51 protein-coding genes, 1 tRNA gene and 8 pseudogenes are annotated in these 57,017 nt (G+C 55.3%); 26 read left to right on the forward strand and 34 right to left on the reverse strand.

All coding sequences use genetic code 11. From position 1 onward, the window contains the following. Positions 1-19: 19 nt before the first annotated feature. Positions 20-465: pseudogene (locus tag H4W29_RS28500) on the forward strand (response regulator). A gap of 866 nt (positions 466-1,331) precedes the next feature. Then, positions 1,332-2,639: an O-antigen ligase family protein gene (locus tag H4W29_RS28505; RefSeq protein WP_192732147.1), complete on the forward strand. Its 1,308-nt coding sequence runs from the start codon at positions 1,332-1,334 to the stop codon at positions 2,637-2,639. Positions 2,640-2,693: 54 nt separating this feature from the next. Here H4W29_RS28505 and H4W29_RS28510 read toward each other — a convergent pair whose 3' ends face one another. Next, the gene (locus tag H4W29_RS28510) at positions 2,694-3,464 is read right to left on the reverse strand and encodes an IS6 family transposase (protein WP_192732148.1); all 771 of its coding nucleotides are present in this window, start codon (positions 3,462-3,464) and stop codon (positions 2,694-2,696) included. Between the two features lie 258 nt (positions 3,465-3,722). Here H4W29_RS28510 and H4W29_RS28515 point away from each other — a divergent pair, with 258 nt between their 5' ends. Then, positions 3,723-3,998 (forward strand): hypothetical protein, encoded by a 276-nt coding sequence (locus H4W29_RS28515; RefSeq protein ID WP_192732149.1) that lies wholly within the window; start codon positions 3,723-3,725, stop codon positions 3,996-3,998. Between the two features lie 214 nt (positions 3,999-4,212). Here the strand turns inward: H4W29_RS28515 and tnpC are convergent. The 3 genes and pseudogenes from tnpC to H4W29_RS34865 all read right to left on the reverse strand — a co-directional run. After that, positions 4,213-4,818 (reverse strand): annotated as a pseudogene (tnpC, locus tag H4W29_RS28520) (IS66 family transposase). Between the two features lie 34 nt (positions 4,819-4,852). Continuing rightward, complete coding sequence (gene tnpA, locus H4W29_RS28525) at positions 4,853-5,242, reverse strand: IS66-like element accessory protein TnpA (protein WP_192732150.1); 390 nt, start codon at positions 5,240-5,242, stop codon at positions 4,853-4,855. A gap of 80 nt (positions 5,243-5,322) precedes the next feature. Beyond that, positions 5,323-5,406, reverse strand: a pseudogene (locus H4W29_RS34865) (IS6 family transposase); the annotation flags it as partial. Here H4W29_RS34865 and H4W29_RS28530 point away from each other — a divergent pair. Beyond that, positions 5,407-5,526: pseudogene (locus H4W29_RS28530) on the forward strand (IS630 family transposase); the annotation flags it as partial. Positions 5,527-5,584: 58 nt separating this feature from the next. Here the strand turns inward: H4W29_RS28530 and H4W29_RS28535 are convergent. Together H4W29_RS28535 and H4W29_RS28540 are read right to left on the reverse strand one after the other, a co-directional pair. Further along, complete coding sequence (locus H4W29_RS28535) at positions 5,585-6,559, reverse strand: glycosyltransferase family 2 protein (RefSeq protein WP_192732151.1); 975 nt, start codon at positions 6,557-6,559, stop codon at positions 5,585-5,587. Positions 6,560-6,701: 142 nt separating this feature from the next. Further along, a complete protein-coding gene (locus H4W29_RS28540) occupies positions 6,702-7,595 on the reverse strand; it encodes a sugar nucleotidyltransferase (protein WP_246517489.1) in 894 nt (297 codons plus the stop codon). Positions 7,596-7,887: 292 nt separating this feature from the next. Between H4W29_RS28540 and H4W29_RS28545 the strand changes: the two genes are divergently transcribed. The 7 genes from H4W29_RS28545 (at position 7,888) to H4W29_RS28575 (ending at position 14,226) form a co-directional block, all read left to right on the forward strand. Next, positions 7,888-8,688 carry an ABC transporter permease gene (locus H4W29_RS28545; RefSeq protein WP_192732152.1) on the forward strand — a complete coding sequence of 267 codons (801 nt, stop codon included), beginning with the start codon at positions 7,888-7,890 and terminating at the stop codon, positions 8,686-8,688. Between the two features lie 4 nt (positions 8,689-8,692). After that, positions 8,693-9,445, forward strand: coding sequence for an ABC transporter ATP-binding protein (locus H4W29_RS28550; protein ID WP_192732153.1), 753 nt, complete (start codon positions 8,693-8,695; stop codon positions 9,443-9,445). A 104-nt stretch (positions 9,446-9,549) separates the two neighbouring features. After that, positions 9,550-10,716, forward strand: coding sequence for a glycosyltransferase (locus tag H4W29_RS28555; RefSeq protein WP_192732154.1), 1,167 nt, complete (start codon positions 9,550-9,552; stop codon positions 10,714-10,716). Between the two features lie 41 nt (positions 10,717-10,757). Beyond that, entirely contained in the window at positions 10,758-11,762 is a 1,005-nt protein-coding gene (locus tag H4W29_RS28560) for a GDP-mannose 4,6-dehydratase (RefSeq protein ID WP_192732155.1), read from the forward strand. A gap of 16 nt (positions 11,763-11,778) precedes the next feature. Next, positions 11,779-12,492 carry a nucleotidyltransferase family protein gene (locus H4W29_RS28565; RefSeq protein ID WP_192732156.1) on the forward strand — a complete coding sequence of 238 codons (714 nt, stop codon included), beginning with the start codon at positions 11,779-11,781 and terminating at the stop codon, positions 12,490-12,492. Between the two features lie 4 nt (positions 12,493-12,496). Next, the gene (locus H4W29_RS28570; RefSeq protein ID WP_192732157.1) at positions 12,497-13,426 is read left to right on the forward strand and encodes an NAD-dependent epimerase/dehydratase family protein; all 930 of its coding nucleotides are present in this window, start codon (positions 12,497-12,499) and stop codon (positions 13,424-13,426) included. Continuing rightward, the gene (locus H4W29_RS28575) at positions 13,423-14,226 is read left to right on the forward strand and encodes a glycosyltransferase family 2 protein (protein ID WP_192732158.1); all 804 of its coding nucleotides are present in this window, start codon (positions 13,423-13,425) and stop codon (positions 14,224-14,226) included. Before H4W29_RS28570 ends, H4W29_RS28575 begins: the two co-directional genes overlap by 4 nt. Here H4W29_RS28575 and H4W29_RS28580 read toward each other — a convergent pair. After that, positions 14,165-16,360 carry a glycosyltransferase gene (locus tag H4W29_RS28580; protein WP_192732159.1) on the reverse strand — a complete coding sequence of 732 codons (2,196 nt, stop codon included), beginning with the start codon at positions 16,358-16,360 and terminating at the stop codon, positions 14,165-14,167. The genes H4W29_RS28575 and H4W29_RS28580 overlap by 62 nt on opposite strands. 317 nt (positions 16,361-16,677) lie before the next feature. On the opposite strand from H4W29_RS28580, the gene H4W29_RS28585 reads away from it, so the two are divergent. Beyond that, positions 16,678-17,553 (forward strand): FkbM family methyltransferase, encoded by an 876-nt coding sequence (locus H4W29_RS28585; protein ID WP_192732160.1) that lies wholly within the window; start codon positions 16,678-16,680, stop codon positions 17,551-17,553. A gap of 103 nt (positions 17,554-17,656) precedes the next feature. On the opposite strand, the gene rfbB is transcribed toward H4W29_RS28585, so the two are convergent. Next, entirely contained in the window at positions 17,657-18,727 is a 1,071-nt protein-coding gene (gene rfbB / locus H4W29_RS28590) for a dTDP-glucose 4,6-dehydratase (protein ID WP_192732161.1), read from the reverse strand. Positions 18,728-19,111: 384 nt separating this feature from the next. Between rfbB and H4W29_RS28595 the strand changes: the two genes are divergently transcribed. The 4 genes from H4W29_RS28595 to H4W29_RS28610 are packed head-to-tail and all read left to right on the forward strand — an operon-like array spanning position 19,112 to position 22,930. Then, positions 19,112-20,260, forward strand: coding sequence for a DegT/DnrJ/EryC1/StrS family aminotransferase (locus H4W29_RS28595; protein ID WP_281401536.1), 1,149 nt, complete (start codon positions 19,112-19,114; stop codon positions 20,258-20,260). 43 nt (positions 20,261-20,303) lie between these two features. Next, a complete protein-coding gene (locus H4W29_RS28600; RefSeq protein ID WP_192732162.1) occupies positions 20,304-21,002 on the forward strand; it encodes a WbqC family protein in 699 nt (232 codons plus the stop codon). A gap of 2 nt (positions 21,003-21,004) precedes the next feature. Beyond that, positions 21,005-21,967, forward strand: coding sequence for a glycoside hydrolase family protein (locus H4W29_RS28605; protein ID WP_192732163.1), 963 nt, complete (start codon positions 21,005-21,007; stop codon positions 21,965-21,967). Between the two features lie 3 nt (positions 21,968-21,970). Beyond that, positions 21,971-22,930 (forward strand): glycoside hydrolase family protein, encoded by a 960-nt coding sequence (locus tag H4W29_RS28610; protein WP_192732164.1) that lies wholly within the window; start codon positions 21,971-21,973, stop codon positions 22,928-22,930. Between the two features lie 243 nt (positions 22,931-23,173). Here the strand turns inward: H4W29_RS28610 and H4W29_RS28615 are convergent. Next, positions 23,174-23,611, reverse strand: a pseudogene (locus tag H4W29_RS28615) (integrase core domain-containing protein); the annotation flags it as partial. 113 nt (positions 23,612-23,724) lie between these two features. On the opposite strand from H4W29_RS28615, the gene H4W29_RS28620 reads away from it, so the two are divergent. Then, complete coding sequence (locus H4W29_RS28620) at positions 23,725-25,278, forward strand: ISL3 family transposase (RefSeq protein ID WP_192732839.1); 1,554 nt, start codon at positions 23,725-23,727, stop codon at positions 25,276-25,278. 51 nt (positions 25,279-25,329) lie between these two features. On the opposite strand, the gene H4W29_RS28625 is transcribed toward H4W29_RS28620, so the two are convergent. From H4W29_RS28625 to H4W29_RS28665, 9 genes are all read right to left on the reverse strand, one after another. Then, positions 25,330-27,063 (reverse strand): hypothetical protein, encoded by a 1,734-nt coding sequence (locus tag H4W29_RS28625; RefSeq protein ID WP_192732165.1) that lies wholly within the window; start codon positions 27,061-27,063, stop codon positions 25,330-25,332. Between the two features lie 6 nt (positions 27,064-27,069). Then, positions 27,070-27,489 carry a GtrA family protein gene (locus tag H4W29_RS28630; RefSeq protein WP_192732166.1) on the reverse strand — a complete coding sequence of 140 codons (420 nt, stop codon included), beginning with the start codon at positions 27,487-27,489 and terminating at the stop codon, positions 27,070-27,072. Positions 27,490-27,514: 25 nt separating this feature from the next. After that, a complete protein-coding gene (locus H4W29_RS28635; protein WP_192732167.1) occupies positions 27,515-28,345 on the reverse strand; it encodes a class I SAM-dependent methyltransferase in 831 nt (276 codons plus the stop codon). Then, on the reverse strand, positions 28,342-29,262 hold the full coding sequence (locus tag H4W29_RS28640) for a glycosyltransferase family 2 protein (RefSeq protein WP_192732168.1): 921 nt from the start codon (positions 29,260-29,262) through the stop codon (positions 28,342-28,344). Before H4W29_RS28640 ends, H4W29_RS28635 begins: the two co-directional genes overlap by 4 nt. Beyond that, positions 29,259-30,008 carry a class I SAM-dependent methyltransferase gene (locus tag H4W29_RS28645; RefSeq protein WP_192732169.1) on the reverse strand — a complete coding sequence of 250 codons (750 nt, stop codon included), beginning with the start codon at positions 30,006-30,008 and terminating at the stop codon, positions 29,259-29,261. The genes H4W29_RS28640 and H4W29_RS28645 overlap by 4 nt, the downstream gene beginning before the upstream one ends. Then, positions 30,005-30,457, reverse strand: a complete 453-nt coding sequence (locus H4W29_RS28650; RefSeq protein WP_192732170.1) for a GNAT family N-acetyltransferase — start codon at positions 30,455-30,457, stop codon at positions 30,005-30,007. The genes H4W29_RS28645 and H4W29_RS28650 overlap by 4 nt, the downstream gene beginning before the upstream one ends. A gap of 506 nt (positions 30,458-30,963) precedes the next feature. Beyond that, a complete protein-coding gene (locus tag H4W29_RS28655) occupies positions 30,964-32,823 on the reverse strand; it encodes a hypothetical protein (protein WP_192732171.1) in 1,860 nt (619 codons plus the stop codon). 97 nt (positions 32,824-32,920) lie between these two features. After that, a protein-coding gene (locus H4W29_RS28660) for an IS3 family transposase (protein ID WP_192732840.1) occupies positions 32,921-34,059 on the reverse strand; the annotation gives its coding sequence in 2 pieces (ribosomal slippage) (positions 32,921-33,792 and positions 33,792-34,059; 1,140 coding nt in all). A 451-nt stretch (positions 34,060-34,510) separates the two neighbouring features. Further along, positions 34,511-34,586: transfer RNA gene (locus H4W29_RS28665), tRNA-Val, on the reverse strand. A 159-nt stretch (positions 34,587-34,745) separates the two neighbouring features. On the opposite strand from H4W29_RS28665, the gene H4W29_RS28670 reads away from it, so the two are divergent. After that, entirely contained in the window at positions 34,746-35,378 is a 633-nt protein-coding gene (locus H4W29_RS28670) for a class I SAM-dependent methyltransferase (protein ID WP_192732172.1), read from the forward strand. On the opposite strand, the gene H4W29_RS28675 is transcribed toward H4W29_RS28670, so the two are convergent. The 4 genes from H4W29_RS28675 to H4W29_RS34710 form a co-directional block, all read right to left on the reverse strand. Further along, complete coding sequence (locus H4W29_RS28675) at positions 35,375-36,400, reverse strand: NAD-dependent epimerase/dehydratase family protein (protein ID WP_192732173.1); 1,026 nt, start codon at positions 36,398-36,400, stop codon at positions 35,375-35,377. The genes H4W29_RS28670 and H4W29_RS28675 overlap by 4 nt on opposite strands. A gap of 204 nt (positions 36,401-36,604) precedes the next feature. Next, positions 36,605-37,579: a HEPN domain-containing protein gene (locus H4W29_RS28680; protein WP_192732174.1), complete on the reverse strand. Its 975-nt coding sequence runs from the start codon at positions 37,577-37,579 to the stop codon at positions 36,605-36,607. Positions 37,580-37,788: 209 nt separating this feature from the next. Continuing rightward, positions 37,789-38,241 carry a hypothetical protein gene (locus tag H4W29_RS28685; RefSeq protein WP_246517493.1) on the reverse strand — a complete coding sequence of 151 codons (453 nt, stop codon included), beginning with the start codon at positions 38,239-38,241 and terminating at the stop codon, positions 37,789-37,791. 202 nt (positions 38,242-38,443) lie between these two features. After that, positions 38,444-38,566, reverse strand: coding sequence for a hypothetical protein (locus H4W29_RS34710; protein WP_281401537.1), 123 nt, complete (start codon positions 38,564-38,566; stop codon positions 38,444-38,446). A 444-nt stretch (positions 38,567-39,010) separates the two neighbouring features. On the opposite strand from H4W29_RS34710, the gene H4W29_RS28690 reads away from it, so the two are divergent. The 3 genes from H4W29_RS28690 (at position 39,011) to H4W29_RS28700 (ending at position 41,569) form a co-directional block, all read left to right on the forward strand. Then, positions 39,011-40,168: a hypothetical protein gene (locus H4W29_RS28690; RefSeq protein WP_192732175.1), complete on the forward strand. Its 1,158-nt coding sequence runs from the start codon at positions 39,011-39,013 to the stop codon at positions 40,166-40,168. After that, complete coding sequence (locus H4W29_RS28695) at positions 40,081-41,217, forward strand: SGNH/GDSL hydrolase family protein (protein WP_246517495.1); 1,137 nt, start codon at positions 40,081-40,083, stop codon at positions 41,215-41,217. Before H4W29_RS28690 ends, H4W29_RS28695 begins: the two co-directional genes overlap by 88 nt. A gap of 121 nt (positions 41,218-41,338) precedes the next feature. Continuing rightward, on the forward strand, positions 41,339-41,569 hold the full coding sequence (locus H4W29_RS28700; RefSeq protein ID WP_192732176.1) for a hypothetical protein: 231 nt from the start codon (positions 41,339-41,341) through the stop codon (positions 41,567-41,569). 487 nt (positions 41,570-42,056) lie between these two features. Here the strand turns inward: H4W29_RS28700 and H4W29_RS28705 are convergent, their stop codons facing one another. From H4W29_RS28705 to H4W29_RS28725, 6 genes are all read right to left on the reverse strand, one after another. Next, a complete protein-coding gene (locus H4W29_RS28705; RefSeq protein WP_192732177.1) occupies positions 42,057-42,623 on the reverse strand; it encodes a hypothetical protein in 567 nt (188 codons plus the stop codon). 105 nt (positions 42,624-42,728) lie between these two features. Next, positions 42,729-43,343: a hypothetical protein gene (locus H4W29_RS28710; protein WP_192732178.1), complete on the reverse strand. Its 615-nt coding sequence runs from the start codon at positions 43,341-43,343 to the stop codon at positions 42,729-42,731. A gap of 98 nt (positions 43,344-43,441) precedes the next feature. Continuing rightward, complete coding sequence (locus H4W29_RS28715) at positions 43,442-43,840, reverse strand: hypothetical protein (protein WP_192732179.1); 399 nt, start codon at positions 43,838-43,840, stop codon at positions 43,442-43,444. A gap of 66 nt (positions 43,841-43,906) precedes the next feature. Next, a complete protein-coding gene (locus H4W29_RS28720; RefSeq protein WP_192732180.1) occupies positions 43,907-44,440 on the reverse strand; it encodes a hypothetical protein in 534 nt (177 codons plus the stop codon). A gap of 103 nt (positions 44,441-44,543) precedes the next feature. Continuing rightward, positions 44,544-44,756: a DUF6719 family protein gene (locus tag H4W29_RS34875; protein ID WP_376776596.1), complete on the reverse strand. Its 213-nt coding sequence runs from the start codon at positions 44,754-44,756 to the stop codon at positions 44,544-44,546. Positions 44,757-44,805: 49 nt separating this feature from the next. Beyond that, positions 44,806-45,069 (reverse strand): DUF982 domain-containing protein, encoded by a 264-nt coding sequence (locus H4W29_RS28725; protein ID WP_192732181.1) that lies wholly within the window; start codon positions 45,067-45,069, stop codon positions 44,806-44,808. Between the two features lie 915 nt (positions 45,070-45,984). Here H4W29_RS28725 and H4W29_RS34580 point away from each other — a divergent pair. Further along, positions 45,985-46,092 (forward strand): annotated as a pseudogene (locus H4W29_RS34580) (VOC family protein); the annotation flags it as partial. A 211-nt stretch (positions 46,093-46,303) separates the two neighbouring features. Here H4W29_RS34580 and H4W29_RS28735 read toward each other — a convergent pair. After that, positions 46,304-47,359: a Fic family protein gene (locus H4W29_RS28735; protein WP_246517496.1), complete on the reverse strand. Its 1,056-nt coding sequence runs from the start codon at positions 47,357-47,359 to the stop codon at positions 46,304-46,306. 289 nt (positions 47,360-47,648) lie between these two features. Here H4W29_RS28735 and H4W29_RS28740 point away from each other — a divergent pair. Beyond that, a pseudogene (locus H4W29_RS28740) lies at positions 47,649-47,972 on the forward strand (LysR substrate-binding domain-containing protein); the annotation flags it as partial. 134 nt (positions 47,973-48,106) lie between these two features. Here H4W29_RS28740 and H4W29_RS28745 read toward each other — a convergent pair. Genes H4W29_RS28745 through H4W29_RS28765 form a run of 5 tightly spaced genes read right to left on the reverse strand, consistent with a single transcriptional unit; the run spans position 48,107 to position 52,065 of the window. After that, positions 48,107-49,483 (reverse strand): aldehyde dehydrogenase family protein, encoded by a 1,377-nt coding sequence (locus tag H4W29_RS28745; protein WP_192732183.1) that lies wholly within the window; start codon positions 49,481-49,483, stop codon positions 48,107-48,109. An 18-nt stretch (positions 49,484-49,501) separates the two neighbouring features. Further along, on the reverse strand, positions 49,502-49,804 hold the full coding sequence (locus H4W29_RS28750) for a putative quinol monooxygenase (protein ID WP_192730574.1): 303 nt from the start codon (positions 49,802-49,804) through the stop codon (positions 49,502-49,504). 28 nt (positions 49,805-49,832) lie between these two features. Then, complete coding sequence (locus tag H4W29_RS28755; RefSeq protein WP_192732184.1) at positions 49,833-50,516, reverse strand: type 1 glutamine amidotransferase domain-containing protein; 684 nt, start codon at positions 50,514-50,516, stop codon at positions 49,833-49,835. Positions 50,517-50,565: 49 nt separating this feature from the next. After that, positions 50,566-51,621, reverse strand: a complete 1,056-nt coding sequence (locus H4W29_RS28760; protein WP_192732185.1) for an NAD(P)-dependent alcohol dehydrogenase — start codon at positions 51,619-51,621, stop codon at positions 50,566-50,568. A gap of 12 nt (positions 51,622-51,633) precedes the next feature. Continuing rightward, complete coding sequence (locus tag H4W29_RS28765) at positions 51,634-52,065, reverse strand: GlcG/HbpS family heme-binding protein (protein WP_192732186.1); 432 nt, start codon at positions 52,063-52,065, stop codon at positions 51,634-51,636. A 314-nt stretch (positions 52,066-52,379) separates the two neighbouring features. Here H4W29_RS28765 and H4W29_RS28770 point away from each other — a divergent pair, with 314 nt between their 5' ends. From H4W29_RS28770 to H4W29_RS28780, 3 genes and pseudogenes are all read left to right on the forward strand, one after another. After that, entirely contained in the window at positions 52,380-55,211 is a 2,832-nt protein-coding gene (locus tag H4W29_RS28770; RefSeq protein ID WP_192732187.1) for an ATP-binding protein, read from the forward strand. A 584-nt stretch (positions 55,212-55,795) separates the two neighbouring features. Next, positions 55,796-55,993, forward strand: a pseudogene (locus H4W29_RS28775) (hypothetical protein); the annotation flags it as partial. A 16-nt stretch (positions 55,994-56,009) separates the two neighbouring features. Next, positions 56,010-56,927 carry a LysR family transcriptional regulator gene (locus H4W29_RS28780; protein ID WP_192732188.1) on the forward strand — a complete coding sequence of 306 codons (918 nt, stop codon included), beginning with the start codon at positions 56,010-56,012 and terminating at the stop codon, positions 56,925-56,927. Positions 56,928-57,017: the final 90 nt, after the last annotated feature.

Raw genomic sequence — 57,017 nt, forward strand, 5'->3', positions numbered from 1 at the left:
GCGCAAAAGGGGATCTGTCATGGCCACTGATCTCATGCGTAGCTGGCAACGGGAACATCTCATGGAACAGCGAGTGCTGATTGTCGAAGACGAACATCTGATCGCCCTCGATCTCGAAATGACGATCGAGAACATGGGCGTGCATGTCGCAGGCCTTGCATCGGATCGCGAAGGGGCCTTCAGGCTCGCACCGCTCGCCGACATCGCCTTCGTCGATGTCAACCTTTCCGACGGCGCAACCGGCCCTGATATCGGCCGGCAGCTCGCGGAAGACCACGGCATTTCCGTCGTCTTGATGACGGCCAACACGGAAGTCGTTACCGACGGCGTGCGCGGTGCGCTCGGAGTGGTTTGCAAACCAGTCATACCGCGGTCGTTGGGCGCCTTCTAAAATATGTGGCTGCCCGCCGCACCGGCATGATGGAGGTCGTCCCGGAACCGATGATGGTATTTGCCCCAGGTTAGTAAGCGCCTTAGGGAGGCCTGAGAATCCCGATCTTCCGAAGGAACTTGGGTTTTCGACTGAACGGAAATGAATCTGAAGCAGTGGCGAATCTCGTTTTTGATCGCTCTGTTCGACCGACGAATTGGACGACGGAAAGCTCCGTCTGCAATTCCGCGAACCAATCGTTCAAATAGCTGATAGCCCGTCTTTTGATCGGTCGGGTGTTTATATCCACTACCGTAGCGCTAAGAGGGTTTCATACGGTTCACGCAGGATCAGGCTTCCGCCTGCCCCTCACTTTTTAACTTAAACCAAGCGGTATCCCTTTGCCGCCTCTCAGGAGAGAATGCACGTTATGCTTCTATATCTACTTTGGTCTCTGCATGAGTGAAAAGACCATCCGCCACTACTCACTTGGAGAACATCGCGATATCTGCCGGCGTGATATTAATCATCCTCGCAGTCTGGCTCCGTCTTAGAAATAGCGTTGAAGTATGGTCTCTTGTGACGTTGTCATTCGTTTGCATCGCCTTTGTTGGAGCATGTTTGATAATCGCCGGACTTCTTGATAAACGATAGGGATCGGGTGGACAAAACGTGGTCTATACTTTTCGCGAGCAACAACGTCTGAGCTTACAGGTGGACTATGATGCCTGCCTCCATCCCTTGACGTACGCGCGTCACCCCTCATCATAGGATCAATGTGCCCATGCGCCTGAGTTGTGCCGACGAGATCAAATCTGACGAAGGTCGAATAGCTTTCGGCGCCGGTTATTGGCGATCTGAATAACCCCCAAGATCGCTCGAAATGGACCGACGGAATCACTAGATCTGCAGTAAGGCGGTTTCGCGCCGCCGATTATCCTAGAAGGGTACAGTATTCTCTATGGTAGCGAGCGAAGAGCTGATTTCCACGCCCCCCCGCCTCAAGCCCGTCCTTGTCATCCTATGGCTGCTGTTGATTTCGGCTCCCATTGTGGAAAGCGATAGCTATCGCTATGCGGCACTGCTGCTGATCGGGACGACCTATGCCTATTTCAAGCCGAATTTTCAGCTGCTGAAGGGCGACTGGCTGGCGAATGCCTGCCTTGCCTGGGGTACTTACGCGCTGCTGCGCTTCCTCTTCGGCCTGATCGTTTACGGCGAAAAGGGTGCGTCCGACTGGCTCTATGCCTTTCCGCTGTTTTTTCCGGCGGTTGGCATTGCGCTCTATTCCAGCCGGAAGCAGGTCGAAACGGTCTTTGCGATCTATTTCCCGGTGGCACTGGCCGCCCTACTGATCTCCACCGACTATCGGCTGATCCTCGAAGGCGACGCACGCATCTCGCCGCTTTACCACAACAATCTGATCCATGGCGCGATCGGCTGCGGCTTCCTGATGATCGGCGCCTTCTACTGGCTGCTGCACGCCTGGGAGACCGGTAAGCTCGCGCGTCGTTCCGGCAGCTGGATTGTTGCCGTCGCAACGCTCGTCATCGCGCTCTGCCTTTTCAATATTTATGGCTCCAAGGCGAAAGGCGTCTGGCTAAGCCTCGTCCTCGTCGGGCCTCTCATGTTGGCCTCGCTGCTGCTTTATGCAGACAGACGCCGCGCCGCGTTGGTAGGGGGTACGGTCGTCGCTCTCATCGCGGCCGCGCTTTTTGTCGGCGGCAATAATATCTGGAAGTTTGCCGGCCCGACCTACGAGGCAACCACACGGATCGAGACCGAAATCTCGGCGCATGGCGTATGGAATGCCGTTGCTGATGCGATTGCGTCAAAAGATACGCCACCGGCAATGAATGAACGGCTGCAGCTCTGGGCGAATGCTTCGGAAGTTATTGCCCAGGCGCCTCTCTTTGGTGCCGGCAACCACTGGCTCGCGATCTGGAGTTCAACCACCTATGCCAGCGTGCCCTATACGCTGCTTCACAACGGCTATTTCGAGATGCTTGTCCGCCACGGGCTCTTCGGTATCATCGTTTTCACCATTCTTGCGGTTGCCATGTACAGACGGGTGCTGGCCGCTAGGAAGGAAAAGCTGATCAGCCTCAGCATGCTGCTGGCCTATAGCATGGTGACGCTATTCTTCCTCGGAACGATCCTGTCCAACTCCAACAACCGGCTGGCGATCGGCGAATCGTTCTTCTTCGTGTTCTCCGCCGTCGCATTTGCCTGCGGGCTTATGTTGAAGAAGGGGGAAGTCACTTCATAGGGCTCTGTTGCAAATTTCGATTTTGGTCATGATGGCCGTTAGTTGGGGCGTCGATTACCTAGCAGCTTCACGGTTTTCGAGGCTCTGAGCAAGCAGTGCTACCGCCTCCGTCAGCGCGCTCGGTCCGATGCCGAAAGCGCGTTCAACGATGCGTGCTTCTCCACGGATATCGCCCGTTAGATTGAAAATCGCAGCCTGCCCCTTGCGCAGGGCCCGCATAACCTGGAAACCTTTGATCGTCGCGTAGGCCGTTTTCAGCGTCTTGAATCCTCTCACCGGTTTGATCAGTTGCTTCAGCTTGCCGTGATCGGCCTCAACGACGTTGTTCAGATATTTGACCTGTCGGTGCAAAAGTTCTCCAGGGCATTTGCCTTCAGCCTTCAATTGGGCAGTGGCAATGCCATAAGTAGGGGCCTTGTCGGTGTTGATGACAGTTGGCTTTTCCCAGTCCTTCAGGCCATTCAACGCCTTGCCGAGAAAGCGTTTGGCCTTTGGCATTGCGGGTCGGGGACAGACGGAAATCGATCGTGTTGCCGAATTTATCGAAGGCCCGGTAAAGGTGGTCCACCGGCCGCGGACTTTCACATAGGTCTCGTCAACGCGCCAACTCGTTGACTGCGGCCGGCGCCAGTGCCAGCGCAGCCGCTTTTCAATCTCCGGCGCGTATCTCTGCACCCAGCGATAAATCGTGGAATGATCGACTGGCACGCCTCGTTCGCCCATCATTTGTTCAAGGTCGCGGTAGCTGACCCCATAGCGGCAATACCATCGCACCGCCCACAAAATCACCTCACCCTGAAAATGGCGCCACTTGAAATCGCTCATAAATAGTCCCGCTGAAAATCTTCGTCGCTCTTTCGGACATCAACAGGTTTTTTGCAACAGAGCCAGGCTCAGTCCGGCGGGGTGCCGATGAGCCGTTCGATCGTAGTGAAGTAGACCCCATAAACAGGATTATCACCAGCGTTGAGGGCGTTGCGATGATTTCGGCACAAGTGGAGCTGCGTAATGATTATATAAGTTCGGTTGCCGCGTCGCGTCGCGACCGGTAAAATCGCCATGCGTATTTAGGAGGCGTGATAAATGGCATGGACACACATATTCGAAACTGAGATCGGCAGACGGAGGGTTGAGGGTTTCAGGTATGAGAGCCATCTTAAGGTGGTAACCGTTCAAAAGACGGACTACCTCGGCGACGCAGACAGCGACAACTCATACTTAACAATTCCTCGCCCAATTCTGGCCGGTGAAAAAATCGAAATCCATGGTTCAAACTCTGCCGAACTCCGCCAAGAGTTAATTGTCGATGCCGAGTTCTCTGAAGCGGAAGCTGCAGAGATAGCTTCCCTTTTCGACTGACTTTTGGTCGTCGCGGATATCTTCATGCACATCTTGAACTGAGGGAATCCGCACTCGCAAAGCTGAAGCCGTACGAACGCGCTAAGGCCGAGCGATTTCGACCGAACGACCGGCCTCTGGAATTCCTGAACGCCCTCTGAGCATCAGAACTATGCCGAGTTCAACCATCGACTCCCGGCCGAATTGGTCGGCAATGCGCGGTGTGCCGTCCTCATCAAAAGAAGCACTCGGCATAGTTCGACAGTCGGCATAAGCCGGTCTCAATCAGCGACAGGGTCGCGGCAGCGCGTTCGCCGCCTTTGTCTGATCCCGCGAACAGCCAGTTCTTGCGGCCGAGTGCAATCGGTCGGATTGCCCGTTCGGCGGCATTGTTGTCGATCTCGATAGTGCCATCATCAAGGAATCGGCAAAGCGATTTCCAACGGGAAAGCGCATATCGGATTGCTTCCGCTGTTCCGGATTTTTGCGGCAGGCGTTTGAGGTTGTCGTCCAGCCATCACCGCAGGGCTTCGACCTTAGGAGTGCTGCCATGTTGCCGCGCAGCTTTCCGCACGTCTGGCGGTTCCCCACGAATGGCCTTTTCGATGTGGTAGAGTTCGCCGATCCGCCGAAGGGCTTCCTCGGCAATCGACGCTTTGCTAGATACCGTCAGATCGAAGAACTTTCGTCTTGCGTGCGCCCAGCAGGCCGCCTCCTGAATGCCAGGCGGACTGCCTAGCTTATGTGGTTCGTAGAGATCACGGAAACCCGCATAGCCATCAGCATGCAATACACCGGAGAAGGTGGCCAAATGCTGCTTGGGATGTCCGTCACGCCGCAGACGAGATAGACGCGCACATTTGCGCCTGGCGCAATCATGCGTCTTCCACCGAGCGGATCAGCGCCTTCAGGACGTCAGGCGCTATATTGGCCTCGACCTTCAAGACACGGCCGCCCTTGCAGCCGATCTCGATCCTCATGGGACGCGCCGACCGCTTTGCTGCAGGCTTGTCCACCGGTGCCGGTCGCTCAGCTTCGTCGCTCGCTTCCGTGGCGATCAATGCCACCGGCAAAAACAAAACGACCGGCTCAGCCTGCGCCGCCGCGAACTTCCGCCGCCAGGTATAAATCTGCTGGGGTTTGATATCGTGCCGCCGAGCCACATCGGCAATCCTGGCACCCGGCTCCGCCGCCTCCTGCAGTATCGAAAGCTTCTCATCGTCGGACCAATCACGCCGACGCTCAACGCCCGTCAAAATCTCCATGCGGCCCATAGTTAATCCCTGATGACGTCTCTAATGACGGAATTAGTGACGTAACTTCAGGTGTTCGTGGGAAATCTCAAAGGCGGCTTCACCGGACGCTTACCATTCAACGCCTTGCCGAGAAAGCGTTTGGCCGCTTTGGCATTGCGGGTCGGGGACAGATGCGCGCTCGGGCGGAGCGAAAAATCGATGCCTTATGGGACGCGGTCGGCGTCTTGATACCCCGGTTCACGACAGCAGAATGCGCCAACTACTTCAGAGCTGCTGGATATGACCCGGATTAAGCAGGATCTGCTCTAGAAGCTCAATCGGCCTGATGACTACCCTCTTCAGCGCAGGCATTCATCGCCAGAAAACCTTCTGAAATATCGACTTTTTGGCTTCCGCTTCCCACGCTTGTGATTGGGTCTCGTGCCAGATCTTCGCCTCGTTTATGAGTCGCGCACGTTCGATTACGTGCGATAACAGAAAGGTTGAGAGCTCGGAATCTTGCAACCGTGCAATTTTACTCATCAGATCGTCTATCGACCCTGAAGCTTCGCCCGTAAGATCGTTGGCCCAATAATTAGCAAGGTCGATCCGTCGTTGATCGACAGCGGTCTTCTCTTCGCCAGTTAGAAGTTTGGACAGTCGATTAAGCATCTGAATAACATATGCTTCGCGTAGCGACGGCAACAGTGGTGTCCAACTGCCTCCATTGTGTACCCGATGGCGCGACATCTCAATCGGAATAAAGCCGACGGGTCCTTTTGTGGCTAGCATGATGCAAAGAGGCCAGTCGCCAAGCTTCAAGCCTGCTACCCAGGTTGAAAGGTCCGACAAATGTTCACGCCGTGCAACTACAGTATGCAGTGCGACAGGATTGCTTTGTTGAAGAAGGAGCTCAATTGACGATAGCTTGGAAGGATCGCGGGGAGGCAAAACATATTCTTGGGCGGCATTTAGCGATCGTGTTCGATGAAAACAGAATGACGCGTCCGGATGTTGGTCGAGGAAGTCAACCTGGCTTGCAAGCTTGTTCCTGTCTGTCCAGAGATCATCGCCGTCTAGAAAGGCTACAAGTTCTCCGCGACAAGCGCCGATTGTCCGTGCGAAATTCTCTTCCGCCCCGAGGTTGACGTCGCGACGTTCTATCCTCAGGCGGCCAGGATAAATCTCTGCCAATCGATGCAGAATCTGGGGAGTGGCATCTGTCGAACAATCGTCGCCGATGACAATCTCGTAGTCAAAACTCACGTCTTGTTCCAGCGCGCTGCGCACCGCTTGCTCGATGAACGATTCATGATTGTATGTATAGATACAAACGCTTAAGCGCATTATAGCGACCCTCGCCATTCTTGTTTTTGAATTGCTGCTTAGGTTGGTTCCGATGATCGCAGTTGCATCTTGTTGTACGTGTCGGTCTAAAGGCTTATGTTGCCGGTGACATATCCGATAGCCCCACTGCCGGACGACAGTCTTAGCTCTCATCAACTACTTTTGTAAGATAATCTCTATAGTTTGCGCTTGGGATTGCAGGAATTCTTCGCTTCAGTTCGGCGCCGGATATTAGTCCCGAACGGAAAGCGACTTCCTCTGGGCAGTAGACCTTTAATCCTTGGCGTTTTTCAATTGCATGGAGAAAGTTTCCCGCCTCCATGATGGCTTCGGGAGTACCGGTGTCCAGCCACGCAGTGCCGCGCCCGAGTCTAATTGCGCACAATCGGCCTTCCGCGTTGTATTGCCGATGAACCTCGGTTATCTCAAGCTCATTGCGGCTCGATGGCATAACCTTGCTGGCATATTCAGCGACATCTCCGGGAAAGAAGTACACGCCGATGGAAGCCCAATTCGATTTTGGAGTTGCTGGCTTCTCGACGATTTCGGCGACCGTCATATCGGCGTTGAAGCTGATTACCCCGAAATTTTGCGGATCAGAAACTCTGTATCCGAAGATAACCGCGGAGTTGCGGTCGAGGACAAAGGACCTTGCGTCGCTCATTGCCTGCCGCACATCTTGGCCAAACAGAATGTTGTCTCCGAGTAGGAAACATACAGGGCTACCACCAAGAAAATCGCTTGCCAGGGTTAGTCCCTCCGCGATGCCTTTTGGCTCTTCTTGAGTAGTGTATGAGAATTTTGCTCCGAATTGCTCACCATTGCCGAGCAATTTCTGCATTGCCTCGAGATCCTCAGGATTTGTAATAAACAAGATGTCGCGGATCTTTTGAAGAAGGAGAAGCGACAAAGGGTAGTGTATCATCGGCTTGTCGAATACGGGCAGCAATTGCTTGCATGCCACCAATGTCGATGGATACAGTCTGGTTCCCCTGCCGCCAGCTAATACTACGCCCTTCAGAGGTAACTCTGACATCAATCGCTCCTGCCTATCAGTCTGGTCAGGCAAAACAATCCAACTCCAGACTTGCGTTAAACACACCTTCACATAGGCACTCGGTACAGCATCTTTTTCCAAAATTCCACCGCGACCGCGTGGGATAGCATCTACACAATTGCTCCAGCGGTATGCTCACTAGATTTGGCCGCCGCCGAGAGCGCCACATCCGTGCACCAATGACGAATGCGCTTGTCAAGTGATCCCCAACCGCACTAGAAGCGGTTGAAATGGGAGTTGGATACGTGTTTTTTCCTCGATGGGTCGACAAGTGAGCGTTATTTCATCTTTTACTGCTGGAGTGAACGAACTTTCTGCAGGCCTAAGCACGTGGCGTGTATGGCATCTGCTTGGTACAGCTGACCTACGCCGAAGGCATTCGCGATCGAAATTCGGCCAGCTGTGGATTACGCTTTCCACCGGTGTCACAATCCTGTCGCTTGGCTTGGTATGGTCATTGCTCTGGCGTGCGCCTGTGGACGGCATCATTCCATACATGGCCGTCGCGATGGTTGTGTGGGGATTTTTCACGGCCGTTCTGAACGAGTCTACTACTGCTTTCGTGACAAGCGGAAACTTGTTTCTCAATCAGAAGACAAGCTTGGCTGTTGCGATTTTTACCCTTGTTTATCGCGGACTCATCACCACAGCATACAATATGGTAATCGTGCTTATCGTCTTTGCATGGTTTTGGCATTGGCCGGATTGGCGGGTTATCCTGATTGTTCCGGGCCTCGCTTTGACGATGTGTTTTTTCGTCCCGATCTGTTATGTTCTGGCGATAATTGCGACTCGCTTTAGAGACGCAGTTCCTCTTACGCAAAGTATTACTCAGATAGGGTACTTTATCACACCAGTTCTCTGGCGGCCGGAATTCATTCCGGAGCCGTACCGTTGGATAAATTCGGTTAACCCGTTTTCCGTCTATCTGTCGCTTCTTCGAGACCCGCTGCTTGCTATGGAAACGAGCCCAATGACTTGGCTGGTTGCAATCGGTTACGTGGTCGGCGCTTGGCTCTTTGCGATACCCTTTATTGGTGCATATCACAAGCGCGTTATCTACTGGATCTGATCAAATGGCCCACATACGCGTTAAAAACGTATCGATCTCTTACCCAATTTTCAACGCGCATTCGCGATCGCTGCGCACTGCAGTGTTCTCCAAGCTCGGAGGAACCATCGTCGCTCATAACAACACGGTTGTGGTCGATGCCATCAAGGATTTGACGCTGAACTTGGAAAACGGGGATCGGCTTGCGCTGCTCGGGCACAACGGTGCAGGAAAAACCACCCTGCTCAGAGCGCTTGCTGGAGTGTACCCGCCCCTTAAAGGCTCAATTGACATCGAAGGGCGCATCAGTTCGTTCACTGATATAACATTGGGTATGGATACTGAGGCTAGCGGCTGGGACAATATTATCTTCAGATGTGCGTTCATGGGGCTCAGCTTTAAAGAGGCCCATGCTCTTGCGCCGTCAATCGCGGAATTCAGCGAACTCGGAGATTTCCTCGATATGCCGGTCCGAACGTACTCGTCGGGCATGTTCGTTCGGCTTGCGTTTGCGATCTCCACATCGATCGAACCTGATATCGTCATTATGGATGAAATGATTAGCGCGGGAGATGCGCAATTCATTTCCAAGGCCCGCGCGCGGATTGAGAAGATACTCGGTAATGCCAGCGTTTTCGTGATAGCGTCTCACGACATTTCGATAACTCGCCAATTCTGCAAGACGGCTCTCTGGCTGGAGAAGGGCGTAGCTAAAGCTCTCGGCCCGGTCGATGAGATCACAGAGGCCTATTTGGCGTCACGAGCCACCGACGGCTGAGGCGATCAAGCCGCTTTTCAAGCGTGCGCAATCCGCGTGATACTGCGCGCGATTTGAGAAGTCGCGGGGCCAATAACCCTCACAATCGACCGGCAGAATGAAGTATGATTAGCAGTCAAGTGGACATTCGAAGCGGTGGGCATGCGCAGGCGCTTCGGCTGGTTTATGTTGTAACGGAAGATTGGTTTTTTGTAGCTCATTTTCTGCCGCTCGCTAGGGCGGCTCGAAAGGCTGGTTTTGAGATCGTCGTGGTCACCAGGGTAACTGCCCACGGAAAAGAAATAGAGGCCGAGGGCTTCAGGATAGTTCCCCTCGTTGCAGACCGAGCATCCTTCGGAGTCGTAAAGCTCCTATCGACGGTTATTCGGCTTCGCTCCATCCTCGCCGCAGAATCGCCAACCGTCGTGCATGCGATTGCCTTGAAATCAATCATTCTCAGTGGTCTTGCCGCGATCTTCGTGCGAAAGCCGGGCAAGGTGTTCTCGGTGACCGGTCTTGGATACCTTTGGAGCGACAGCCGACGTTTTCTTGGTCCATTCAGATTGATCGTCCGTCAGATACTTCAGCTGATCAGTGATGGGCGAAAAGCAATTTTCACCTTCGAGAACGATGATGATTGCCGCGAGTTTCCAAAGCTCAAAAACAGGGTCGTAGTTGGTGGTTGGGGTATCAACTCAAGCGACATCGTCCCGCGTCTTGATCGACCGCAAGCTCCAATTCGTGTCGTATATCTCGGGCGGATGTTGAGAGCCAAAGGAATCGAACTCACCGTCCAGGCGGTGGAGCTGGCGAGAAAAAAGGCAGACATACAACTGGAGTTATGGGGAACGCCCGATCCCGGCAATTTAACGAGTTTGACCGAGGAGGAGTTGCGCGATTTCTCGCTTAGAGACGGGATCAAATGGTGTGGTAGGGCTGGGGATATAGCAGAGACTTGGCACAGGGCGGACATCGCAATCTTGCTTTCTGAGCGCGAGGGGATGCCACGCTCACTCATAGAGGCTGCCGCCGCTGCGGTTCCGATGGTCGCATTTGATGTTCCAGGATGCCGAGCCATTGTACGCCATGAACTGACTGGTTTTCTTCTTCCTAAAGATCACGTCGCAGCTGTTGCCGATGCTATCCTGATGTTAGCTCAGGACGATACGCTTCGCGAACGCATGGGGCTGGAAGCACGGAATGACTTTGAACAAAGGTTCTCGACCCACAGCGTTGTTCCCAAGATCATGGACTTGTATTTCGAGCTTGTTCGTCACCTCAAGATGCAGTAATTCCGCCTTCTGAGCATCACATATAGACCGAGAAGTTGACGATGATTGATCTAAAACATTTTTACCGCGGGCGAAATGTTCTCGTCACCGGCGCCGGCGGCTTTATCGGTAGCCACCTTGCTGAAGCCTTAGTAGAGGCCGGAGCAAACGTAACCGCGATGATAAAATATGGGTCGTCGTCTCATTGGGGAAATCTCGAACATGCCAGTCCCTCAACGAAGCGCTCGCTCGAAGTCGTCTCGGGGAACGTCGAAGATTCAGACTTCGTGATAAACGCTGTCAAAGGCAAGGACGTTGTTTTTCATCTCGCTGCGCTGATTGCCATCCCTTACTCCTACCTTGCACCCCGGAGCTACGTTCGAACGAACGTTGAGGGCACATTGAATGTGGTTGAGGCTGCCCGTAGGCTCGGTACGAGCCGAGTGGTCCACACATCAACTTCCGAGGTTTACGGTACGGCAATCCGCGAACCGATCGACGAAGAGCATCCGCTTCAGGGACAATCCCCTTATTCTGCGTCAAAGATTGGTGCTGATAAGATCGCCGAAAGCTATTATCGTTCCTTCGCGACCCCCGTTGTTACTCTCAGGCCATTTAACACATTTGGTCCCCGCCAGTCGGCGCGTGCGTTCATTCCTACAATCATTTCTCAAGCGCTAACCCGTGAAGTCATCGAGCTCGGTGCTCTCGACCCCATGCGTGACATGACTTTCGTTGGAGATACAGTTTCGGGCTTTATGGCGGCTGGCGCCGCAGCTGGTGTTGAGGGGCAGACGATTAATCTTGGCACCGGTAGCACGAAGACAATTGGCGATTTCGCCCATAACATCTTGAAGCTTATGAACATGGATAAGCAGATCGTTCAAGATCTGAAGCGCATGCGACCCGCCGAAAGCGAGGTGTTTAAGCTCGTTTCCGATAACGGCAAGGCGAAGCGCCTTCTTCAGTGGGAGCCCGTCACCTCGACGGAGGATGGACTTAGGCAGACCATCTCTTTTGTAGAGGCCAATATTCATCTTTATCGCCCCAACGAATACACAGTCTGAATAAAAGAGGGTTATTATGAAGGCGATTGTTATGGCGGGCGGCAAGGGCACGAGATTGCAGCCTTTCACGGCCTCTTTTCCGAAACCACTCGTGCCGCTGGGTGATATGCCGGTGTTGGAGCTATTGCTTCGCCAGCTGAAAGCGGCCGGCGTGGAAGAAGTGATTTTAGCGGTCAATCATCTTCATCATCTTATTCGCGCATTTTGCGGCGATGGATCGGCGTTTGGCCTTAAGGTTGACTACGTCCTGGAAGATAGCCCGCTGGGTACAGCCGGACCGATTGCGGCGGTTTTGGATCGCGTAGGCGACGATTTTATCGTCACGAATGGGGATCTTCTGACTAACTTTGATATTCCCGAAATGAAGCGCAGGCACCTTAATACTGGGGCCGGCGCCTCGATTGCGGTTTTTGAGCGAACGCTGAAGATCGACTTCGGCTTGGTCGAGGTTGACGACAGGATGCGGTTGACCGGCTATCGAGAGAAGCCTTCGTATTCTCATTTGGTAAGTATGGGTTTGTACATATTAAATCGAGATGCAGTGGCGCCGCATCTCGAAAAGGGAGTGCGTCTTGACATGCCTGAATTGATGCAGTCCCTTCAGAAAAACGGAAAAGTCGTTCAGTGTCAGCAGCAGGATTGTGTCTGGCTTGATATCGGCCGGCCAGACGACTACGCGTCTGCCCAGCAGCTGTTTGAGACTCAGCGCGGCCTTTTTTTGAAAGACTGAGCCAATGGCCCGAGCCCTGGTAACGGGAGCAAATGGATTTCTTGGCCGCTATGTATGTCGAGAACTTCGACGGCAGGGAGAGAGCGTCGTCTGTCTCAGTCGTAGCGCGCATTCACAGCAAGGCGAAACGGTTGTCATCCCCGAAAAACCTTCAGCTGACGATCTTCTGAAAATCATCGAGCGCACTCAAGCTTCGATGATTTATCATCTAGCTGGCACCAGCCAGATGTCGGACGTGCCTGCTCTTTACCAAGCAAACGTCTTTTTTGCAGAGGCTCTGCTAACGGCTGCGGCAAACTCTCTTGTTCGCCCGGGAATTCTGCTAATCGGCAGTGCCGCGGAATACGGAACGCCGGTCAGCAGCGACATGACTTGCAGGGAGGGCGACGTCTGTCGCCCAGTTTCTTCCTACGGCATATCCAAGCTCGCGCAGACCTATCACGGGCTTGCTGCGGCCCGTGGCGGCCTCGATGTGACCATAGCCCGGCTGTTTAACCCAATCGGAGTTGGAAGCCCCGCATGCACTGCGCTTGGTAGTTTTGTGGGTCAGATTGCGGCGATTAAGGGCCATGCGGGCACATTAAAGACGGGTTCGTTGGATGCTGTTCGCGACTTTATTGAAGTTGCCGAAGCGGCTCGCGTAATTGTTGAATTGCCACGATTGAAAGCGGCACACGGAGATGTCGTCAATGTTTGTAGCGGCGTTGGCACAAAACTGGAGAATATCGTTTCGTCACTCATGAAGGTATCGGGCGCTGAAGTTATGCTCCTAAAGGAGGACTTCAGACGTGGAACAAGCGACCTAAACATGGTTGTCGGCAGCAATGCCCGCCTTAGAGAATTGGGCCTGGAGGTCGCGCTTCCCGATTTTGAAGCCATAATGCGCGAGATGTTGGCAGCAGAGCGCTCGAACTCCCAGAGTGTTTTGAAGTGAACAAGGCTCCCGTCTCGGTGATAGTGCCCACCTTTTGCGACGGTGAAGCGTTGCGGCGTGCACTGCAGTCGGTCGCCGATCAGACCTGTCAACCGGAGGAGGTCGTGATTGTCGACGATGCCGGAGGCGATAACACGTGCGCAAGCGTGCTGCCTAACTTTCCGCAGCTGCCGATAAGGCTTGTGACCCTTAAACGGAATGTCGGTCCAGGAGGGGCGAGAAATGTTGGAGTTTCTGCAAGCCGATTTCCGTTTCTGGCTTTTCTCGACGCAGATGACGAGTGGCATCACTCGAAGCTCGAGCGCCAAATGGAATTGATGCTGGCTCCAGATGCTCCGGATTTCTCAGCTCACCTCAAGGGATTTTCCGCAAAGGGTTGGCCTGAGGAGTTCACCGAACGAACGGAAAAAATCACGCGCTGGGGTATTCTGTTGAAGAATCCAGCCTCCATATCGACGGTGATCATAAAACGCAGCGCCATTCGCCATAATTTTCCGAATTGGTATGCTGGCGAAGATTATGCGTTCGTGGCGGCAAATCTACTTGGTGGCGGTTCCGGTATCAGGGTCTGTCTGACCCTAGCCCGAGCTGACAAGCCGGCGTTTGGAACGAGTGGATTGAGCGCAAAGCTGCTGGCAATGCAGCTAGGCGAAATGCGGACCCATCAACTTTTGAGGAAAGCCTGTTTAATTGGCTGGCAGCAGCAAGCATTTCTCATACCGTGGACGCTAGCAAAATTTACCCGTCGGCTTGCAATTGCGCAGATTCAACTACTGACGAAGAGGTTTTCGCGCGCTTGAGCCTGATCGCGGCTTCGAGTGCATCTTCGTATGCCGAGCCCATCTGCGTTTCGGATCGCATCCGGCTGGCAATCTCACGGGCGGCCTTCTTCATCATGTGCAGCTTGTCGATGTCGGCGACAATTGACTGAATGGCAGCTACAAATGCGGCAGTATTTGCGGGCTTACAGAGCAAGCCGGCGCCGCCATTACCGAGCACTGTGGGAACGCCACCGACGTCCGACGCCACCACTGCGCAGCCTGAGGCTAGGGCCTCCAGCAACGCGATCGGGCGACCGTCGAGTCGTGATGGAAGAACAAAGATATCGTATGTTGCGAAATAGTCTTTCGTGCTCTCAACCATGCCCAAGAAATCAAAACGGACGTCGTCCGGCAGATTTCGGGCCACCGTTTCAATTTTAGCTTTGAGCGGACCGCCCCCCGTCATAACAAATCGCAAACGGCGGTCGTTCTTAAGTGCTTGAGCTATCTCCAAGAAGACCTCAGGAGCCTTTTCGTCAGACAGGCGTCCTGAGAATCCGATGACAATCTCGTCGTCGTCGATGTTCAATTCTCTGGCAACCGCAGCAGACCTGGTCGTCCCAAAATTATGAATATCGACTCCGCTCTCGACCAACTTTACTCCAATATCGGCCCATCCCTTGGATTTAAACCATGCGACCACCTCGGGATTTTCTGCAATTGCGTAGTCGATGCAATCGATATAACGCGCGTGGGTGTCGGTGTGGCCGATCGTGTTGAAAAGTAGATCCACGACCGCGAGATCGGGATTTGTTTTCTTTATTTCTGGGAGAAGATCATAAAACACTCGGCTTCCAGCGATCAAAGCCGCATCGAATCCACGGGTGGCGATCAGATATCGGATAAAGTTGTCGAATTCCCATTCTCTTAAGAACATCGGCAACATGTAGACTTCATTGCATACCGATTTGAACCATCCGCTAGCGTCCTCGTGCCCTTGTTGCGGCAAGGTTGATATGACGGTAACAGACCAACCTTGCGACGCTAGATGACGGATGACGGATGACAATAACCGCTCCGCTCCACCGACGATTAAGAAAGGCACTGCCACAAGGAGCGAGCGTTTTGCACCGCTTGCGGAATGAGGTGTTTGCAGAAGCCTTGTGAGCCTGGTACGCAAAATTCTGCGATGTGCTTGTTCGCGCGAGTGCGAAAATGCCTTCCGCGAAAGACTGGATTTATTTCGATTAAGGATCGAGGCCTTCTGTTTTGAAAGGCTCTGAACGTTGCTTGACGAAAGGGATCCGGATGAGTGAACCGTATAGTTGAATAGGTGCTCACCCGTTATGTTGTGGATTCTCGCTCCCGATGCGGCGCAACGCAACCAGAAGTCCCAGTCTTCCGCAACGTGATCTTGGCCCTTCCCGGTATCGTGGAACCCCCCCACTTTTTCCCAGAGATCACGTCGGAACACGGCGCAAGTTGCGACGTGATTTGCTGTGGTCATATCGCGGAGATCTGGTGTTTCCAGAATGTCGATAGTGCCGGATTTCTCACCGACAAGGCGAATTCCCGTCGAAACAACATCATATTGGTGAGCTTCCAGATGGTAGGCCGCCTTCTCGATATACGTTGGGTCGAGTGTGTCGTCTGCATCGAGGCAACAAATATAGCGGCCTCGAGCGATGGCGATTCCCGCGTTGCGATTGGCTCCGACCAAGGTGGGTTTGTCTTGCATAATCACGCGTATGCGTACCTTATCCAGGCGCTTGACGATCTCAACCGTCTCCTTGTCCGTTGATCCACCCTCGACTACGATTACTTCCACTGCCGATAAAGTCTGGTTCAAGACTGAATCGATAGCCCTGTCTAAGAAGCGTCCATAATTGAAGCATGGTATGATGACTGATACCAACGGGTCCGTGCTCTGCGTTGAGTGGTGGGCATTATCTGACAACCGGCTTGCTTCCCATCCATCGCTGACATTCGTGTCAGTGCGTGGCGGAGCGGCCCCATCATCCAGCAAATACTCGATTCTATATTTCTGGACCGGCAGGAAGCGGCGGCGAAAGACTGCACATAGAACGTCAAACTGGCCGGTGGAAATCAACCGAAGCGCGGTAGCGAACAACAACCGAGAGCGGCTTAATCGTAACCGTAGAGCTGTGACCATCTTTGTAATCCGTCGAACTTATCTGTTGCAGTTTGAAGCATTCTCAGCGCTTCGGTTTAAACCACCACGCAGATATCGCCTTATATCTAGACGGCCTATGGTGGTGCAAGGATCGCTGCCAGGTTTTACCCCCAGTGCACCGTTTTGCAATTGGACACGGTCTTGCGAATTGAGACCAAGCACGAATGGTTCCGCCGATTGCGTGTGGAATAGATGCCAATCTATCTAGGGTATTATTAGAAAAAGCTGTTCACGCACCCAGAAGCTGTTACTCTTGAGAATACTCTCAAGCGTTCTGCTATTTCCCAGGAGTGCCCATGAACGATCGATTTAAACTTATCCTGCGCTCGCTCGCTCATTTGCGCCGTTCGTTCATAGACGGCGCAAGCCGAAATACTCTAGCTAGGCGTAGCGCTATGGCGCAGGGCAGCGGCAATCCAATCGATGAAGTTCCCTCAGAGGTTTCTGGGTTGATTTTCGATCTTGGCTTGCACCAAGGATATGATTCAAGGTTTTATCTTAATAAGTCGTTTCGAGTTGTTGGTTTGGAGGCGGTACCCGCCTTATGTGCGTCTGCAGCGAAAAGGCTCGCTCATTTTGGCGATCGCATCACAATTGTTAACAAAGCTCTTTATTCCAAATCCGGCGAGAAAGTCACGTTTTATTCTGTGCCCGACAAGGATGACTGGGGGAGTCTTGTGCAAGGGAATGCAGGAAAGGGTGTCTACGAAACCGTAGCATTCGAGGTTGATACGATCGATTTAGCCAAGATGTTCGATTTGTACGGCACTCCACACTACATCAAATGCGATTTAGAAGGCGCGGATAGGACGTTCGTTGCGCAGCTAGCGAAAGAGTCGCGTCGCCCAACATTCGTGTCTGTGGAAATTAATCACGAGGATGACATAGATCTGCTGGAGCGTTGTGGCTATGAGGTCGGGCAGATCGTCAACCAGGCCATGAACATCCATGTGGTCGCGCCCAACCCCGCTCGGGAAGGTGTTTACGTCAAGGCTCACTTTGACGGTGAGACAAGCGGCCTTTTCGGCCGTGAGTTGCCTCCAGAGAAATGGCGGCCTCTTGCCGAGGTGCGGCAAATGTACATCGACTGGCGTTCGCTAAAGGAACGAGATGACAACCTCGCACCTGGTTGGCTGGATATCCATGTCTGCAAGAGGTCCGCCTTGCAGTGAAGCAGGACACGTTGAGTGCACTAATTCAGTTTTAAACAGATGGTAGACAACCTATAGCTGATTTTGGGCGCCGCGATATGGCAAGGGCAAGGGCTTTACGCCCTTACGACAGGGTGTTTCCGTACTGTTTTTCAAGCCAGGTGCGATATTCGCCGTTCACAATGGCTTCTGTCCATGCCTGATTTCCCATGTACCATTCGACGGTCTTACGGATGCCGCTTTCAAATGTCTCGTCTGGTTGCCAACTGATCTGCGTGGCCAACTTCGTGGCGTCGATAGCATAACGCCTATCATGCCCGGGTCTGTCCGCGACGAACGCCACCCGAAGTTCATATAGTTGCCTGTCCGCGCGCGGCTTGAGTTCGTCTAGAAGGGCGCAAATGACTTTAACCACGTCGAGATTGGTCTTTTCGTTGTTGCCACCAATATTGTACACTTCGCCAACAGCACCGACCTCAAGCACTCGCCTTAGAGCGCTGCAGTGATCCTTTACATATAGCCAGTCCCGAACCTGTTGCCCATCTCCGTAGACTGGCAGCTCCTTACCGGAAAGTGCTCTGTGGATGGTAAGGGGAATCAGTTTCTCTGGAAATTGATATGGCCCATAGTTGTTGGAGCAATTCGTGGTGATAACCGGCAACCCATAAGTGTGACAGTAAGCTCTCACTAGATGGTCCGACGCTGCTTTGGAAGCTGCGTATGGACTATTGGGCTGATACTGGTTCATTTCGGTGAAGGCTGGTTGTGCGGCAGTCAGCGTCCCGTAGACCTCGTCTGTCGAGACGTGGAGAAAGCGGAATTTTTGTCTTTCTGGCTCGGCTAGTTCACCCCAATAGGCTCGAGCCGCCTCAAGTAGATTGAATGTGCCCACAATGTTTGTTTCGATAAAATCACGCGGGCCATGGATCGATCGATCTACATGTGATTCAGCAGCGAAATTAAGGATTGCCCTAACCTTGTAAGTTTGGAGAAGGTTGAGCACTACGGAGTAGTCATTGATGTCAGCGCGGACGAACACGTGGTTGTGGTTGTCTCGTAGGCTATCCAAATTGCTCAAGTTTCCGGCATAAGTTAGCTTGTCGACGTTGACGATCTGCTCGACGCTTGTCCTAACCCAATCCAAGGCAAAGTTAGATCCGATGAAGCCGGCGCCACCGGTGATAAGTATCGTCATTTCCCTGCCTCATTGAGCTTCACGAAAAGTCGGGTTCGATCGTCGCTGCGCTTTTTGCCAGAATTAGTGCTTGAAACTTCAGGCTGTGCCGACGGCGTTTGCATGACGTGCTTGTCTCTCTAGCCTCTTGGCTTGTCAACCGCTGAAGCATCGTCTTTTCGCCGAACAGACGTCATTCGAATCTCCGCCCCTGGGCTGCGCCATGTTGTGGGGGAGCGAACCCTTGGCACGCCGTGTATAGCAGGCACCAGCGAGCTACACTTGAAGAGGCTCATCTTGTGTTCAAAACGGCGCAATAAACTAGACTCTCTCCAGTTCATTACGATAAAACCGCCGCACATAAGACCGTGAAGCCTACGCTTACGAGCGCTTTTGCAGACGTGGATGAGCAACGCGGCAACGCAATCAAAACTTCGAGTTGTCAAAATGAAACGAAATATATTCGTCACTAAGCCGACATTGCCTCCTTTAGAGGAGTTTATTCCCTATCTCGAACAGATTTGGGAGAACAAGATTCTGACCAACGGTGGGCCATTCCACCAGCAGCTCGAAGATGAACTCTGCCGTTATCTGGGTGTGGAGCACATCTGCCTTTTTACAAATGGCACGATTGCATTGGTCACAGCGCTCCAGGCCTTGCGTGTTACAGGCGAAGTCATCACGACGCCGTATTCATTTGTAGCGACGTCGCATTCGCTGTTGTGGAACGGGATTAAGCCGATTTTCGCGGATATCTGCGCAAACACGCTCAATCTGGATCCCGCGAAGATCGAAGCCGCAATAACCCCACAGACGACCGCAATCATGCCGGTGCATTGCTATGGTCACCCGTGCGATGTGGATGCGATTCAGAAGATTGCAGATAACTACAATCTCAAAGTCATTTACGACGCCGCACACGCCTTTGGCGTCCAGGATGAAGACGGAAGTGTGCTCAGGCATGGCGACCTTTCCGTACTGAGCTTTCACGCAACCAAGGTGTTCAATACGTTCGAGGGGGGTGCGATTATATGCCCCGATGCCAAGACAAAACTGCGGATAGATCAGCTCAAGAACTTTGGGCATGTTGGTGAAGTCAATGTCGCTGCCCCCGGCATTAACGGAAAGATGAGCGAGTTCAACGCTGCGCTCGGACTGTTGCAGCTAAAGCATCTCGATGAAGCATTCTCTCGACGCGAGAGAATTGATGCAGCTTACCGAGAGCGCCTGCAGGGCGTGCGTGGCATACATTGCCTGCAGGGGAGCGGGGAGAAGATCGCAAATTACGCTTACTTCCCGATCCTTGTTAAGGCAGATTATCCGATCAGCCGCGATGAGCTTAACCAGCGTCTGAAAGATACGGGGATCAATCCAAGACGGTATTTCTATCCGCCGATTTCGGAGTTTCCGATGTATCGCGGCTTGGCGTCGTCCCATCGCGAGAACCTCCCAATTGCTTTCGAGGCATCGAGACAGGTTTTGTGCCTTCCGCTCTATCCCGATCTTGAAATCGAGGTCGTTGACGAAGTTTGCCGCTTGATTGCTGGGCAATGAAGACGATGGTTGCAACTGGTAGAGGTCAGAGGGGTCGGCGAACATGAAGCTAGGCATCATGCAGCCCTACTTTCTGCCATACATCGGCTATTATCAGCTCATCGCGGCGGTCGACACTTTCATCATCTATGACAATATCAAATATACCAAGAAGGGCTGGATTAATCGGAACCGCTTTTTGCGCAACAACACCGATGCCGTGTTTTCAATTCCACTGAAGAAGGCTTCGGACTCCACTTTTGTCGTGCAGCGTGAACTAGCGGATGATTTCGATCGTGGCGCCATGCTCAACCAATTCAAAGGAGCGTACCGAAACGCTCCCTATTTCAGAGAGACATGGCCGCTGATCGAGCATATCGTGCAGCATCCAGAGAACAATCTTTTCCTATATATCAAGCACTCGATAGCTGAGACATGCGCTCATCTCGGGATAGAAACCGATATTCGCGTTTCCTCCGAGATTGACGTTGATCATGGTTTAAAGGCGCAAGATAAGGTGATCGCGCTGTGTCGGTCCGTCGGTGCAGATGAGTACATAAACGCCATCGGTGGCTTGGAGCTTTACGACAAGGGAGAATTCCGAGCACACGGGGTTGATCTGAAGTTCATCAAGGCGAAGCCCTTTGAATACAGTCAGTTTGGCGCACCGTTCGTGCCCTGGCTTTCCATTGTCGATGTTCTGATGTTCAACCAGCGCGATGCGGTGCGTTCTTGCATCACATCCAATTATGAATTGGGCTGACTATGTTTTCTTGGAAGAAGCTCGGCAGAGTGTTTATCCCGCAGCAGGTAGAGGGACGCCCTTGGCTAAAGGAGTTCGCACAAGCTCCGTCCGTTTTGGTAAGGGATGACGCGGTGCGCGTTTACTTCTCGTGCCGCCCGCCGGCCGACAGCAATGGTCAGTATGTTAGCTACTCGGCGTGGGTCGATCTTGATCGGACTGATTTATTTAAGATTTTGAAGGTTGCCGAGAAACCGATGCTAGCGCTCGGCAATCTTGGCGAGTTCGATGAATTTGGAACTTATCCCGTCTCCGTCGTCGATGATGGAAACGAAGTGCGTGCTTACTATGCGGGTTGGACCCGATGCGAATCAGTGCCATTCAACGTCGCAATAGGCTGTGCGATCAGTCGTGACGGGGGCTCATACTTCGAAAAGATTGGGCCGGGTCCGGTCCTGGGCTATTCACCGGAAGAGCCTTTTGTCTTGAGCGGTCCAAAGGTGCGTCGCTTTAACGGCGGGTGGCAGCTGTTCTATATTGCAGGGCGAAAATGGAAGCTGGTCGATGGCCGTGCAGAACCGGTCTACAAGATCCGGATGGCAACGTCGTCGGACGGCATACACTGGCGTAAGGTCAATCGCGATCTGATCGCAAGCCGTATAGAAGAAGATGAAGCGCAGGCTAGTCCGGATGTCTTCTATGCCAACGGAAAATATCACATGTTCTTTTGCTACCGTTACAGTAGCAATTACCGCGGAAAGGCCAACGGATACCGGATCGGCTATGCGTCAAGCCCAGACATGTTTAATTGGGTTCGGGATGATTCCAAAGTCGGCATCGACGTTTCGACAGAAGGCTGGGACGCGGAAATGATCAGCTATCCGCACGTCTTTGAACTGGATGGGAAGATTTACATGGCCTATCTAGGCGACCAGGTGGGCCGCTATGGATTCGGCCTCGCAGTTCTCGAGGGAGCATTGGATTAGGCTATGAGGTGGCGGAAGCTCGGTAAGATATTCGACCCAACGCAACACACGTTGCCGAACGGCTGCAAGCAGTTCGCGCAGTCTCCTCAGGCCCTCGGGTTTGACGATTTCGTACGCATCTATTTTTCCACGCGCTCCATCGATCCCTCGAATGGAAAGTATCTCAGCCATATAGCGTTCATCGATATCCGAAAGGATTTTAGCGACATCTTGCGGGTATCCGACCGCACCGTGATTCCGCTCGGTGACTTGGGTTGTTTTGACGAGCATGGGATATTCCCGATCAATGTGCTGCGCCATGACGGCCAGATTTACGGCTACACTTGCGGTTGGAGCCGTCGGGTTTCAGTTTCAGTGGAAACGGGCATCGGCCTAGCTATCAGTACCGACGATGGTTTGACTTTCGAGCGGGTGGGGGCGGGCCCGGTAATGGGCGCCTCCGTTCACGAGCCGTGTTTGGTTGGTGACGCCTTCGTAAAGATAATCGATGGCGTGTTTCACATGTGGTACATCTTCGGTACTGGCTGGAGAAAATACGCCGTCGACGCTGCTCCAGACCGGACCTACAAGATTGGTCACGCCACGTCGCTGGATGGTGTGCAGTGGAGTAGAGAGGAGGCGTGTCAGATCGTGTCTGACAGGTTGGGTCCAGACGAAAGCCAGGCATTGCCGACGGTCGTTACCATCGGCACACGTCACCATATGTTCTTTTGCTACCGCGAGGCCTTCGACTTCCGAACCGGAAGTGGGCGAGGATACAGGATCGGCCACGCTTGGTCGGACGATCTGAAAAACTGGGAGCGCGACGACGAAAACCCGCTACTGGAGCACTCGCCGGGTGAGTGGGATAGCGACATGCAATGTTACCCTCATGTGTTCACGTGTGAGGGCAGGGTGTACATGCTATACAATGGCAATGAATTTGGACGGCATGGTTTCGGGTTGGCCGAGCTTGAGGTGTGACGGGTGAGCTGAGGCTGGTGCGGCCAGATATTTGCCGGCTTCATCGCTTCATCTGTAAGACCGTATGTCCGTCTTCGTGGCTGAGGTGACTCGCCCTACACTGGTCTTCCGAGGGTTGCTCGGACAGACCGAGCCGATCCTTATCACGGGAGGACGAGCCGTGGCAGATTATAGAGAAGCTTTTATAGGAATCGATGTCGGCAAACTGAAGAACGCGATCGCTGTTGACCTGCCATGGAACTTTCATCCAGCGGTGACTAGAGCTCCGGCGGTTTTGAATACGCCAAGTGGCGCTGGGTGCGCAACCGGCGGAAACGCGAAGCTTTCATCTTGCGCAGCGTTGGAGCCGGTTGCGGCGATGGTTCCGGCATAGTCTGCCGGGGTCTGATATCCGAGCGATGAGTGCGGCCGGAAATGGTTATAATCGTCCGCCCATTCAGCGATGGCGCTGCGGGCATGATCGAGGCCAAAGAACAGGCTCTCGTTGAGCAGTTCATCGCGCATCCGACCGTTGAAACTCTCGACATAGCCGTTTTGCATCGGCTTTCCTGGCGCGATGTAGTGCCACTCCACCTTATGATCCTTCGACCAGGCGAGGATGGCATTCGACGTTAGTTCGGTGCCGTTGTCGGAAACGATCATCCCCGGTTTGCCGCGCCGCTCGATCAGCGTTGTCAGTTTGTCAATCGGCGTCCAAAATTCACCCCTTATCGGCGTCCAATTTTGGCTCTGACTCATTTTTGATGCAGTCGTAACGATGCTGCGTTGCTGGTTTCCACAAAGGAATCAGCATGATGAGCACGAAGCTCTGCGCTTCTGATTTGGTCCCGGCTGGCTTCATTGCTGAACGCATTACGCGCGTCGGCGATGAGACCTGCATCCTGCTTTCCCGAACCAACGCAACGGCGGCTTGTCCAGCGTGCGGACGAATGTCTCGAACGGTCCGAAGTCGCTATTGCCGCCAGGTCGCGGACCTTCCCCTATCAGGAAGGCGCGTCAGGCTTCTCGTGCGCACTCGCAGGTTCGCTTGTGATGCCGTGCTCTGTGGGAGACAGATATTCGCCGAGCGGTTCGGCGACGTACTGCCGCCATATGCTAGACGAACTGGACGCCTCGAGCATGTTGTTCATCACTTGGCACTCGCGCTTGGCGGACGCCCGGCCGCCCGTTTTGCCCAACGTCTGATGCTACCCGTCAGCAACGACACTCTGCTGCGCGTCATCCGCAGGCAAGGCCTTCCGTCGTCAGCCCCACCCGCGGTGATTGGCATCGATGATTGGGCCTGGCGTCGCAATCATCGCTACGGCACGATCGTGTGTGATCTGGAACGGCGGAGGCCGGTCAGTCTGCTGCCAGACCGCGAGCCAGCGACTGCGGAGGCTTGGCTGCGGCAGAACCCCCAAATCCAAATCGTTGCCCGCGACCGTGGCGGCGCTTACGGGCTGGCGGCCGCAAGGGCATTGCCTGATGCCGTGCAGGTCGCTGATCGATGGCACTTGATGGAGAACGCCAGCCGTGCATTCCTGGAGGCGGTCCGCAAATCGATGCGGCAAATCCGCAAGACGCTCGGCGCAACGCGCGTCGATCCGAAGCTGCTGACTGCGGCCGAACGCCTTCAATACGAAGGCTATCTCAGACGGGAACAGGCCAACGTGGCCATCATGGCGCTATCCAAGGACGGCATGACGATCAAGGAAATCGTGCGCCGCACTGGTCATAGCCGCGGCTTGGTCCGCCAGGTGCTTAGAGGGCAACGAAACGATGTCTTTCGGTCCCGAGAAAGTTCGCTGGAAATGTATCTGGAATGGCTCGACGCACAATGGGCTGCCGGCAGCCGGAACGGCACTGAACTATGGCGGCGTATGAGAACACAGGGCTTTCGCGGTTCGCGCCGAGTCGTGAGTGAATGGGCCACACGGCGGAAGCGGGCCGACAAGGCGGACGCGGATACATTGACCCGCACTCCCTCCGCCAGGACGATTGCTCGCCTCTTAACAACCAATAGAGACAACCTGACGAAATCCGAAACTCTCACCATCGCCGCGATCGAAAGCGGCGTCCCGCTACTCATTGCGGCTCGCGATATCATTACCGACTTCCATGTGATGGTTCGGCGCAAAATGGAAAGCCAGCTCGTGCCGTGGATCGACCGCGCCCGAGACAGTCTAGTCGCCTCCTTTGGCAACGGCGTAGTGAAAGACATTAAGGCGGTTCGAGCGGCGATCGTCTCACCATGGTCCAATGGGCAGACCGAAGGGCAGATCACCAAGCTCAAGCTGGTGAAACGCCAAATGTACGGACGCGGAAAGCTCGATCTTCTTCAAGCCCGGCTGATCGGTGCGACATGAAAGTAATGCACCAAATCTGCGTCAGAGCCAAATTTGCACGCCGGAACACAGCTAGCCTCTTTTCCAGATCTCAATTCGTTGATTGGCATATGGAAATGTGGTGGCGCCGCAAAGTCTGAGGCCCGCGGGAGAATTCATCAGCTTCTCAGGTATCGGAGGCATCTCGCCCCGACCCTCATCATTCAAGACAACCACGGATGGTTGGTCCAGAATATCGGGACGGCGATCGATTACAAAGTTTGCCTGTTCTGCGTTGTTGAGCCATGGTGTGGCTACAGGGAACGTGTCCATGGCGAGTGCTACTCCAGGGATATTGTAAAGCCCCCAAAAAACAGTCCCCGGGGCGACATCACATTTTTCGACAGCGAGATTTACCTCTTGAAGAAATTTCGCTGTGTCTTCATCGACTTTGATATTGCCTAGATTGGGAAGTGGAACGGATTTGCTCTGATTTCTCAATGGTTTGGCCATGTGATATGGCCGGTCTCCGCTTGTGACTATCTGAAGAGATAGCGTTGCTATGAATACGAGAGTCATTGCGGCCATCGCGTTCCTATCTGCTTCTCCGGGATAGGAGGCTACCGCAAGCAATGCCGCAACCGTCGCCCAAGGAGACAACGTGACGACCACTTGCGTAAACAGTGCATTTCCTGTTCCCATCGCAACCGAATAGGGAAGTAAGATCAGTCCGCAGAACAATGCGGCCGCCGTTAGGTCCCTGCACCAAACGGAAAACGCTGCGATCAAGGTTATAAGGAACATGGAGAATACAGCACATGGAGGGGACAGTGCAGCCCCATTGCTCCAGCCTCCTATGAAATGTCGTCCCCAAAATAATACAGCGACGAGCCCGACTACCGCCATCTTCAGGAATATTGCTCGTCCGGTTATGGTGTAGGCTGCGCACAAGACGACGGGGATGGCAAAGGTTATTAGGCTGGTGCTGAAATATTGCCAAAACTGCAGAGCATATCGAATTAGCCTCACCGAAATAGCTTCAGACTGAACAATTCGAAATAATGCTAGTCCTTCTGATAATGCATGCTGTGCGACGCCAAATGTCGTATTTGCCCACATCAAAATGGCAACAAAACAAAGCGCGGTCAGCGTCATGATTAGGCTAATTGCGATCGACCGTAAAAAGGAACGCTCAAAGAAACCAAGCCACACCAATAGAATCGCAAAGGTGGATACGCCGGACGAGGCCTTGCAGACGACCTCTACGCCGATTGCGCAACCTGCTAAGGAATAGACGGCAACGCGCTCTACTGTCCGCAGTGAGCAGTGGCAGCCTATGAGAAAGAGGCCAGTCGCAGAGTATGCCGCTGCCGATGCTAGCAAATTGTAGTTGGGGGACAGATTTATTGTCGTGGCGTAAAATAGTGAACCGACTACCGCACTAGCGATGACGATCGATATTGAGAGTCTATCGCGCTCGATTAGCCCCATCTTCACGCACGAGAAATAACTTCCCACCGAGAGCAGTGTTGCGCTTGAGATAAGTATGATAAGTCCGGCAGCGCGAAAAGAATATATGCTTCCAGTGATGTGCCATATTAGTGACATAACCCAATGCTGGGCGCTAATGTAATACATTGATGGGTCGGCATTTTTTGCTAAAAGTATATAATAAGCTTCGTCAGTGATTTCGAATCCGCGATCCAGCATCCAGATGCAGTAAAATGAAACTGCGATAGCACAAAATACGGTACCCGCGCATAATAAGCCTCGAACTTGAGGGCGGCGCTTAGGTAGTGCTGGCGTGATTTTAGTTGTCGACCGCATTAAAGCTTACTCGTCAATTTGGGATAGGCGTGATGCGCGCATAGACCAGTACTTTGCAGCGAGAAAATTCCCCACGACAATCAATGGCATCAGCAGCAACTGAGCATGAAATGGATCGAACTCAAGCACCTCCACAAAGTAGCGTAGTGCCAACGCATTGATAGTGACGGAGACCATTCCCGATAAAAAGAACTTCGCAAAACGCACATTGAAACTGAAGGTCGTCTCAGCTTTGAATACCCAGACGAAATTCAGCACGTAAGAAAATATCACTCCGATGATCCAGGCGGATGCGAGCGCGACCAGATAACTGGTCGCCCCCGATTGCAGCAATCCCGTAAAGACAACGAACGTCAGGACAAAATTTGCCATCCCAACGATCGTGAACTTTGTCGCTTGCTCGCCTAGTTTTCTATCTAAAGGCATAGGAATTTCTTTGAGCGCACAAAGCTTAAGCCTTTGACGCAACAACCACCAAGGTGCCCCCGAAGGGGAGTGAAAGACCGAGCCTGATCATAAGCTCGTCCAATTTCATGAAGGCGTTTAGAACGAAATTGGAGAACCCCGAGAAGTGTACCCTCTTCTCGAGCTCGGCTTCATCGGAGGTTGTCGGTGACCGCTTTCTTTCCAGTAATCTGGAAAGGCACATAATTGGAAACAGCGTGAAAACGAAGGACGTGGCGTAAGTTACCTTGTAGCCCGTGCTCGTCAGCTTCTCACATAGCTCGCGCCTTGAGTACCGGCGCTTATGCTTCACCAAAACATCCAGCTCACTCCACATGAACATGTGTTGAGGGACGGATATGATGACAACGCCATTGGCGTTGAGCATGTTGTGGATGTTGGCAAGCGCTTGCACGTCCTCTTCTACGTGCTCGAGAACATCAAATGACACAACCATGTCAAATTGATCGTCAATGGGTCCCTGCGTTACATCGAACTGGACAAAGCTAACTTCAGGCAGATTTTCTTGAGCATACCGCAGGCCTTTTAGATAGATCTCGGATCCTGTGATTTCGAGCCTGTTGTTGCCAACGAGTTGACGCAGAAAGTCTCCGGTTCCGCACCCCACTTCGAGGAGCTTGGCCTTCTCAGTCTTGGGCAGATACTTTTCTACAAGATACTTGAACAGCCTGCTGCGCGAACGAACCCAGAAGCTGCTCGTACTGTATTCCTGGGTTAGATCGAAACCGCTGTCAGGATAATCGGAATAGCTAGTCGCGACCTCGGGACTGTAGCATCTAATTCCGTCGACGAGCGTGTACTCAAGTTTTCGACTCATAGAAACTTATCTCTCACAACGTAGTTGGGTCTTTTGCGAACTTCTTCGTTGATACGCCAGACATATTCGCCAATCACGCCCAGCATGACCATGATCATTCCTCCGACCATGAGTACGACGATCATCAAGGGGGCCCAGCCGTCGAACGGTGTATCTCCCTGGAGCCAACTGATCACGATCGATATGCTGTAAAGCACACCCAACATGGACGTGATAATGCCGGTCAACGAGATGGCTCTGATCGGCAAATAAGACGCATCGAGAACCGCATCCAAGAAATTCTTTAGCTTCTTGCCGAAATTATACTGCGATTTTCCAATGGTTCGCTTTAGGCGGACATATGGAATAAAGCTCGTCCGATATCCGGCCCAAAGCAAATCACCTTGGAAGAAACGGTGACGAACGTCAATTTCGTTGAACGTGTCCATCACCTTGCGATCCATCAATACGAAGTCGAACCCGCCAGCGGGGATCTGAGGGATCGACGCACGCAATACACCATAGGCAAAGGATGAAAACAGCTTCGATGACAGAGTGTCTGATCTGTCAATCCGATGACAAATGACGGTCTCCGCTCCCTGTTGCCACTTCTCGACCATTTGAGGAATTAGCTCTGCCGGATCCTGGAGGTCTGCGGATATATTCACAACCGCATCGCCCGTCGCCTCTTTAAAGCCAGCCAGCATCGCTGCCATCTGACCAAAATTGCGCGTGAACGCAATGACCTTGACGTTGGCGTCACCTTCGCGGAGCGCAAGCGCTTCGCGCAAGGAACCGTCGGTTGAGCCGTCGTCTACGAAAACGATCTCGTACTCGTACTCCTTGAGGCTCTCCGAGAACACAGTCGTGATTTTCTCATACGTCTTGGAGAGCGCCCCTTCGTTCTTATAAACCGCGACGACAAAGGAAATCTTCAAACCCGGCCACCTTTCTCGCACATGAGGAAAATGCTTGAGCACAGATCCGGGTACTGTTGCCCCAGCTGGTAACACCCTTCGAGATACTCTTTGGAAATGATGTCCGTCTGCATCAGCCTGTCCCACTGGAAATTTGCCAATGCCTTAAAAAAGATGCCAGAGCGGTGAACCACCTTGAGGCCGGCGGCAACTGCATCACGTTCAAGCGTATCAAGCGAGTATGTGCATCGATGGCCGTGCTCGGCTTCGGCGCGCGTAACGGCCGCATTGTGAGAGATCAAACCCATTTTCACGGCTATCTGCCGTGATGGGGCATTGGCGTTTGGGCAAACAAGGAAGAAACGTCCGCCGTCAGCCAGCCATTCGTCATTGATGCGCTTCATCAGACCTACTGGATCGTCGATGTGCTCTAGCACATGAGTGAGCACGATATTGTCATACTGTCTCGGTAACTCCGCTGTTTCAAATAGCGAGTGGACGTGCGTCACCGAGCCACCAAGCTTGGTTTTCGCTTCGGTGATGGCCTCCAGCGAAGCCTCAACGCAGGTAATATCGTCGAAGTATTTCAGAAAGCGGCGCGTGAAATCGCCCTTGAAACTCCCGAGTTCAAGCATGCTGCCGGGCCGGAAAAAAGGCTCGAAAGATCGAATCATGTAGGGATGCATAACGTCGAAATCGAAGTTATAGGCATACTGATGGTCGACGGAATCCCTAAATTCCTTGTCGTAGTCGCGTGTCTGGCTCATCGGCCGTTCCTCTCAAAATCCAGAATCATATTGAGTGTGCCGTTCTCTTCTTTAACGGCAGCGAAGCCGTGTTTCTCATAGAATGAGATGGCAATCTTATTGCCTTGGCTGACTTGAAGTTCAATTTTTTTGAAGCCCGCTTCAAAGACTTGTTGACAGCAACGACTCATTAGTTGTGTCGCGACACCAAGGCCTTGCCAATTCGGTAGGACGCTTACGTTCGTGATAAAGGCGGTATTTGTTTCGTGATTGTCGCAGTACGCCGCCACGAGCCCAACCAGAATGTCCTCAGCCCAGGCCTCGAAACACTGGGCATTGCTGAAAACCTTATGAGCATAGCGCGCAATGTCGGTGCGACTGCTGAGTCGTGGGACGAATGCATTGTCGCAAATCAACAGATGTTCAGCAATTTCTTTCGCGCTGGCACAACCGAGTGTGTTTCTAATCAAAGATTTCGTTGCTCCAGCCAGTCATTGCGAGTTGATGGCGCGAAAACCCGCTGGTGCTTTCATACTGAAAGCGCCTCATCGATCCACCTTGTGTGACGCCATTGCAATAGTCACTTATGGTTCGTCTTACAGCAAGATCGCCGCAATCTCGTTTCGAGCCTCTAATCTGGCGGTGATGTGCGGCTAGCGCACCGCGCCTCAACTGGAGAAAATCTATTGCTGTCTTAGACAGAAATAGTCTCTCCATAGCGATTACCAATAGCGGTAGCTGCGAGCAAGTCCTTGGTCGGTTTTCTACATGAAGTATCTTTTGCGACTGCGCAATTGGGCTTTGTCAGTCCCAAACGATTCCAACAGGGAATGCTTGGAATCCATCATCGATCGGTAGCTTTCTTGACCTTGCCCCCAAGTTTTATCCAGTTTTGAGTTCGCTCCAGCGGTTTTTTGAAGTGCTACCCGAACAACCTGATGAGCGGAACGATCGGCGGCAAGGCGATCCAGAACCCCTAGTCGTTCGGCTTGTAGAGCGTGAATTTGGTTCCCAGGCCGGTCACGGTCCCGAGATTCCGGTATCGCGCCGGGTAGTCTAGTCCGCCACTGTTCATTAGGTCCTCGACAACTTGCTCTGAGTGCTCGTCATCAATCAACAGGAAAGCCTCCCGGCGCCTCGACACGTCGGAGAACTGCATCGCGGCTTTGCTATAGTTGAGGTAGCCATCATTGCCTAGCAGGAATGTTGGATGCCTGGGTGACCGTCCTCCAAGGGCGAACACAAGACCAGGCAGGTAGTCGACCGCGATGATGTCATCGCCCCCCGGTTGAAAACCTGCGGCATCGGCAATCGCGCGGAGTTCCGTGATGACGCGGTGCTGCTCGGGAAGCAACATCATCTTGTGAGGCGGAAAGCCAACCTCCGAGGAGGCGGTCTGGTCAAGTAGGTTTGTGCCAGGGATAGGCATTTCCGATGGGGCAAGAATGCTTCCGAGGACGGTATTGCTCGCCGCAAAAGCGCCCACGATCAGCAGGACAACACCGAAGAGGTTGGGGCGGTTGATGTTGGTCGCCAAAGCCGCCGCCAAGAACAGGATGATCCCGAACCAAGCGGGCGCGTAGAACGAAATCACGTTGTAGAGAGGATTGGCTGTCCCGACGGATGCGGCGAACGGCACAAAAAACAGGAACAGCAGTGCCACCCAATATTTGAACTTCATGAGAACGAATAGCTTGTCTCCGGTGGTGCTCGACAAGGTGAAGAACAGATAGGAGGCCAGTAGGAGCAGGATCCAAGCGAGGTAGAACGCTATGTAGAATGGTGTCATTCCATGGCTGTCGAGAGGCAGATATCGATCGGCAAAGGTGATGATTGCTCCGGGCTTGACCGACAGTAGAGCGGCAACAGCAAACACTACGCCGACCGGCAACGAGAGGCTTGGGAAGCACATTGCGAACGATACACAGTGCACCAAACGCCAGACGGCAAGTGCCACCAATAGCACATAGCACGGCCAATAGATGCCGATTGCGGACCAAGTAAGCGTCAGGACGTTTAGCGGGTATGCCAGGATCTTCGTGCCTGGAGCGTGCGCGCCGAGGGTCTGGTAGAGGCTCCAGCCTTGTCGGAACATCGAAAGCGTTGTCGATGGGCCTTGCACGAACGCGAAGTAGAGCAATGCCCACAGCACGAACCCAGCGCCAACTGCCAGCGCCGGAACAACGCGGTCAACGAACCGTAGCGGGCTCCAGATGAAAATCAGGCCGACTGTGACGAGGCTGAGCAGCACCCCGGCAGGAAACTTGACGACGAACGCCGCGCCGATCGCCATCCCGGAGAGAACTAGGGAGAGATAGGCGTGGGTCTTTGAAGAATAGGGCTTCAGCGCACCGAGAGCGAACAGCGTCAGGCCGGCAGAGCTGTTAACGGCGACTGCGGTGAGCGTGTAATAGGAGGGCGTGGTAAGCGCCCATTGGTAGTGCAGAAGGCCCCCAAGCGCGATAAAGAGAAGGGACAAGGTCCGGAATCCGTGAACCTCGGAGAAACCAGCGCAATGGGTGGAAACGAACTTGATGAAGCCCAGCCAAAATACGATCGCTGAGAGAGCGATCAGCACCAGGCCGGTGATGCGGAAGCTCGCAACATCGTAGCCAACGACCTTGAACAGGAAACCGGTGTAGCGATAGACGGCCGAAACGTTCTCCGAAATCTCGTCCGGATAGCGCGCGGCCAGCAGGTATAGGCCTTCGTCTTTGAGGCTCAAGCTCTTGTCGGCGCCCCATATGACCGCGGCAATTACCGCGACAACCAACATCGCCAGCATCACTGAAATCGGCGTCGAAAAGTTTCTGCGGCTGCTTGTTATCGTAGGCACGTAATCTCCCTTCACTAATGAGTGGAGGAGAAACAGAGAGGTGGCTCGGTTTGTCTGAACAGATTGCGGCGTTTCGCTAAGTGGATTTCCGCCTCGATTATGCCGCCACCATCATCGGCGTCAGCGCATTGAAGTAAGCCCGATCCGGCGTCTGCCGGTCAAGGAATGAATGTGGGCGTCGGGTGTTGTAAAAGCACAGATATCGGCCGATTGCAGCGCGGGCCTCGGACACGGTCTTGTAGGCGTGGAGATAGACCTCCTCGTATTTGATCGACCGCCAGAGCCGTTCGACGAAGACATTGTCCCGCCACGCACCCTTGCCGTCCATCGAGATGGCGATCTCAGCTTTCTTCAGCACCGCCGTGAAGTCCACCGAGGTGAACTGCGATCCCTGGTCGGTGTTGAAGATGTCGGGTTTGCCATCACGGGCAAGTGCCTCCTCCACCGCTTCGATGCAGAAAGCGGCTTCCATCGTGATCGATAGCCGCCACGACAGAACCCTTCGGCTGAACCAGTCCACGACGGCGCAGAGATAGACGAATCCGCGAGCCATCGGAACATACGTTATGTCCATTGCCCATACCTGGTTGGGCCGGGTGACCGCCAGCTTTCGCAGGAGGTAGGGATAGATTTTGTGACCTGGCGCTGGTTTGGAGGTGTTCGGGCGACGGTATATCGCCTCGATGCCCATCTTCTTCATCAGCGTGGCGACGTGCAGCCGCCCAGTTTCCAGCCCTTCTCCCCTCAAGAGCCCTTGCAACATCCGACTTCCGGCAAAAGGGTAGTCGAGATGCAGTTCGTCGATCCGCCGCATCAGGGCAAGATCGTCCTCCGACACTGGACGTGGAGAATAGTAGACGCTGCCACGACTGAAGCCGAGAAGCTTTGCCTGGCGTGCGACCGACAGTTTGTGTGCACGGTCGATCATTTCTTTCCGCCCAGCAATCCCGCCTTGCCGAGCGCTCCGGCTAAAAAATCGTTCTCCAGTGTCAGTTCGCCGATCTTGGCGTGCAGCGTTTTGACATCGACGGTTGGACCCGCCGGTTCCGCCTTCGCTTCATCGCCGAAAACGCCTGTCGCCCCCTCAAGGAGTTGGTCTTTCCACTGTTTGATCTGGTTGGCGTGCACGTCAAACTGCTGGGACAATTCCACCAGCGTCTGCTCGCCTCGGATGGCGGCGAGCGCCACCTTTGCCTTGAAAGCCGGGCTATTGTTCCGGCGCGGTCGTCTCGTCATAGTATCTCCTGTTCCCGGCATCTAAGCCGAAGTCAGGCAGAAATTCCACTTATCCTGGCTGTCCAGATTTCCCGGGCCAGCTCTCCAGTCGCCGCTGGATGAAAATTCCATGGCAGGTCACTGTTCCGCGTTTTGGAGCGGAATTGCGCGGCGGGTGAGGTGTGGCTCTATGCCGTATCGTTTTGATTTCTCTGGAGAAAACTGGTGCTGCCGAGTGGGATTCAACCACCGACCTCACCCTTACCAAGGGTGTGCTCGACCATGACGAGGACGATTCTTTCCTTCGATCACTATCCGGTGTTTTACCGTCCAAAAGGTGAGGGGAGCGTTTCGGGTTTCCCTTTAAAATCAAGGGCCGTTTTGGGGCGGCAGGTGAGGGTTTTCGACAAAACGACAGCATCCGCAAGCGTTTGTAATCACTGCGGAAACCAAGGAATTTTAAAAGAAAATCTGGTGGGCGATGAGAGACTCGAACTCCCGACATCCTCGGTGTAAACGAGGCGCTCTACCAACTGAGCTAATCGCCCGCGATGCTCTGTGTCATCGTTCGGTGCAGCGTCTCTAACCATATTGAGAAAGAACCGCAAGCCTCTTTTTGAAATTCTGGACAATTTGCCTGTGCATGCCGCTCTTCCCCATGGAGGCCATTCTCTGTAGAGGTGCGTCTGCAAGAAGATGGAGCGAAAATGACAACGCGAGAGCAGCGGTTGGCCTTTCGGCAGAGCACACCCCGGACCTTTTTGAATGATGTTCACACGGCGCATGCCCGATTGCTGCCCGACCGCGGCAAGCTTCTAGACAATCTGCCGAAAGGTGGGGTCGTCGCTGAATTGGGTGTTGCCGAAGGGGCCTTCAGCGAAGAAATCCTCGCGCGCAACCAACCGCAGCAACTCTACCTCATCGATCCCTGGAATATGGATCGTTATTCAGAGGGTCTCGAAATCATCAATCACAAATTCGGATCGGAAATCGGCAAGGGTCGCGTTGTCATTCGCCAGGGCACCTCGCTCGATATGCTGTCCCAGTTCGACGACGACACTTTCGACTGGGTTTATATCGATACTGATCATTCCTTCGCATTGACATGGCAGGAGCTCCTGCTCGCCGACCGCAAAGTAAAGCAGGATGGCAGGATTGCCGGCCATGATTTTTGTACGGGGAACACGGTCAAGCCCGTTGTCTACGGGGTTGTCGAGGCGGTCAACAAATTCTGCGTGGAGTACGGATGGCGCTTCGAGTTTCTAACACTCGAGCCGGACGCTCACTTTTCCTACTGCCTCAAGCGTATAGGTACATCGCGACAACCGTCAGCAGCTTAGATATCGATCGTGCCGAGCTCCTGCCTGGCTTCCAGATACCACTCGACGAAAGCCTTGGCGCCTATTTCTAAAGGGGTGTTAGGCTGATAGCCGGTCAGGGCCAGGAGAAGGTCGGGGCTTGCGAAGGTGCGTGGTACGTCGCCCTTCTGCATGGGAAGCATGACGCGCTTTGCTTTGTGTCCCATCGCAGTCTCCACCTTCTCGACAAAGTCCATGAGACTGATCGGCTGCCCGCCGCCAATATTGACGATTCGGAAGGGCGCCTGGTGTGAAAGTGTTTCGATTTTGGCATCGGCAACGCGGTTGGTTTCCGACGGAATGACACCCGACAACCGGACCACCGCTTCAACCAGATCGTCGATATAAGTGAAATCTCGGCTCATATTGCCTTCACCGTAGATCTCGATCGGCTTGTCCGCGATCATGTTCTTGACGAACTTGAAGAGCGCCATATCCGGCCGGCCCCACGGGCCGTAAACGGTGAAGAAGCGGAAGGCCGTGGTCGGAATCTTATAGAGATGCGAATAGCTGTGCGCCATTAGCTCCATAGACTTCTTGCTGGCTGCATAGAAGCTCAGTGGCTCGTCGGCGCGGTCGGTCTCACGGAAGGGGACAATCGTATTGGCGCCATAGATCGAGGAGGTCGAGGCAAGCATGAGATGGCGCAACTCAATGCGGCTGGCGAGCTCCAGAATGTTCCAGGAGCCCTCAATGTTCGAACGCAGATAGGCTTGCGGATTTTCGATGCTGTAACGTACACCGGCTTGTGCTGCCAGATGAATGAGAACATCCGGTTTTGCCGCTAAGACCGCGGTTTCCAGCGCTGCTTTGTCTTCGAGCATGGCGATGAAGGGGCGGAAGCCAGGATATTGCGCCAGTGCCGCATGGCGCATCTCCTTCAGCCTGACATTGTAATAGGGTGTCAGTCCGTCGAAGCCGGTTACTTCATGCCCATCCTGCAGCAGTCGGCGGGCCAGATGAAAGCCAATGAAGCCTGCCGTTCCCGTAATGAAGTAGCGCATTTCAACCTTTTTCTCGGGTCTCCTGCCGGTGGCAAAGCAACCGAATACATATTTGATCGCTTCCCTTACCGGATAGATGCTCCTGAGATCAACAAAGACCCGAATCTTCGTTGTTTTCAGGAAATGGCAAGCGCAAAGACAGTGCCGTCGGCTGTACCGGTCGGGCTCGGCACCAGCCGGGTGATCGACTCGAACGCGTAATCGCTAATTCTTCGGCAGTGCTCCACCACCTTCGCCCGATGGAAGTCCGAGCAGGTGTTCCCGGCAGATTGTTGCGACTGTTGTCTGCAAAAACTTCACCCGTTCCAGCAACCAACCTAGCTCCTCACTGGTGATCGCATAGTTCGGCGAGTATCGCGCCTCGACATAGGCGCGAGACAATAATTCGAAGCGCCGGCGGGCGATCCGGTTATCACGAGGCCAGACACCGATCAGCCGCTTGTCAACTTCCTCGGCCTTGGAGCGCAGCACCTTGATACGGTGTGATTTTGGGCTGTACAGCGTGAGTGTCAGCAGGAGGCAATGATAAAAACTCTCGCAGGATTGATGCAAATTGAACGCGGCCATGGTCAACCAACCGCGATTTATTTGATTTTCTGCGGTCTCCAAAAACTGAGACGATTGACTGTACCATTTCTCAAAATGCTGAAGTGCCTCTACCGCTGCTTCCTCCTTAGTCAGCGGCTTCGGCTGCGCAAGCGGATGGCCTTCCTCCTCGTAGAGGATCTTTCCGTCTTTAGCGATATCGACAAAGAAGGGCCGGCCCCGCGACAGCTGGTCGTTGACGTCATGCAGGCTGTGGACGATCGGAATGATCGGCGTTTCGATCCGGTGGGAGATCTGCTCCTGCAGCAGGTGCTCGTCGAGCGAGAGCCACAATTCCTGTTCCTGCGCGAAGGCCTCGGAATTGACGATAACAAGGATATCGTAATCGGAGCGGTAGCCGCTCAAGCGATCCTCGACCCAGTCGCCGCGCGCATAGGATCCGTAGAGGATAACCTTCAGGATTTGGCTGTTGGCCCGCTTGGCCGACAGCTTGGTGGCACGGAACTGCTCGACCTCGGCAAAGATGATTTCAAGCACGCGGGCGAGCTCGCGCCGTTTGCTGGCCGGCAGATGGTCAAGTGTATCGGTCAAGGTCAAAGCCGCATCAAAGCCTTCGCTAGGAATCGTAACCATCGTAACGGCTCACCCAATGTTTCGCACGTGTAATTTCTACGCGATTATTGTTAGCGACGCAACCAAAGATAGTCTTCAGGCATGTTGTGATCCTGGTCTTCGCGTCTGTGTTTTTGGAAGCTGAAACTTGTACCAGAAGTGTCGCGAAACGACGCGAGCCGATGTTCCTTTTGCAGTCAATACCGAAATCCTGATCGCTTGAGTGTGCTTCATCGCTTCAGCACCCAGACGGTCTTGCCGTTTTGCGAGGCCTCGATGCCGGCTTTGGTCCGGGTCAGTTGAAGGCATTTTTCAGCTTCGTCCGGGCGTGGCCTTATGCAAATCCCGCCTGGAGCGGCCCTCCACGTCGGGTTGATGCTCACCAGGCTATCGCTGATGGTTCCGCCGCCATCCGGACGGAACACGAGGATGTTTGAGGCCTTTCGTTTGACGACGATCATCTCCCACGGCTTGCCGTCGGCGATCACGCTGGAAAGAGGTTCTTCGGCTCGCGCCGGTGCGCCGGCGAAAACCGCAAGGACGATCAATGGCATCAAAAATCGGCAAGAGGAGTGGTCGCTTGGTAGGCGAGCTGTGCGCATTATGTATTCCTTTTGGTTGGTTTGACCCTCAAATGGCAGGTCGCGATCGAGGAATAAGTTCCGCCGGCGGAATCTGGCCATGCCCTTCCGCCAGCGGAAATGTTGTCGCGATATTCTTCAACGCGCTCGGCAATGTCATCACGAGAGATATTTTGATTTGTTAAGGGCGCCGGCCATATCTCGGCATCATCATCACGCGGTGGAATCATCCGGTATATCGGCAGCAGCGTAGCCCAGCACAACCGCCGGGCACCGAGAATATCCCACCTCGGTTCAGGCATGGTCAAAGCGCAAGCCGTTCCGAAACCAAAATGAGCATCACGATCGGACCGCCGAGAAGCGCGCCAAACAGGATCGTCACGAAGAAGAGGTTTGCGAGCAGGCGAGCAATAGTCTTGCGCGTCATGGCTGTCCACCGACCCGTCTTGCCGGTTCGAACCGCACGGGACGCCGTTTCATCTCGACCATCGGCACCTTGCTGGCTCGGGTATGAACGATTTTTGTGTTCCTTCTGAAGATGAGGATGATCGGCCATTGCCTGGTGCCGGGGGTGCCGCATGCCGCATCGAAGATCACGACGGTAATTTGAATGGATCCGAGAACCACCAGCGCTGCGGTTGGTTGTGCCTTCCGTATTGAAGCCATGCTCTGTTCCAAAGGGTGAGGGCGGGTGAGGTCATGTCCGCCGTTTCCAAGTTGCCTGGCTTCTCTTTGGCCTTCGACAATTGCGAAAACATGATCGGGTTGCCTTTCTGCGTTCAATGCTGCTGCGATGCGAAGGAAAAGATTGGCCGCATGAACGAGCCGGAAAGCCGCAAGGCGGGGCCGCCCGATCTACGACGATCAGGAAGTGGTCGAAATCCGCTTCTCCGGCAACAAGCAGACCGTCGGCGTCTTCCCGGCGCACGAGCAGTGCAAATGGGGCGACGATCCGGTGAGGGGTGAGCGCACCCGCATTACCTACGCACAGAAGTTCAACGACCAGTACAAGAAGTTCAAGGCCGGCGAGGCGCAGGCAGCGCATGGCACGCCGCTTGAGGAACTCACCTTCCTCACGCAGGGCAAGCGCCTCGAACTGAAGGCGCTCAACATCTACACGGTCGAAGCTCTCGCGGCACTCGATGGCAACAATCTGCGTATGCTCGACATGGGCGGGCGTGAGCTGAAGACACAGGCGCAGTTCTATCTCGACAGCGCGGCCCGTAACCACGACGCCGGCTCGCTCGCTGCCGAAGTTGCAAGCCTTCGCAAGCAGCTCTCTGATCTCCAGCAGGGCAAGCCCGCAGCGACGAAGAAGGGCGGCAAGAAGGCTGTCGAGCCCAAGCCGGAACAGGAAGTCGAGGACGAACCCGAAAACGACGCTGATGATGCCGGCGGCGAAGTCGATCCGGACAATCCGTTCGCGGACTGGGAACCGGAAGACATCGCAAACTGGATCCGCGATGCCAATCCGGAATTCGATATCGACGGCCGCTGGGGCAAGGACACGCTTGCCGAGAAGGCCAAAGAGCTGAACGACAAAATCGCAGCCGCGAAAGCCAAGGGCTGGTCCATGACCATCCTGAGCGCCTGCCAGTCCGCCGCGGTTCGCCTCGTCGGCCACAAACCCACGACCATCTTCAGCTCGCAGAAAAAGCTCGAGCTGCAGTTGGCCGATCTGGTTCAGGAAGCTGCCGTCGATATCGCCAAGGCATTCGAATGGCAGGCACTCATGGTTCTTGCAGAGCATCAGGGTGATGGCTCGAAAATCGCATTCGACTTCCCGGCCGGCTTCGATCGCATGCCCGTCAAGGGCAACATCCATTCCGCCACCTGGCAGCAGAGCGGATATAGACCGGCCCGCGACCGCGACCCTGGATTTACCTGCAGACCTATCTCGCTGCCGGCACGCCCGGTTGGTGGATCGTGCTCGATGACCAGATGCAGATCTACCCGCCGATGGGCGGCAAGTCGGGCGATTGCCTCAACCCTGTCGCTGGCTCGGAAGCCCAATTCCCCGGCACATTAGCCCGCACAGCCTACGCCCTCAGCCAAATGCCGCAGGTCATTTACATCGACATCGGCTACAACGACATTGTCCGGAACAGGACACTCGCCGCTATTCTCGCGGATCTGGATACGCAAGTGCAGCGCATCGTTGATGCGGGTGTTTACGTCATTCTGCAAACGTTGAGCTGGACCAGCACATTTACCGATGATCCGGTCAATGATGATCCAGCGTGGCCTGGCGTTCTGGACGGCATCAATACGTGGATCCTCGCCCAAGAAGGCCGCGACGGCGTGGAACTGTGCAATACGTTAGCCCTGGATGGCCCAGCCTCGGGCATTTCGCCAACAGAGTTCGTTGACGGGTTGCATGAGAAGCCATCCTTGATGGCGAAGAGGGCAGACATCCTGCTGCCAATCCTGCAGAGCATGGTGTCAGCGGGAGAAACGCGCTCCCTCGACCCGCTCAACGCCTACAACATTTTTTCGGTCAAAGGCACGCCAGGCATCACCGGCACCAAAACGAATGTCACCGGCGATGTGTCGACTGGCATGCGCCTGGTGCGTGGGACAGGTACATCCACCTATGTCGGGAGCAAAGAAGTTGTGGCGGCAGGCAACGAAAAGCAGGTCATCACGATCACCCCCGTTGACGACGCCCTGGCCTTCCACAGCGTCACTTACGGCACCCCGGCGAACGTTAGTTTGGCAACCCTTGGGCTGGCGGCAGGTGACTGGATCGAGATCCAAATACCCGTTGAGCTGAATGACTGGGCAGGTTGGGACTACCTCGACGGGTCCATCCGCGGCCCGGTCCAGATCGGCAACACCGTGACCGTGACCGGCGGCGGCTGGACGACGGGCAACTACATAGGCGGCCGCAACCGCTCGCTGATCTGCGGCTCTAAGCTGTGGCTGCCAACGGGGCTGACCATGACGAACATCCGGCTCGATAACCTGCTGATCCTGCGGCACCTATGCAATACAGGGGGCACTGGGATTGCCAAGATCGGGGCGCCGATCATCCGCAAGTTCAGTAGCCCAAGACCGGCTTGGGGACTGGCGGCATGAGGCCTTGAGGTCTTATTTTAGTGCGCCGCTGCTCTAGTTAAAGTCTTATCGACCCCGGACTGAAACGGTGGAGGTCGCTTGGGAGATCATAAGTGCTCTTGCCGCAACGGAGGAGCCGGGCATGTCCCTACTCAATCTGCTTTCATTGCAAGACGACGAGATCGACACTGTGACGACAGTGGTTCGAAAATGGTGCTCTGATCATCATGTGCCGATTGATGGAGAGCGCGGGCGCGCCGCGATGTCAGAAGCCGTACGCCTTACGATGGCTGGTGAAAAATCAGCTCCTATGCTGGCTGAAGCCCTTTCTCGCCATATGAGGCTGGATCAATTCAAGAGACGGCGCGATTAGCCACCGCCCTCAAGTGCCGCTCCCACCTTGGCAGGAAAGCGCCGCCGTATTACGGTCTCTCCGCAGGTAGGGGCCGAGCGCATCAATGTTAAAAGCACTATGGATAGTTTCTATCGCTGCATTCCCGTTAATCCTCTTCGGCCTGCGGGTTCGTGAGATCTACCTTTCGAATAGGTGGCGACCCGCGACAGCGAAGATCACCGCTTGCTACAAAGCCACGATTGTTGATGTTGATAGCTTGTTCGTCGATCTAGAGTTTGTTCTCGACGGCGTGCCCTATCGCAAGACTGAGATTAACACTCGTCAGATGCGCCGGACTGGATTTGAACCGGGGTCCCTCGTTTCAATATTCGTTAATCCAGACAACGTCGGTCAGGTCGTCCTAAGCAAGCCCGACACTAACTTCCTGGACGTCTGGGCGAGGTCGATTGTCACGCGATTTTTGTCGACCTCATCTGGAAGGGTCTGACCCCCTATCGCCCCATCATCATTTGTTATCGCTGCTGACTGCACTCCAGTGCCAAAGTCTAACTGCTTGTAGCCCCCACACAACAACGAGGGCGTAGACGCAAATCATCCGGAAAATCGACTTCGCGATAAGCCAGTTAATCGAATCGTAGGTTCGATAGCTGAACCCCGCGCGATACCCGTGATATTGGTCGTTAAAGCCGTCCCGAAAGATGAGGTAGCCCAGTAGGAACACTGACACGACGATCAACACAGGCCGATTTGCTGGTGGGATATGATCGGCGTTTCGGGATAAAAAAACGAAGACGCCCGCAAGAACAGCAATGTACAAGGATAGGATCGAACGTACAGCAAAAAGCACGCATTGCTGACTATCGGAGTAGACAAGATTCGTGATCTCATCGAACATGGTGAGGTTCTGAAACCAAAAAGATCGAAGAAGCCACACGTCCCGGAAGTAGCACACGCCCGTCGTCGGTAGGCGCCACATCGTTATCCACGTCGCTCCCGAGAAGAACGCCAGCACCCAGAACCAAATCCAAATTGCCTTAGTTCGGTGGGCCTGGGCCCCGTCATGCTCGGTCATAATATCCCCTCAACCAACGGGACAGGTATGGATCACCAAACTGGCTGTCAATGACAATCAAGCTCCTGTCTGCTTTGGGCCGAAAGCCGCCCCACCGCCCCAACATCATTCGGCGGCTTTACCCAAACCCAACTCCTCGTCTGTCGGGAGCTGATGTCCGATAGGCGCGGATGGTGGGCAAAAGGCAGGCCTCGGGGCATTATCGATGAGGACCACATACTGCTCGAACGTCGGTATCAGCTTGTATTTGACCGCAAGATTATAGCATGTGTCGAGGGCGCTCTTGCCCATGAAGCATTTGTTTACAGACCTGACTTTCTCCGCAGCGCCAGGCTCGTAGTATCCGCCCATTAGATCCATCAGCGGGTCTGCCACCATCCCGTGTTTGCGCAGCTCTTCAGAAAATGATTTGCGGGCATAGAGCATCAAGGCAATGGAGTTGTGCGCAGCATACCACCCAAGCCCGTCTCTGGTTGCCGGGAAGTACGATGGAGGATAAAGACCTCCAAAAAATTGACCCGCCAATCTTTCCAACGCAGCGTCATTTCCCTGGCGGGCATCTTTCCATAGTTCCCGCCAGACCTGATCGCACTTTCCTTCCGTGTACAGCTTCAAAAGACGTTGTTCCTGCGTGGCAACGGCTGGCGCTGGCAGCTGAATGAGGCACGATGCAAGCGAGAGAATTGCAAGGAGCTTTCTTGTCGCTCGGGTATTTCGCATCACGTGTCTCCATCGCAAGTGTTTGGGACTGTTCAGAGGGAAGAAAGCGGCCGAATCGTGCCGGTCAGTCCACAGCCCCATCATCATCTGTGCGCGGTTTATTCCCGCTCGGGACTGTACAGCTTGCCGAGCATCTCGGTCACGATCACCGCTGCAGCCTGGTTGGGCAGTGGCTTGTGACCGAGCAGCGCATGGATGAAATCGATAGGATCGGCAAAGCCGAATGCGCTCTGCATCTGGTCTAGGTTGGCCTGCAAGATGGCAAAGACGGTCGCACGGCCGGACAGTGACAGCCGTGGCTCATGGCCGCCGTCGCTCTCGAAATAGGGTGGACCGGCCTTCTCATCGCCTGGCGCAATCCGGTCCAGCTGGTGGCGAACAGCATCGCGGACGAACTTGGAAATGCCTTTCTCACCGACGATCTGCGACACGCGTGCGTTGTCGTTGGGATCGAGGTTGAGATTGGTTCTCTGGACTTTGAGCGGCAGTCTACCCATGCCGGCAAGGTGCGGGGATTCGGCTTGTCCGAAGGTTACGCGTAATAAGCTGCGCAAAGCGCCGGCCTATCGTCTGCTGCTGAGGCTTCGGCTGGCGATGCCATAAAGAATTAGCAGAGAAAACGACGCCATCCACCCGCACCACATGCTAGCAAACCAGGCGGCCGCGAAATCCAAAGGACCGAACAAGCTTACACCGACCTCACACTTTGTGTTTGAACATTGTGAAGGCGCAAACGCCACGGCGTAAGTTCCGATCGCTCCGACCGCTAAGCCGCCGATTGCTCCCAGGAACAACTGTATATCTGAATATTCTGGATTGCCGATCTCGACACGTTGTCTTCTGATCAGCGTTAAGCTCCAGAACACAGTCGGAACTACGGTTCCTGTCGCCGCCAGGGTCATCGACAACGGCGTTCTGATGAAGAGCATTGGGACTATGTTGCCGTATAAATACGAGAGGACGATGATACTTGTCATTGGTGCAAGCATCCATCCTTTCGGCTTGTTTTTCTCGTGAAGCCAAGCCCATACGGAGCCGATGGCGAAAAGTACCGGCACCGGTGGGAAATGCCAGTTCGACACCAAAAAATTCAGCAACCTAATCCCCTGCGTCACGTTGGGGCGACGATTACGCTAAGTTGAAATCCGAAGCTAGCCCCACCACCCCATCACCGAGCGGACGGCGGGAGCAGCGCATTGCTCAACGAAACTTTGGTACGCATTCCACTTCATTGGATTGACCAAAGCCGCCGCCCGTGACGAGCTTCATCTCCGAGGGTGGGCATGAATCGTCCGTGACGATTACCTGTTGCCCTTGCCTGAGAGCGCCCTTGTCGGGAACCTTGTCAACAAGCGGGGGGCCGCAACCGACGAGTGCGGATAGACACAATATGAGTAGCGCACCACGCGTCATTAGTTCTCGAACTCGCGATTGCCTGGTGAGTAATATGGCCGCGGATGTTTCAATGAATTGAGGCGACTGCGCCGACACCGGCTTCACTAGCTGCTCGAAGGATCGCACTTCTCAGCTCGTCGCTGCTGGCTTTCCCGGTCATAACGTCGAGACACGCTTTCACCGCGGTTAGAAATTCCTCGCCATCATCTGATGGCCACTCCTTGATCAAAGCGTTGGCAGCCTCAAGAGCAGTGCGAACTATCAGCCGGCGGCCTGGATCCTCGAAGATGAGGATGACCTTATCGAATTCGGTCGACATGTCGATTTTCATAACGCAGTAACTCCACAAGACGCCTGCCTAACTCGTTTCGCGCGAAAAGCTAAACGTGAGGGTGCAGACTGTCGCGTGAAAACCGCGTGACATGTGCCGGCGGTCACAGCGTCGCGCTCCTATTCCGCTGCTGATTGAAAAGGGTGCCTCCCGGTCAGGGGAAGGCACCCTTTTCTTGTCGACTCTGAAGGCGCCGACAGGAAAGAAATTAGCGGACGGGCTGCAGTCTGCAATCGGACCAAAGTCCGACGCCCGTTTATTCGCCGCTTTCGGCCAGCGCTATATCCGACGTTACGCTGGCCGAGGCGCGATGCCTACCCCGTGGTAACCAGCCATGCTCGGCGCACGGCTAGACTGGGGCAGCAGGCAGCCGAAAGATAAGCGCAAAATGTCGGAGAAATCGACAAAAGAAGCCCGCCGAAGCGGACAGTAGGAAGTGGAAAGGAGAGGGCCGCACGACCGAGGCGATTGAAGGGGTCTGGCGGGCTGCACATCGGCCGCGCGGTCCACATGCTCACAACTGACGACGACGCCAAAGGTTCCGATCAGTCCTTTGCCCCTTGGGAAATTATATAGAGTCCCGGTTTCCAATATGGAGGGATCAGATGATGGAGGCAGAGGCCCGATCCCTCGTGCTGACCGGGCCTCCTCGGTTGCCACCTCGGGGTTGAGGGTGGCGGGGTCGAGTACGCCCATCATCCTCTATCGTCAATCACCAGTCGCTCATCAATTTGGGTGGCCTATTTATATGCCGGAGCCCGCGCTCCGGTTGAAATGACCTGCATAGAAAAGGGCAAGGATTTGGCACTAGCGGATGATGTTTCTGTTGATTTCCACTGAGAGCTGACCCGGCACGGCCTGATATTTCCATTGAGAGTGGAAACGCCGGGTCAGCTCTCAGCGGAAATCACCAGCACGGCAATAGAAAGCCCGCCTGCGGAGCGTCCAAACGGGGCATTCGTTGCATACCTTCGCGACCCTGACGGAAACAAGCTGACTGCACGGTCTCACGCGACGAAATGAGATAGGCGCGCGTAGCGCCTAGTGCGCAGTGTGATCAATGGGTAGCGTTGATGACAACGAGTTTGCCGTTCTTGCCGTACCTCGTGAACTCTGCAGCCTGGTATTCGCCACGTAGCGGAGCAATACCATAAGGTTAGATGAGACCTGTTTAGGTCGCTGGTTCAGGTCCTTTCAAGAGCACCCCATTCAGATGGGCCTGAGATCGGATTCATCAGGAAAGACCGTACCAGGCGCCGCGGCCAGCACCGTGCAGGATGAGGTGCCCTTGATCCACAAGTGCCTTGAGATGATCCTTGATGGTGTGACGGCTTGCATCGGTGATCCGGGCTGCCTCCGCGACCGTAATCCGCCCGTGCTCGCGCGCCAACTCGAGCAATGTGATGGATAATTCCGGCATGTCGGCAAGGATAATACGCTCGCGCTCCATTTTCTTCTCAAGCCGGGTCTTCTGCCGATGCAGGGCTCTCAAAAAGAACTCGATCCAGGGATTCCAGTCGGGCTCCGCGCTGCGGATCGTTCCCTGCGTGCGCCGAAGCGAGAGGTAATAGCTCTCCTTGCTTCGCTCGATGATGCTTTCGAGCGAGCTGTAGGGGACGTAAGCGTAGCCGGCCCGCAGAAGCAGCAAGGTGGTCAGAATACGCGATAGGCGGCCATTGCCATCCTGGAATGGATGGATTTCGAGGAAGACGACAACGAAGATCGCGACGACCAAAAGTGGATGGAGCCGTTTTTCTCGCCCTTGCTCATCCAGCCAGGCGATCAGTTCTTGCATTCGACGCGGCGTATCGAACGGCGATGCCGTTTCGAAAACAATGCCGAGGCTGTCGCCCTGTTCGTTAAACGCTTCCACGTTGTTGGAGAGGGTTTTGTAGGCGCCGCGATGCCGCTCGTCCTTTGTCGAATGCGCAAGAAGGTCGCGGTGGAGTTGACGGATATGATTCTCGGTGAACGAAATAGCTTCGTAAGCACTGAAGATGGTCTCCATCACCTCCGCATAGCCGGCAACCTCTTGCTCGTCGCGTGTCGTAAATGACCCCAGGCGAATGTTTACCAGCAGCTTTTCGACCTCTCGGTCGGTGAGGCGTGCGCCTTCAATACGTGTGGAGGAACCGACGCTTTCGATCGTGGCGACACGCCGGAGGCTGGACAGCCGCTCAGGCGCAATCCGGCCGATCGCACGCCAAGCACCTTTGAATTCGTCGATTTCGGCGATCAGCGACAGGATTTCGGGCGTGATCCGGACGGTCGCCGTGTTTAGATATTCCATTCTTCCATCCATTCCCATCCAATTCCTGAGACACTTTCATGCACTATTCATCCATCCATTTCCATCCAATTTCCACGAAATAGTTTGTCAGATCTGTTCGTTGATCGCGAGCACGATGACTGGCCAGTCTCCACTCGAGCGGATTCAGACCTTGCAGCGAGAAGAGAAGATGTACGAGGACGACAGCTATCAAAAATGCCAGCCGGTCCTCCTATGTCATTGGCAAGGCGCTCGCGGCCGAAAACGAGTACTGGCTTTCCAAGCCTCTGACGTCTCTAAGAGCTCGGATGCGTTGCGCTTCTTCTCGATTGCCCATGAGCGCTATCTGCTGGCGGTGGCCAAAGAGAGCCCGCTGTCATTGAAGAGCGAGATCGATCTTGAGGATCTGAGGGACGAGAAGATCATCTCGTTCTCCCGTCAGAACCTCTCCTATAGCGAGCGGTATTTTGCGGAAAAGTTCGAGGAGCACGATCTGACGGACAATGTCACCTATAGCTGCGACGATACCTTCTCGCTGGTGTCGCTGGTCTCAGCCGGCCTTGGCATCGGCTTCGTGCCGGAATGGACGCAGGATCTGCCGAACCGCGGCTTCGAACTGAAGAAGGTGAGGGGAGACAACAGACAGGTACCTCGTCAAGGGCAATCTCCGGTCCGTCGCTTGATGAGGGTGTCGATTCGGGTGCAAATTCAGTTGGCGTGGTGTCAAGAGATTCAGGGACGCGGGCTAACGTCGCAAAAACATCCCAATCACTGCTTGAAGACGATCATTTTCTCCGCCGTCATCTCACGGGCGGTATAGGGAATGCCACCGACCCCATAGCCGGATGCCCTCCTTCCGGCGAACGGCATCCAATCGGTGCGGAAGGCGCTGTGATCATTGACCATGACCGCCGAAGCGTCGAGACGTTCGGCTGCTTCGAGCGCGACGGCGAGATCACGCGTGAAGATACTGCTTTGAAATGCGACAGGCAGTGAATTTGCCTCGCGGATGGCATCATTGAGATCGGTAAAACCGAAAATGCAGGTGACTGGGCCAAAGACCTCCTCGCGCGAGACCTTCGATGTCCTGGGCGGATCGACGAGAATTGCCGGCGCCAGCGTGGTGTCGCTGAGGCGTCCGCCTCCGATCAGGCGGGCACCCCCTGACGCGGCTTCCTCAAGCCAGGTGGCGACCCGTTCGGCCTCGGCTGGTGCGATCAGGGGACCGACCTCGGTCTCGGCAAGGCGGGGGTCACCGACGCGCAGGCGCCCAACGCGCTCGGCGAACCGTTCGACGAAGGCATCCTTTAGCGCTTCGTGGACGTAGATCCGCTGGACCGAGACACAGACCTGACCCGCATGATAGTAGCCGCCCTTCGCGAGAGGTTCGATGACCGTGTCGATATCGGCGCTGCGGTCGATGATCACCGGCGCCACGCCGCCGTGCTCGAGAGCGCAGCGAGTTCCAGGCGCCAAATTTGCGCGCAGATGCCAGCCGACCGCGGCTGAGCCGATGAAGCTCAGGAAGGCCACTCTCGGATCGCTCGCGAAGGCGCCCGACAGATCGCGGCTCTCGGGGAGCAGGCTCTGAACCCAGCCTTCCGGCATGCCGGCTTCATGGACGAGCTTTATAAGTTCCAGACAGGAAAGCGGTGTCGCCGCCGCGGGCTTGACGATCACCGGGCAGCCTGTGGCGATCGCCGGCGCAACCTGATGCACGATGAGGTTCAGGGGGTGGTTGAACGCCGAGATTGCGGCAACTACGCCGATGGGCTCCAGGATCGTCCAGGCGCGCCGCCCCTCGCTGGCTGGAGTCAGCCCCATCGGTATCTCGGCGCCGCCGCGGGTGCGAAGCAGTTCGGCGGCGTTGCGTATCCCGTCGATGGCGCGGTCGGTTTCAACGAGCGCATCGGTGTAGGGCTTGCCGCCTTCGCGTGCGATGCGCATCGCGAAAGCCTCGCGCTGCTGCACGACCAGATCCGCAAGCCGATGCAGCACAGCCATACGCTGGTGCGGCTTCAGCCAGCCGCTCCGATCTTCAAAGCGCTCGCGAGCGACGGTCAGCTTGCGTTCGAGCGCTGCAGCATCATCCGTCGGCAAATCGGCGATATGTTCGCGATCATAGGCTTGCACGACCTCAAGCATGGGACCCTCCAGACCCGGTTACTCTTCCAGCGCGACAGGTTCGAGAATGCGCGCAGAGCGATCCGCCAACGCGGGAACTCTGGCGAGATAGGCCTGGTAGTGCGGCGTTCGGCGGTGCGCTTCGGTCGCCTCGGCGTCACGATAAAGCTCGTCGAGCACGTAGCACTCAGGCATTTCGGTATCTCGCCAGACATCCCAGCGCAGATTGCCCGGTTCAGCCCGACAATGCGGCGCCATGTCGAGCAGCAACCCGCGCAGTTCTTCGGCTTTGCCGGGATGGGCGGTCAGGCTGGCCGTGATTTTCACCAATGACTGTGACATGGTGGTTCTCCCGTTTAACGTTGCCGCTTCAGGCTGGAGCGGCAACGTCCCGCAGGGCCGCGAGCAGTTTCTTCCCAAGTTCAGCTGCCGAGGCGGGATTCTGGCCGGTGATCAGGCGCCCGTCGGCAACGACATGCGGCTGCCAGTTGGCAACCGACGAATATTCCGCGCCCTCGGCTCTCAGCGCGTCCTCAAGCTCGTAGGGCACGTCCTCACGGGCATAGTCGTATTCTTCCTTTTTCGAGAAGGATGTGATCCTTTTGCCGTGCACGAACGGTGTGCCGTCTCCGAGGTCGACGCCAAGCAGAGCGCAGGGTCCGTGGCAAACGGCGGTCACGAGCTTGCCGGTCGTCCAGGCGCGCACGATTGCCCGCTGGACCTCCGCGTTGCGCTGTATGTCGACCATAGGTCCGAGGCCGCCGGGCACGAGAATGGCATCGTAGTCAGCGGCGTCAACCTCGCAGAGTTTGCGGCTGCGATTGAGCCGGCGAAAAGCCTTGCTTTCGAAGAACGCCTTCTGGGCAGGGTCGTTGTCATCATAGGCGTCGTAAGGTGTCCATCCGCCGGCGGGTGAAGCGAACTCCACCGCGATGCCGGCGGCGTCAAGCACCTCGAACGGATGCGCGATCTCCGCGAAGAAGAAGCCGGTCTTTCGGCTTTTCGGACCGATCACGGCGGCGTTCGTGACGATAAACAGGACATGCTGCGTCATGGTTGTCTCCTAGATATCGAGTTAGATACTATTCTCGCGTCCAATGCCGTCAGAAGGTGACGACTGCACGCCCGATGATTTTATTATCCCGCAAGAGGTCGATATATTCATTGATATCGTTGAACGAGATCGTCTTGATCGTGTGCTGGATCTTGCCTTCTGCAGCGAGTGCCATGACCTCAATGAGATCGGCGTTGTTTCCCCAGAACGAGCCGTGAAAAGTCTGCTCGCCGTGGACGCGTGGGAACAGAGGAACGTTGATCCGGTCGCCAATGAAGCCGACATCGGCGTAATGCCCGCTGATCGCTAGGCGTGAGAAGGCGAGCTGCATCATCTCGGTCGCACCGGCGCAGTCGATGATCGCGTCGAACTTGTCCTGTCCGGTCGCCTTTTTAAGCTCCTTTCCGACCTCCTCGGAGGACTTGCCTTCGATCGCGATGATGTGGTCGGCACCATATTTCTTCGCGACCTGGAGTTTCTCCTCGTTTCTGGCGACGGCGACGACGGGACCGCCTGCGCCCAGCAGCTTGGCATATTGGACGGCGTAGGCGCCAAGGCCACCGATGCCGAAGACACCGATCACCCGGTCCGGGCCGAGCCCGCCGGCATCGCGAATCTTTTTGAGCCCGCGATAGGGGGTCAGACCGGCGTCGGTCAGTGGTGCGAGCTGCTCGAACTTGAGGTGCTTGGCGACCTTGATCGCATAACGGGCCGGTACCGGGATATACTCGGCAAAGCCGCCATAGGTGCCAAAGCCTGGCCAGCGGACATTGGGGCAGATGTGCGTGTTGCCGACCTGGCAATGCTTGCAAACGCCATCACCCCAGCCGGGTGACACCACGACATGGTCACCTTCCTGCAGTCCTGCAGCCTTGGCCACGACACCGCCGACCTTCTCGACCGTGCCCGTTATCTCGTGACCAGGAATGACGGGCGGCGGAATATCGCCATAGCCCTGGAAGAAGCCATCGATCAGCAGCACGTCCGAGCGGCACATGCCGCAGGCGGCGACTTTCACGAGAACCTCGTCGGGTTGAATGTCCGGAACCTTGATGTCCTCGAGGACGAGGGGCTTCTTGTATTCAAGAATGCGCGCAGCTCTCATCACTGGCCTCCTTCAGGCTTTTGGATTTGTTGCCATCACGGCGGCCGCCGCCTCGGCGACCGCAATGTCCTGTTCGACCGAACCGGCGCTGGTGCCGACGGCACCGACGATCTGATTGTCGATGGTGACGGGCAGACCTCCGCCAAAGATCACGACGTGGCCGGCATTGCTCTGCTCAATCCCGAACAGCGGCGCTCCAGGCTGTGCCAGTTCAGCGAGATATTCGGTCGTCTTGTTGAACATCCGTGCGGTCTTCGCCTTGCCGATGGCGAGATCGATGCTTCCTTCGAGAGCGCCATCCTGACGCGCGAACGCGATCAACGCGCCGCCGACGTCGACCACAGCGATGTTGTAGGGAATGCCGAGACTGGCCGCCTTTGCTTCTGCCGCGTCAAGCATCCGCTTGGCGTCCGACAATGTCAGTGTGCTCAGCGCGCGGGGCATGGCGGGCTCCTCGATCACTCCGGGTCCAGGGCGCGAGCAGCCATGGCCAACAACGACCACCCGAAGCTCGAACCTGCTGAATAAGGCAAACCTGTGCGAGCGCTTGGGATCTCGATCACCCGGTCAGCCCGCTACCTTGATATCACCGCAGCACCGGAATGGCTGGTTAAAAGATGTGAATCTGCTGGTATAAGGCTATCGGGACAGGACCAACCCTGAAATCCGTTCGATGGCCGCCGTCGTCCAGCCGCGCATCTGCGAGGCACCGCGCTCTCAAAGTGCAGCCGCGAAAGGGGGAAATGGAAGAGGCAGATATGATCGATGCCACGACATATTGCTTCGGCAACTGCCGTTTCACGCCAGCTCGCCAGTCGCTGCTCTGCGGCGATATCCCGATACGTCTTGGATCGCGCGCAATGGATCTGCTTCATGCGCTCGTACGCCAGCCTGGGCAGGTCGTCAAAAAAAGCGAACTTTTTGAAGCGGCGTGGCCCAATCTGTTCGTCGACGAAAGCAATCTCAAGGTCAACATCGCCGCTCTGCGCCGTGCGCTGCAGACAAGCGGCGTCGACGTTCCCTGCATAGCCACCGTCCCGGGCCGGGGGTATCGCTTCGTTGCACCGCTGACGGTGCTGGGTCCACGGGAGGCAACGCTTCCCGCGTCGATCAAGGAGATTGACGGGGCGCTGCCGCCGTCAAAGCCGCTCGTCGGGCGCGCTGATGCGTTGGCGGCGATTGTCGAGGCGTTGCAGCAGACCCGATTGCTCACGGTGGTCGGACCTGCCGGCGTCGGCAAGACAAGCATCGCTATCGCAGCCGCAAGAGCGATCGCCAACGGAGAGGACCAAGCCGTGTGCTTCGTTGACCTGGCCGCGATCGAGAAAGGGCAGTTCGTCGCCCTGGCCGTCAGTCGTGCGCTCGGCATCGTAGGCAACCCGATCGATGACGTGGAAGGTCTCGTCGACGCGCTGCGAGGCAAGAACCAGCTTCTCGTTCTTGACAATTGCGAGCATGTCCTGGCGGCCGTCGCCGGCATAGCAGATCAACTGAACCATGCGTTGCACGGATTGAATATCATCGTGACAAGCCGCGAGCCGTTAAGATGCAGGTTCGAAACTGTCCATCGGCTTCCGCCGCTTCAGTGTCCGCCCGCAGATGCGATTCTCGATGCCGGGTCGGCAATGGCCTTTTCGGCGATCGAGTTGCTGGTTCGGCGCGCGGAGGCACATGGCTATCGATTGGAGGATGCGGATGTCCCGGCGCTCGCGAGTTTGGGCCGGCGTCTCGACGGTATTGCGCTGGCGATCGAACTGGCGGCTCCGCAACTCAAGGAATCCGGTCCCGCGGGGCTGCTGCAAATGCTTGAACGTGACTTCGAAGCGCTGGCATCACGCGGAGATGGCATGTCCCGACACAAGACGCTGACGGCGACGCTCAGCTGGAGTTACCGGCTGTTTTCGGAGAGCGAGGCGCGGCTGCTCCGTCATCTTTCCGTTTTCGGCGGCACCTTTGCGCTCGATGATGCCATCGACGCCTTCGGATATCTGGCGGATGAGCAGGATGTCACCGCATGGCTGGAAGCCCTCGCGGCCAAATCCATGGTGTCGGTCAACTACACGGGGAGGCGTCGCCGATACCGGTTGCTCGACAGTACACGAGCTTTCGCCAACGAACGGCTGGTTGCGCAGGGCGAGCAACAGGCCGCGATGATCGCGTATGGCCGCTTCATTCTCGCGTTATTCGAAAGAGCAGAGGAGGAATGGACGTGGCGACCGCGCGAAGACTGGATGGCGCTCTATGGCGGCTGGAGCGCGGACCTCCGCCGCATGATCGATTGGGCCTATCGCGTGGAAGGACAGGCCGAACTTGCGGTGCGGCTGACCGTTGCTGCCTTGCCGTTCTGGGTAGAATTCTCGACGATGGCGGAAAGCGGGTCACGCGTCGAAAAGGCCCTGTCGGCGCTGGACGACCTGTCCGGTGATCACCTCCTGCTCCGTATGAAGCTGGTCGCCGCACATGGCTGGAATCTGTGTTATCGCTATCCTTTCGGTGACGAACTCGAGGCAACTTGGAAGAGGGGTTTCAAGCTCGCTTTAGAAGCTGGAAGCGTGGAACATTGTCTTCGCACCAAGATCGGCCTGGCAATGGTCCAGACCGCCATGGGCTTTCATCAAAGGGCGTTTGAGACGATTGCCGATCTCCGCCGCTTCATGGAGTCGATAGACGATTATTCCGCGGCTCCCAATGCCGATCGAGAGTTGTTTACCTGCGAATTCTATCAAGGGAACATCAAATCCGGGCATGCGGGTCTCGAGCGCTTGGCGCGCGAGCACGCGACTTTCGGCAATCGTGGTCAGACCTCGAGGTTCCAGATCGACAGGTTCGTCAATTTCCGAAATCATCTTTCGTTGTCCACTTGGGTGGTCGGCCAGCATCGGCGTGCACTTGAGATTGCGGAGGAAGCACTGAACGCCGCGCTGACGTTGAACCACGACTTGTCTTGCGCGCATTCGCTTGCAGTCGCGGCCACGCCCATAGCCTTGCTATGTGGGCGAATTGATTTAGCGCAGGAGCGAGCATTGATGCTGGCCGAGCGCCTGAAGACCCGCCAGATCGATACCTGGCCGCCGTTTGCCCGCTTTCATCAGGCAGCGATCGACGCTGCGCGCGGAGACGTGGAGGCGATCCAGCGGTTGAGGGAAGCAATCGCCGCCATTCGCGACTGCAATTTTCTGATCCATTTACCTCTGCGGTATGTGATGCTCGCTCATGCGGCGCTTTCGCATGATAAAGTCGTGGTTGCTCGCAGGAGCATCGATGAGGGCATGAACTACAGTCGGCAGCGTGGAGACCGATGGTGCGACGCCGAGTTTCTGCATCTTCGCGGCTTGGTGTGCTGGCGGGATGGAGATGAAAACGGCGCGATGCGACACCTTCAGGATGCGATAGACCTGGGTCGTGAGAGTGGCGCTCTCGGTTTTGCACTGCGCGCCGCAACGAGCCGCGTCAAGCTTGCGAACGAGATCGGCAACCCCGCACGGCCCCTGGCAGAGCTGAAGGAGATCAGCGATCGCTGCGACAGCAGCGGCAGCACGGATATTGCCGCCGCGCATGATGCGCTGATGTCAGGTCATGCTCAAACGTGAATAGTCCAGCCAATGGAAATGTTCAACTTTCTGCCGCCGACGCCATCGATACTGTCGAAGCCGACCGGACGATCAAGACCAGAGCCGGCACCACGGAAATAAACCCGACGACGACGATTGCGAGCTGGAGTGCGCTGTCGGCTCCCTGCATTCGTCCGGTGATACCTGGCACGAGGGTTGGCCCCGATCGCCAAGCTCGCGGCAGATTTGCGAAATTGGGGCAACTCCGGCGAGCGGTTATCGCAATCTGTAATCCGAGTCGTGCCGCCTCCCAATGCGGCTCTCGCCTTCACTTTGGACTGCACGTCATGTCACTATCGGTGCTGACGCAAACCTCACGCTCAAGTCCCCGGGCGTTTTTCTAGCCCAATTTACCTTGTTTAACCACCCAAGTGCCGCCTGCGATGATAAATAAGCTTCACGCCACGATGGCGAGAGCGCAGCTCAGGCATACCGGCGGCAATATCTACGTCAGAAAGACCAGGATCGAAGGCGTGACTATTCCGTTGGTCAGGTCGAGGACGCCTGCGTGCTTCGAGACGATCGAAGTTTCGATCGAGAAAGGCGAGCAAGACCATGCCACGCTGGACGCTTCAGCTGTGATGGTGAACGATCACAGTGCGTTGCGTACCGACTGGATGCCGTTCGCCGGCCGGCGCGCGTCGGGCTACGGCGGCGGCATCCCCTATACGGCCGCTGAGATGAGCGCGGAAAAGATGGTCGTCTATCAAGAGATAGGGCCGGTCGGTCGACCACGATATTCGATATCGGCAGCCCAGTGACCGAAGGTGCCAGGACATGAATCTTGCCGCATGGCATTATCTGATCAGGGTGGCAGAGCAGGGGAGTCTCTCGAATGCGGCCGCCGTGCTCGGCGTCACACAGTCGGCGCTCAGCCGATCTGTTCGAGACATGGAAGCGGAGCTCGATGTGCCGATCTTCCACCGGAACGGCCGGGGCGTCAGCCTCACCGAAGATGGCAAGATTGTTCTTGAGGCCGCTCGGTCTGTCGCCGCAATCGTATCCGACCTTTGTTCGACGCTTGAGGCGAACAACGGGACAGATACCAAGGAGATCACGGTTGGCCTATTGCCATCGACCGCGAAGCTTCTTGCCGTACCGCTAATGACGAAATTGCGGGAGGATTTTCCCGGTACACGTATGCAGATCGTCGAAGGGTCGACCGGGCATCTCGTAGAATGGCTGACCGATGGACGACTTGATCTTGCCGTCACCAACGTGAGCACGGCGATCCGCCGTTTCAATCCCGAGCCGGTCGTTTCACATAATCTCCACCTCGCCGCAGCCCGTGACGGCCCGCAGCTTGGTCCTCGAATACCATTCCGGGAGTTGGCGTCCTATCCGCTGGTCATTCAGAGTCGAAGTCACTCGACACGCAGGGAAATCGATCATATCGCTGCCGAGCAGGGAGTAAGGCTGAATATCGCTGTCGAAGCAGACAGCCTGACCGCAATTTCGCAGCTGGTATCGGGAGGCCTTGCCTACGGATTGATCCCGCATTTCGCGGTCGATCTCCACACGATGCAGAGCGCAATGGTTATCGAGCCAAGCATCGAGCGTACGATCTGTCTGGCAACACCGGTTGCCGGGGCGAGAGGCAAGGGCCTTCGCCACATGATCTCCTGCTTCCGGACCGAAATCAGAGACGTCTACAAGCAATTTGCCGAACAGGCGGGAGATGGGCTCGGCTCTTGAGCCTCAGGTTTCGGAAAAGCTCGGCGGCCTGCGTCGAGCGGACTTTTCGCATCGAAGCCGCCTGAACATCGTCTGGCTCATATCTGATAT

The sequence above is a fragment of the Rhizobium viscosum genome (assembly GCF_014873945.1).
In the GTDB taxonomy this organism is placed as follows: domain Bacteria; phylum Pseudomonadota; class Alphaproteobacteria; order Rhizobiales; family Rhizobiaceae; genus Rhizobium; species Rhizobium viscosum.

Excerpts from the sequence above, each read along its gene's own strand:
- H4W29_RS28565 (WP_192732156.1), top strand. The coding sequence starts at position 11,779 with ATGAAGGCGATTGTTATGGCGGGCGGCAAGGGCACGAGATTGCAGCCT.
- H4W29_RS28710 (WP_192732178.1), bottom strand. The coding sequence starts at position 43,343 with ATGCGAAATACCCGAGCGACAAGAAAGCTCCTTGCAATTCTCTCGCTT.
- H4W29_RS28510 (WP_192732148.1), bottom strand. The coding sequence starts at position 3,464 with ATGAGCGATTTCAAGTGGCGCCATTTTCAGGGTGAGGTGATTTTGTGG.
- H4W29_RS28770 (WP_192732187.1), top strand. The coding sequence starts at position 52,380 with ATGATCGATGCCACGACATATTGCTTCGGCAACTGCCGTTTCACGCCA.
- H4W29_RS28620 (WP_192732839.1), top strand. The coding sequence starts at position 23,725 with ATGAGCACGAAGCTCTGCGCTTCTGATTTGGTCCCGGCTGGCTTCATT.
- H4W29_RS28625 (WP_192732165.1), bottom strand. The coding sequence starts at position 27,063 with ATGCGGTCGACAACTAAAATCACGCCAGCACTACCTAAGCGCCGCCCT.
- H4W29_RS28610 (WP_192732164.1), top strand. The coding sequence starts at position 21,971 with ATGAGGTGGCGGAAGCTCGGTAAGATATTCGACCCAACGCAACACACG.
- H4W29_RS28670 (WP_192732172.1), top strand. The coding sequence starts at position 34,746 with ATGACAACGCGAGAGCAGCGGTTGGCCTTTCGGCAGAGCACACCCCGG.
- H4W29_RS28760 (WP_192732185.1), bottom strand. The coding sequence starts at position 51,621 with ATGAGAGCTGCGCGCATTCTTGAATACAAGAAGCCCCTCGTCCTCGAG.
- H4W29_RS28570 (WP_192732157.1), top strand. The coding sequence starts at position 12,497 with ATGGCCCGAGCCCTGGTAACGGGAGCAAATGGATTTCTTGGCCGCTAT.
- H4W29_RS28585 (WP_192732160.1), top strand. The coding sequence starts at position 16,678 with ATGAACGATCGATTTAAACTTATCCTGCGCTCGCTCGCTCATTTGCGC.
- H4W29_RS28745 (WP_192732183.1), bottom strand. The coding sequence starts at position 49,483 with ATGCTTGAGGTCGTGCAAGCCTATGATCGCGAACATATCGCCGATTTG.
- H4W29_RS28535 (WP_192732151.1), bottom strand. The coding sequence starts at position 6,559 with ATGCGCTTAAGCGTTTGTATCTATACATACAATCATGAATCGTTCATC.
- H4W29_RS28515 (WP_192732149.1), top strand. The coding sequence starts at position 3,723 with ATGGCATGGACACACATATTCGAAACTGAGATCGGCAGACGGAGGGTT.
- H4W29_RS28555 (WP_192732154.1), top strand. The coding sequence starts at position 9,550 with ATGATTAGCAGTCAAGTGGACATTCGAAGCGGTGGGCATGCGCAGGCG.
- H4W29_RS34875 (WP_376776596.1), bottom strand. The coding sequence starts at position 44,756 with ATGACGCGTGGTGCGCTACTCATATTGTGTCTATCCGCACTCGTCGGT.
- H4W29_RS28725 (WP_192732181.1), bottom strand. The coding sequence starts at position 45,069 with ATGAAAATCGACATGTCGACCGAATTCGATAAGGTCATCCTCATCTTC.
- H4W29_RS28680 (WP_192732174.1), bottom strand. The coding sequence starts at position 37,579 with ATGGTTACGATTCCTAGCGAAGGCTTTGATGCGGCTTTGACCTTGACC.
- H4W29_RS28600 (WP_192732162.1), top strand. The coding sequence starts at position 20,304 with ATGAAGCTAGGCATCATGCAGCCCTACTTTCTGCCATACATCGGCTAT.
- H4W29_RS28765 (WP_192732186.1), bottom strand. The coding sequence starts at position 52,065 with ATGCCCCGCGCGCTGAGCACACTGACATTGTCGGACGCCAAGCGGATG.
- H4W29_RS28630 (WP_192732166.1), bottom strand. The coding sequence starts at position 27,489 with ATGCCTTTAGATAGAAAACTAGGCGAGCAAGCGACAAAGTTCACGATC.
- H4W29_RS28540 (WP_246517489.1), bottom strand. The coding sequence starts at position 7,595 with ATGTCAGAGTTACCTCTGAAGGGCGTAGTATTAGCTGGCGGCAGGGGA.
- H4W29_RS28645 (WP_192732169.1), bottom strand. The coding sequence starts at position 30,008 with ATGAGCCAGACACGCGACTACGACAAGGAATTTAGGGATTCCGTCGAC.
- H4W29_RS28560 (WP_192732155.1), top strand. The coding sequence starts at position 10,758 with ATGATTGATCTAAAACATTTTTACCGCGGGCGAAATGTTCTCGTCACC.
- H4W29_RS28580 (WP_192732159.1), bottom strand. The coding sequence starts at position 16,360 with ATGGTCACAGCTCTACGGTTACGATTAAGCCGCTCTCGGTTGTTGTTC.
- H4W29_RS28715 (WP_192732179.1), bottom strand. The coding sequence starts at position 43,840 with ATGGGTAGACTGCCGCTCAAAGTCCAGAGAACCAATCTCAACCTCGAT.
- H4W29_RS28705 (WP_192732177.1), bottom strand. The coding sequence starts at position 42,623 with ATGACCGAGCATGACGGGGCCCAGGCCCACCGAACTAAGGCAATTTGG.
- H4W29_RS28595 (WP_281401536.1), top strand. The coding sequence starts at position 19,112 with ATGAGCAACGCGGCAACGCAATCAAAACTTCGAGTTGTCAAAATGAAA.
- H4W29_RS28505 (WP_192732147.1), top strand. The coding sequence starts at position 1,332 with ATGGTAGCGAGCGAAGAGCTGATTTCCACGCCCCCCCGCCTCAAGCCC.
- H4W29_RS28780 (WP_192732188.1), top strand. The coding sequence starts at position 56,010 with ATGAATCTTGCCGCATGGCATTATCTGATCAGGGTGGCAGAGCAGGGG.
- rfbB (WP_192732161.1), bottom strand. The coding sequence starts at position 18,727 with ATGACGATACTTATCACCGGTGGCGCCGGCTTCATCGGATCTAACTTT.
- H4W29_RS28755 (WP_192732184.1), bottom strand. The coding sequence starts at position 50,516 with ATGACGCAGCATGTCCTGTTTATCGTCACGAACGCCGCCGTGATCGGT.
- H4W29_RS28735 (WP_246517496.1), bottom strand. The coding sequence starts at position 47,359 with ATGGAATATCTAAACACGGCGACCGTCCGGATCACGCCCGAAATCCTG.
- H4W29_RS28550 (WP_192732153.1), top strand. The coding sequence starts at position 8,693 with ATGGCCCACATACGCGTTAAAAACGTATCGATCTCTTACCCAATTTTC.
- H4W29_RS28695 (WP_246517495.1), top strand. The coding sequence starts at position 40,081 with ATGCAGATCTACCCGCCGATGGGCGGCAAGTCGGGCGATTGCCTCAAC.
- H4W29_RS28635 (WP_192732167.1), bottom strand. The coding sequence starts at position 28,345 with ATGAGTCGAAAACTTGAGTACACGCTCGTCGACGGAATTAGATGCTAC.
- H4W29_RS28605 (WP_192732163.1), top strand. The coding sequence starts at position 21,005 with ATGTTTTCTTGGAAGAAGCTCGGCAGAGTGTTTATCCCGCAGCAGGTA.
- H4W29_RS28750 (WP_192730574.1), bottom strand. The coding sequence starts at position 49,804 with ATGTCACAGTCATTGGTGAAAATCACGGCCAGCCTGACCGCCCATCCC.
- tnpA (WP_192732150.1), bottom strand. The coding sequence starts at position 5,242 with ATGGAGATTTTGACGGGCGTTGAGCGTCGGCGTGATTGGTCCGACGAT.
- H4W29_RS28700 (WP_192732176.1), top strand. The coding sequence starts at position 41,339 with ATGTCCCTACTCAATCTGCTTTCATTGCAAGACGACGAGATCGACACT.
- H4W29_RS34710 (WP_281401537.1), bottom strand. The coding sequence starts at position 38,566 with ATGACGCGCAAGACTATTGCTCGCCTGCTCGCAAACCTCTTCTTCGTG.
- H4W29_RS28685 (WP_246517493.1), bottom strand. The coding sequence starts at position 38,241 with ATGGCCAGATTCCGCCGGCGGAACTTATTCCTCGATCGCGACCTGCCA.
- H4W29_RS28675 (WP_192732173.1), bottom strand. The coding sequence starts at position 36,400 with ATGCGCTACTTCATTACGGGAACGGCAGGCTTCATTGGCTTTCATCTG.